Genomic DNA, 57,671 nt, shown 5'->3' with positions numbered 1-57,671 from the left:
GGACTTCTGATGAGCCCCTTGTACTGCGGTTACAGACTGTGTTTGCTGAATAGACGGAGAAAGAGTTTGCAAGCCATTGGCAATTTGCAGCTGGCCATTTTGAACACTGACCTCTGGATTAGTCCCTCTTTTTACCGTAGCATAGAAGGGTTTGTCTAAGTGATAGGTTTGCCCCTGAATGGTGTGATCCCCCGCCGGTAGAGCCTCTTTGTATTCATAATCTTGATAGAGTCTTTCAATCAGGGCATTTCCAATGACGTGGCGCAGGCTCTCTGCAATTTCTACATCGTAATGGCCAACTCCCATAATGACTTGGACAAATCGCTGGTTCCCACGATTAACCGTCAAGGTGTAATTATAATCCGCAGTCGGACTAGAGCCTGTTTTCAGACCATCCGCTCCCTTTAGAGAATACCTTCCACCTTCTAAAGAATAATTATAATTCTCATGCGTTTCTTCATAATCTGTACCCTCAAAGAGAGTAATCTTAGCATTTTTAGTGTAGTTGAGGATTTCAGGAAACTCATTGACCATGTGATATGCCAAAATAGCCATATCTCTCGCTGTTGTTTGGTTAATGGCGTGTTGATCATAGCGTGTCGGATTATAGTAGCCATCCAAGACTGCAGTTGGGGCACCATTAGGATTGTTCCACTTGGTATTGGTCATTCCAATTTCTTGGGCCCGCTGGTTCATCAAATCCAAGAATTTATCCGGATCTCCTCCAGACACCTTATTGGCAATCATGATGGTAGCGGCACTAGATGAAGGAACAAAAATCATATTCAGGAGGGTCGATACCTTGTATTTAGCACCCGCCACAATGGGACTATTGCTCAACTTCTGGTTTTGCGAAATTGCTACATCTGTTTCTGTCGCTGTAATTTGGGTATCATAATCCAGCTGCCCTTCTTGAATGGCTTTCAGAAGAACGTAGACGGACATCAATTTAGCCATACTACCGGAGTCACGAGGAGCATCAATATTATCTCCATAAACAATCGCTCCTGTGTGAGCATCAACAACAATATCGGCCTTAGGACGGAAAAACTCATCCACCGAAGTCCCTGATTTTTCTGTGATTGACATGATGTCTTCTTGTTGGTAAAGATCATCCGCCCTTACGAGCATTGGAAAACATAGGCAACCAAGGGAAAGTGTCGCAAATAAGGCACGTTTAAACTTCATTCTCTCTCATTTCTTTCATCATCATCGTTCTCCATTATAGCATAAGTCCCTCTATTCAGAAACACTATTTCCTAATCTTTTTACTCCTTCATGCTCCCAAAGAGACCCGGAGATTTTCCTTTTGGCAACTTTAAAAAGATACTTAGAAGAAGGACGAGGATCAGGACAGCCACCAAGAAGGAACTCATCATTGAAAATCCACCGTGATCCACAAAGAAAGCAGCTACCGGTTGCAATAAAATGGTCCCAAGATAGCGGACTCCCTGCAGGATAGCCATGGCTAAAACTAGATCTTTCTTATCCACCTGTTGGGAGATAAAACGTAAGGAGACCATGACCAAGACCATCCCCGTCGTATGCTTGGCCAAGAGGGTGACCAGCACTTTTAAGAAGACAGGACTTGGAAGAGCATAGATGACATACTGGAGCAAGAGAATCCCCACAGGAAGCAAAATCAGTAAGCGCAAGGGCCAATGGTCCATAAAACGATCTGAGAAAAAGATGAGAGGTGCTTCGACTACGACAGATATGGCCACAACCGTAGAGGCTATCTGAACAGGGAGCCCACTATCCATCAAGAGAGCTGGAATATAGGTATGGCCAATATTGCCCACGCCCGACACAAGTCCCATCAAAAGTAAGAAAAAGAGATAGGGACCATTGTGCAGCAAAGGAAGGATCGATACAGCTTCTTTCTGTACCCGATTGGTCTTGTCGATACGAATAGCTCCTAAAGTGAGGAAACTAAGAAGGATAGTTACCAAAACACAATAGTATACAGACTGGGGGCTAAGATGAGCATAGAGCCAACCAGCTAGTTGCGCTCCAGCCGCATACCCTAGTGTCCCCCAAACGCGGATTTTTCCAAAAGCATAGGAACTCTGGGTAGCGAAAACCTCCATCATGGGAGCCGTCCCATTTAGACACAGCAAAACTAAGCCATAAAAAATTGTCAACCAAAAGTAGTTAGGGGCCCAGATGAAGCCAGCCACTCCTGCCATGAGGACTCCCAAGCTCAAAGTGGTGATTTTAACAATACCAAATCGTTCATTGATATAACCAAATAAGGGCTGGGTAAGCATGGATAGGAAAAAGGCCATTGATACCAAATGAGAGACCTGACTGGCTGAATACTGCTGGCCGATAAGATAGACAGAGATTAGAGTCGTAAAGAGAGCAGTCGACATGAAGTAAAAACTATATAAAAATAAATAAGCAGGATAGGAATTTCGAAATGCTTTCATTAGTTTCCTTTCAAATTTAAATATAAGAGGCAATGACAAAACCCAACTGGATTTCAGTTGAGTTTTGATCCTTTATTTTTTGTATCGATCCTGAGCCTTGCGCTCACGTTGTTTGCGATGGGCTCTTTCTAAATACAGAATCATAGCGAGAATGAAAATTGGAATCAGAATGACCAGGCTTTCAAGAGGAAAATGGAAGGATTTCCCTGTAGTTGAAGCCGTAGTACTTTGAGTATCCGATTGATTCACGGCTCCTTCTTTTACTGGAAGTCCATCAGAAATCTTTTCTGATAGGGTCATCAAGCCTGAATCCGCCTCTACTTGTCCATCTTTGACAACTAGTTTTGGATTCTCTTCTCCCTTTTTCACCGTGGCATAGAAAGGTTGATCCAGTGTGTAGGTCTTTCCATCAATCGTCTGAACACCCTTGTCCAATAACTTCTTATAACGATAATCTGCAAAAGCTTTTTCGATCAAGGCATTGCCAAATGGATGTCGATAGTATTCGCCATCCTGGTCAGACCAATCACCAACTCCCATGACTACGGAGATAATTCGTTGTTCTCCTCGTTTAGCAGTTGCGATATAGTTGAAGGCACCGCGAGGACTCGAGCCTGTCTTCAGACCATCTACTCCTTCAAGAGCATATCTAGCTCCTGGCAAGGAATAGTTATAGGTATCAAAGGTCTCCTCATAAGGAGTTCCTTGTTTGACGGTCACCTTAGCCTGATTGGTATAGCTAAGGATATCAGGATATTCTTTCACGAAATGATAGACGAGAATCGCCAAATCTCTTGCGGTTGTCTGGTTGGCCGCATCGTTTGGATAGTTATAACTGGTATATAAACCTTGGAAGGTTGAAATGGCCGCACCACTAGGATTGTTCCAAATGGTATTGGTCATCCCCAACTCCTTGGACTTTTCATTCATCCGCTGAATAAAGGCATCCGCATCGTGGTTAGAAAGGAGATTGGCCAACATAATCGTGGCCACATTGGAGGATGGAACCGCGGTCATGGTAATCAATTCAGAGACCGTATAGTCTACGCCTGCAACGATGTTATTGTTGGAAATCTCATAGATTTTTGACATAGATTGATCCGCAGCTGTTGCAGTGACAACCGTATCTTTGGTAATCTTCCCCTCTTTCATGGATTCGAAAAGCAGATACAACGTCATGAGCTTACTCATACTTGCAGGATCCCGCACTTCATCAATATTGTCTCTCCATAAAACATCCCCGGTATTCGCGTCGATAACGAGGGAAGACCTTGGTCGGTTATAGGCCTGCACATGATCATTGGGATACATTTTTTGCGCCATATCCACTAACTCATCAGCCACGATCGACAAAGGCCGGAACAGAGATAAGATGATGATTCCTAAAGCGAGCAACTTCTTTTTCAAAATTTATTTTCCTCAAATATAGAATTTTATCTTATTGTACCATACTTCAATCTATAAAAAAACCTATCTTTCAGGATATTTTAGATAGGTCTCTCTGTTTCAACTGGTTACAGTAGGCTCAAGGCTGCTTGGTCTGCAATAATCACGACATCTGGATGATCTTGAAGGGCACTCGCTGGTAAACTCTCTGTTTTTGGACCATTGACCATTCCAGCAATCGCTTCTGCTTTCGATTCACCATATGCAAAGAGGATGATGGACTTGGCAGCGAGAATATTTGCAATTCCCATTGAAATGGCTTGAGTTGGCACATCTTCAATTTTTTCAAAGAAGCGAGAGTTGGCTTCAATCGTTGATTGATCTAAATGGACCAAATGCGTTTGGCTGTCAAACGAGGTTCCAGGCTCGTTAAAGCCAATATGCCCGTTGCGACCAATCCCTAGAATTTGCAGATCTACTGGGTTTTGGGCCAAGATTTCGTTGTAATGAGCTGTTTCTTCTTCTGCAGTATCTTCATTTCCTTTTGGAAGATAGCTGACTTTAAAGGGTTTCTCATTGAATAAATTTTCCTGCATAAAATAACGATAAGACTGAGGATCTTCTCCGGTCAAACCGACATACTCATCCAAGTTGACACTGACCATGTCTGAGAAATCCAAGTTACTTTCTCGAATCAATTTATAAAATTCAAGTGGACTGCTTCCAGTCGCAAGCCCCAGCGTTTTCGCACCTTGTTCTAACTTTTCTTTTAACAGGTCAAAAGCAACCTGCCCTCCTTCGATTTGATTGGCTACTTCAATAACTTTCATGATTAAACCTCCGCTTATTTCTTATACTCATTATATGGTATAGACCAATTTTTGTCAAGCGCTTTCTTGATGTTAGAAAAGGATTTTTTACCTTAATCCCTTTAAAATTCGGCTAGAGATTTCCTTTGTTTCACTCTTATTTCATGATATAATGGGGAAGGTTAAATGTAAGAAATAAAAGAATTTAGAAACAAGGAGAGACAATGAATACAAACGACTTTGATTTCCACCTCCCCGAGGAGTTAATTGCGCAAACTCCTCTAGAAAAGCGCGATGCCTCAAAACTACTGATCCTCAATCGTCAAACAGGTCAGATGGAAGACCAGCATTTTGATGCCATTATCAATGAATTAGAACCTGGGGATGCTTTGGTGATGAACAATACCCGTGTCCTTCCTGCCCGTCTCCATGGGGTCAAACCGGATACAGGGGGGCATGTGGAGCTTCTCCTCTTAAAAAATATAGAGGGTGATCAATGGGAGGTTCTTGCCAAACCTGCCAAACGTCTCAAAGAGGGTGGGGTCGTTAGCTTTGGTGATGGGCGTCTCCAAGCAACTCTGATCAAGAAGTTAGAGCACGGAGGATGTATCGTAGAGTTTTCTTATCAAGGGATTTTCCTTGAAGTCTTGGAAAGTCTAGGGGAAATGCCCCTACCACCTTACATCCATGAAAAATTAGAAGATCAGGAACGTTACCAGACGGTCTATGCCAAAGAAAATGGATCCGCCGCTGCTCCTACTGCTGGCCTCCATTTCACACCCGAGCTCTTACAAAAAATTGAAGACAAAGGCGTTCACTTGGTTTATCTAACCCTCCATGTCGGACTTGGGACCTTCCGTCCTGTATCTGTCGACGATCTCGACCAACATGAGATGCATTCCGAGTTTTATCAACTCTCTGAAGAGGCTGCCCAAACCCTTCGGCAAGTTAAAGCGAGCGGTCACCGCATCGTAGCTGTTGGAACCACTTCTATCCGAACCTTGGAAACAATTGGGAACAAGTTTAATGGGGAGTTACAAGCCGACTCTGGTTGGACTAATATCTTTATCAAACCAGGCTATCAGTGGCAGGTTGTCGACGCCTTTTCAACCAACTTCCACCTACCAAAATCAACCTTAGTCATGCTCGTTTCTGCCTTCGCAGGTCGAGAACTCACTCTGGATGCTTATCAGCACGCTATCGACCAAGGCTACCGTTTCTTCAGCTTTGGAGATGCTATGTTTATCAAATAAGGAGAGCCCCTTATGAATAAGATTGAAAGTCGCCACCGCCTGATCCGGTCCATTATTTCAGAAAAGAAAATTCGAACCCAACAGGAATTGCAGGACAGCCTGGAAGCTAACGGCATCATCGTGACCCAGTCAACCCTATCAAGAGATGTCAAATCCTTGAATCTAGTAAAAATTAACGAAGGGGATACCTCTTACTATGCCATCAATAGCATTGCCCCATCTCGCTGGGAAAACCGACTGCGTTTTTATATGGAGGATGCCCTCGTCATGCTTCGTCCCGTCCAAAACCAAGTGGTGGTGAAAACTCTCCCTGGACTGGCTCAATCTTTCGGTGCCATCTTAGACGCCCTTGAATTACCACAAATTGTCGCAACGGTCTGTGGGGACGACGTCTGCCTCATCATCTGTGAAGACAATCAAGGTGCCTTGGACTGCTTTGAAAAATTGAAAGAATTTACTCCTCCCTTCTTCTTTAGCAAATAAAAGAAAGCTTAGATGGTCAGACCATCTAAGCTTTTTTTCAAATCTATATTAGACTTTCTTGCCTGCTAACCGTCGAATGGTCTCGGCATAAATTTCCATTGCACGATATAAATCATCCAGTTTGGCTCGCTCATTAGCCTGGTGCTCTGTTTGGAGAGCATCAGGGAAGAGGGCCCCATAAGCCACACAATTTTCCATGGTTCGAGCAAAAGTAGCTCCTCCTGAGGACATAGCTGGGGTTTGATCACCAGTCTCTTCTTGGTAGACCTTCATCAAAGTACTTACCAATGGACTATCTAACGGCACGTATAGTGGAGCTACATAATCAAATTCTTCATACTGAAGTTGGTAACTAGCCGCCACCTCAGTTAATCGCTCTACTAAAGCATCCTTATCTGCTAGGACAGGGATCCGAATATCAATCCCGATTTCAGATCGCTCTTCATCAATAGAGAGGGTCGCAATATTGAAGGAAAGAGCACCACTTGGTTCATCTTTGATTTCACCAAAGAGAGCTGCTCCTGTCGCATCTTCCCCAACAGCATCTGCTATAAAGAGAAGAGCTGGATGAGGCTGGATCAAGGAAAGACTTTCCGCTAAGCCGACAATAGCATTGACACCCTCAGCCGCATCCTTGGAGTGTTTAGACAGTCCAAGAACGCTTACTGCTCCTGCTTCTTCTGTATAGTTCACACCACTTTGCTCGATCACTGGTAAAAGTTCCTCTAAGCGTTCCCCCTTATAAGTTGCCTTATCTGGTACCACGTTAAGGGCACGACCAGCTTGTAAGGGACGATCCTCCCAGCCTGGTCCATGGAGCTTCACTTGAAGCAAGCCTTTTTCAGCATAGGTTAATGGGAAAGAAGAATCCGGAGCAAAGCCAAGATCTGCTTTTTCTTCTATCTGATTGTAGCGATTCATACAGCGCCAGAGAGTTTCTTCGTCTGTACCAAATATAAAGCGAATTCGCTTGGTAAATGCAAGTCCTTGGTCGAGAAGACTCTTAACTGCGTAAAGGGCCGCAAGGGATGGCCCCTTGTCATCTTGTACCCCACGTCCAATCAACCATCCATCTTTCAAAGTTGCCTCAAAAGGTGGCGTTTGCCAATCTTCTAAATCACCGGCTGGAACAACATCCAAGTGACAAAGAACGGCCAGGAGTTCTTCCCCCTGACCGATCTCTGCATATCCATAGTATCCTTCAGGATCTAGATAAGTTTGAAAGCCCATTTCTTGAGCAATTTCTAACGTTTTCTCAAGGACATCTTGGATAGCTTGTCCAAACGGTGTTCCATTTTCGCCTTCGTTTAAAACCGAAGGATAAGAAATCAGAGTCTTTAATGAAGCTAGAAAGTCATCTTTGACTTGATTTGTAATCTCAATTTTCATGGAATCACCTCTTTACTTCTTATAGGGCTGGAACGAATGTTCCGAGAAGAAGGAGGGCAATGGTAATTACAATAACAGCAACTACAAGTTTTGCCATGAATTTCCACCAAGTAGCAATGTTGATACGTCCAAGAGCAAGAGCTCCCATAACGATACCAGAAGTTGGTGCAATCAAGTTCAAGACACCAGATGCTGATTGGTAGGCAGTGATAATCAAGCTAGGACGTACATTGACGAACTCTCCCAATGGAGCCATGATACCCATTGTCGCGCTGGCAAGACCAGATGAAGATGGAATCAAGAATGACATTGGCAAGTAGAAGATATAAGTCAAGACGATGAAGACTTGAGAAGATAGACCACTGAGTCCTTGTTTACCCCAGTTAAGGATAGTATCTGTAATCATACCATTGTTCATGATAACTTGGATACCACGTGCGATCGCTACGATCAAGGCTACGCTGAGCAAGTCAGCTGCACCAGCCATAAATGAAGAAATGATTTGTTCTTCTTTCAATCCGTAGACAATACCAATCAAGATACCCATAAAGGCGAAGAGCATTGCTCCTTCAGGGAAGTACCAAGTACCAAGAGCTGCAGTTGATGAACCAATGATTTGACCAACTACTGGAAGACCTGTTAACCAAGAATTAAAGTTATCAAAGAACTTGATACCTAAACCACTCCATGGGATGAAACTCAAGACCATCAAAACAAAGGTCAATACAAAGAGTACAAAGACTTGTTTTTGTTTCTTAGTAAGTGTTGAGTTAACATTGTCATCATCTTCACCAACATTGAAGAATTTCATATCTTCTTCACGAGTTGCATAAGTGAGGGATTTAGTTGGGTCTTTTTGGATCTTATCTGCATACTTGTATACAAACCAAGTGCTAAGACCAGTCAAGACAACCCAGAAGATCAAACGAAGGATGATACCTTCCCCAAGACTAACACCTGCAGTTGAAGATGCGATACCTGTCGCGAATGGGTTCAAGGTAGATGCCAAACATCCAATCTGTGAACCAAGCAAGATAATGGCTACCCCAGTCAAGCTATCAAATCCAACGGCCATCATAACTGGCACAAGGAGAGGATAGAAGGCCATGGTTTCTTCACCCATACCATAAGTTGTACCACCAAGGGCAAACAAAGGCATAAGCACCAAAATCAACATTTTTTCGCGACCCTTGTATTTCTTCACGATAGAAGCAATACCAGTGTCTAGCATACCAGTTTCATTGACTACACCAAGGAAACCACCAACCATCAAGATGAAGAAGGCTACGTCGATCGCTGCACTAGTTCCTTGAATCAAAGATCCTTCTTCAGGAGTAGTTCCTAGCATAGCACGAATCGGTGCCATCAAGACATCCCAGATACCTTGAGGGTTTTGAGGTTGTGATTTATACACACCATCGACAAAAGCCCCTGCTGGGATGATCCAAGTCATCACTGCCATAATGGCAATGATGATTAACAATACGGTATAAGATGAGGGCATCTTAAACCCTTTTTTCGCTTTTTCACTCATTTGTTTATCCTCCTAACGCAACAAAGTTTGAGTGACTCTTTCAAAAGGTTTATCTTTTAGAAAGCGCTTACCTATATGTTTATTTTATCATATTTAAGATTAAAAAACTAGTTTTTCCTAATCTTTTTTAGAAAAAACAAGGGGAGAATCTTTGTACAAAATCTTGTAAAAATAAGATCTACTCCCCTCCTCATGTACATGAATTAGTCTTTAACGATAATTGTTCCACTTTCAGACTCAATCAAAGCGCCAAGGTTTTCAAGTGAAGTGATGACTGCTTTTCCTTCTGGACGACCGTTTACAAAGGCGATCGCAGCTTCTACTTTAGGAAGCATGCTTCCTGGAGCAAATTGGTCTTGTTTGATGTACTCTTCCAATTGAGCGACATTGACATGTTCCAATTTTTCTTGATCTGGTTTGTTGTAGTTCACAAAGACATAGTCCACACCTGTCAAAACGATGAAGAGGTCTGCTTCTACCAATTCAGCCAAACGTTGGGATGCAAAGTCTTTATCGATAACAGCTTCAACACCAGTCAAGCTACCATCAGCTTCTTTCACAACTGGAATACCGCCACCACCGGCTGCAACCACTACTTGGCCTGCATTGAATAAGGTACGGATAGTATTGATTTCTTTGATATCCACTGGTTTTGGTGAAGCAACAACTTTACGCCAGCCACGACCAGCATCTTCTTTGAAAGTTGCACCTGATTTTTCAGCTTCTGCTTTTGCTTCTTCTTCGGAGTAGAATGGGCCGATTGGTTTGCTCAAGTTAACGAAAGCTTGGTCATTTTTATCAACAACGACTTGTGTCACAACTGAAGCCACATCTTTTTCGATGCCTTCTTCAAGAAGGGCGTTTTGAAGAGCATTTTGAAGCCAGTAACCAATGCTTCCTTCGGTCATAGCAACTAATGAATCCAATGGGAACGCTGGGTTCTTTTCAGAATCTGCAGCCAAGTGTTGGAGCAAGAGGTTTCCTACTTGAGGACCATTTCCGTGAGTGACGATCAAGTCATCCCCATTTTTAATCAATTTCACTAAGTGTTTTGCTGTTTCTACAAGTGCTTCTTGTTGAGCTTTTGCAGAAGGATCAGATGAGAGAATGGCATTTCCTCCCAAAGCAACGACGATTTTTCTTGACATAGGTTTTCCCTTTCTATAAAAAATAGGGGCAGGACTAAAGCTAGCAGTCCAGCCCCTATAGCTGTTGGTATACGGTTATAAAGTCTTAAACTTTTGGAATGTACAAGTTACCAAGAGTAGCTGCCATAACCGCTTTGATTGTGTGCATACGGTTTTCAGCTTGGTCAAAGTGGCGAGCATATTTGCTACGGAACACTTCATCAGTAACTTCCATTTCTTTTACGCCGAATTTTTCAGCAACATCTTTACCATAAACAGTGTTTGTGTCGTGGAAAGCTGGCAAGCAGTGCAAGAAGATCAAGTCTTCGTTATCAGCTTTCTTAACCAATTCCATGTTCACTTGGTAAGGTTTCAAAAGGGCAACGCGTTCTGCAAATTTGTCTTCTTCACCCATAGATACCCAAACGTCAGTGTAAAGTACATCTGCACCTTTCACAGCTTCGTCAGCATCTTCAGTGATCAAGATATGAGCGCCACTTTCTTTTGCGAATCCTTCTGCCAATTCAACAATTTCTTGTTCTGGGAAGAGTTCTTTTGGTGAGAAGATGTGTACGTTCACACCAAGGATTGCACCTGTTACAAGAAGGCTGTTTGCAACGTTGTTACGTCCGTCACCACAGTACACAAGTGTCAAACCTTCAAGGCGTCCAAAGTTTTCTTGAACAGTCAAGTAGTCTGCAAGCATTTGAGTTGGGTGCCATTCGTCAGTCAAACCATTCCATACTGGAACACCTGAGAATTCAGCCAATTCTTCAACCATACGTTGGCTGAAACCACGGAATTCAATACCGTCAAACATACGTCCAAGAACTTTAGCAGTATCTTCTGTAGATTCTTTTTTACCAAGTTGGATGTCGTTTGCACCAAGGTATTCTGGGTGAGCACCAAGGTCGATGGCTGCAGTAGTGAAGGCTGCACGAGTACGAGTTGAAGTTTTTTCAAACAAAAGCGCAATGTTTTTACCAGCTAGGTAGTGGTGTTGGATGTTGCGTTTTTTAAGGTCTTTCAAGTGAGCTGAAAGTCCGATAAGGTATTCTAACTCTGCACGTGTAAAGTCTTTTTCTGCTAAAAAGCTACGTCCTTGGAATACTGAAGTTGTCATTAATTATCTCCTTTTATTATGCATGATAAGATCCTGTCAATCAGTTTAGAGGGCTCAGTTTAAACACTGAGCCCGTCTAACCTGTAGGATGATTAGATTTCTTCACGTTCGAATGGCATTGACATACAACGAGGTCCACCACGACCGCGAACCAATTCACTTCCGCGGATCTTGATCAAACGAAGTCCGTATTCTTCTAATTTCTTGTTGGTAACAGTGTTACGGTCGTATACAACTACCACACCAGGTGCGATTGTAAGAGTATTTGATCCGTCGTTCCATTGTTCACGCGCAGCAGCAACGATGTTGCCATCTCCACATGGAATCAAAGTAACTTTTTCTACACCAAGGTTTTCAGCAAGCAATTCAGCCAAATCACCTTTTTCTTCAACGATCTTCAATTGTTCGTTTTCATAAGTTACAGAGAAGACGCGAAGGTTACCTTGGATTTCAGGGTGGATTGTGAATTTATCGTAGTCCACCATTGTGAATACTGTATCCAAGTGCATGAATTTACGGTTGTTAGCAAATTCGAAGGCCAATACTTTCTTGAAGCCAACGTTCTTCTTGAAGATGTTTACCAACAATTTTTCGATTGATGCAGCATCAGTACGTTGTGAGATACCTACTGCCAATACATCTTTAGAAAGTACCAACTCATCTCCACCTTCGATACGAGTATCTTCTTCGCGGTTGTAGACAAGTTCAACTTTTCCACCGTAAACTGGGTGGTATTTGAAGATGTATTTACCATACAAAGTTTCACGGTTACGTGTATCTGCGTACATATGGTTCAATGATACTGCATTACCAATTGTCGCAAATGGGTCACGTGTGAAGTACAAGTTTGGCATTGGGTCGATAGCAAATGGGTAGTCAGATTCAACAAGGTCTGTCAATCCTTTTGCTTCTTCAGGAATTTCTGGAAGTTCAGCTTTTTGAACCCCTGCCATTGTTTTTTCAACCAATTCTTGGTTGTCTTCAATGCTGTGAAGCAATTCACGAATCGCAATTTTTGTTTGGCGTCCACGAATGTTCGCTTCTTCAAGGTATTCTTCGATGAACTGATCGCGAATTTCTGGAGAAGTCAATGACTCAGCAGCTAACTGTTCAAGATAAAGTACTTCAATACCTTCGTTACGAAGTGCTTCAGCAAATGCGTCGTGTTCTTTTTGAGCATCTTCCAAGAAAGGAATATCATCAAAAAGAAGACGTTCAAGATAGTCAGGCATCAAGTTTTCCAACTCTTTACCTGGACGGTGCAAACAAACTTTTTTCAGTTTTCCAATTTCTGAGAAAACATGAATTGGGTGTGTAGACATCTATAGTCCTCCTTCTTCTTGCGGTTTAGCTTAGCTAATCCCGTTTACAGGTTTTATTTTATCACCAATTGGTACCGCTTTCACGGTCAATCTTCCATTACGAATGCCAAGAATCTGACACTTTTTTAAATATTACCCTTGTTTTATGAAAAATGAACCGCTTTCTTTGAATATTTTGCTAAATATATTCTTTTTGCGAGTAAATATTTTTTTATTTGATTTTTGAAACTTTTTAACGTTTTTGACAGAAAATAAAAGAAGCCCTATTAGGCTTCTTCAAAACTATCTAAAAAGAATGGAAGATCTAGAAAAGTTAATTTCTTATGCTTGTACTCGATTCTCTCCTCTTCTAGGAGCTTCTTTAACACTTGATTGACGGTTTCTCTCGTCGTCGCAGCTAATCTAGCCAACTCCTTCATACTCATTGGAAAAGGAATAGTTGGCCCAGACTTTTGATAATCCTTACAGAGTAGAGCTAGGGATTGGATCACACGATCACTGGCACTAGCTGCCACCACATTGCGAAGTCGCAACTCCTGGAATTCCAGAATTTTTGAAAGTTTTCTCGTTATAAAGAGAACTTGTTCCATACTGGACTGAACAATTTCTTCATAAAGCTGAACAGGGATACTGAAATATTTTACCGTTGTCATGGAAGTGGCTGTATAGTGATAAGTTGAATCTGTAAACATACCACCGTATGGGAAGACAGCTCCTTCTTTGATGTAATCCATATACGAGAAGGTGTCAGAAGAGTCAAACTCCTCAATCCGGACATAGCCTTCTACCACTAAAAAGATCCGATCGCGTTTATCACCAGCAAAAAATAGGATTTGTCCCTTTGGAATTTCTCTATAATGGATTTCTACAGCTAATTTATCAAATTTTTCAACTGGAATTTCAGAGAAAGCTGGATGGGATCGAATTAACTGATAATCTTCTTTTGTAATCATTTTTATTCTTTCTTTAGGTTCTTTAGTTATTATATCATATTTATTCACTGACCTCAAAGAATGTCACCAAGATTTTAACCATTAAACCATATTTTTGCATAGAAAAAACCTTCCCAAAACTATCTTGGGAAAGGTTCTAATTCCTTAATTGACATTTACACGGTGCCATTCATTGATCACATAGCAGAGTTGACCAAGTAAATGAAGACCATAACCACTGATCTCCGTACTTTCTGGGGTTGTCCCCCCTAGACCAGCAGTAAAAATCGAGATAAGATAAGGAGTTTGTTCGTAAACAATAGCTTCGACATTCAGGGCTTCCGCTACATAACCAGGTTTTTGCTGAATGACTAAATCTGGTAAATACCGTTTGTAGTATTCATTTGGAAAGGACTCTCCGATTAATTCTAGCAAGGTCCCATACTTTTCTTTGTGGTTCCAAAGATAGTCCAAGACTTGAATATAGTAATCAGATGTCGTTTTGTTTTCAGGACTAATGGTTTTTATTTCTGCACGGGATTTTCCATATTTTTTATACTTCTCATAGACATTGTCCATGCCACCAAAGCGGTCGGCCAAGGCATATGCCGGCGTATTTTCTGAATAGACAAGAGAATAACGTTGCATATCTGGAATCGTCATAGCTCCACCAAAGGCAGCTACATAATTATCATGCTCTCCAAGGTACTCGTAGTAAGTATTGGTAATATCAAATTCATCCGTTAAGTTTAACTTCCCTGCATCGACTTCATCCACGACTAACATATTTAGGGGCAGTTTATAAGTACTTCCCGCTGTCATTGGCTGTAACTCATTCATAGAAAATTGTTGACCTGTCGCAGGATTTTTATAGGTAAAGGTAATTTGGGAAGGATCAATACCATACTCAGCCATATAGTCTTGTACAACTTCTACCAAGCCTTTATTGGCATAATCATAGACAAGACCAAAATTTTCCATGGTTTCACGATCTTGATCCATGACGGCTTGTTTCTCCTCAGGAGTTTTGACACGAGGAGGTTGGGAAGGCTGCTTCTCTTGCTTGGACTCAACTGGTTGAGCCGTCGTTCCCTCTTGAGCAAGAGGCGAAGCTGGAGCCTGATGAAGATGAAGGTAACTTAATGCTCCAACTCCTCCTATACATAGTAAAATTCCCAATACAATCATGATCGATCGAACATTAAATATTTTTTTCATATGAAGTTAATTATAAAAGATTCTCTTTAAAATAACAAGGTATTTCTGGATCAGAAAACGATTTCTTCTGGAAGAAACTTTTTTAGCAATCCCGACTGAATCCTTCCTCCTGTTCCTATGAATCCGTCCCCTTTTGACTGTCTTATTTGCGCTTAAAGGATCCCATAATCAATTTAGCAACTTCACGCGCAATGGTACGGAACAAGGAACTGATGAAGGAATCTTTGGCCTTTTCTATACTAGATTTTCGTGGACGGCCCGGACTCCGTTTTTGGCTAGCCTTCTCTTCTGCAACTCTTGTCTTTTCTTCCGCTTCCCTCTCCTTTTCCTTCTCTTCTCTAGCAGATTTTTCAGTCAATTTTTCATAAGCTGATTCATTGTCTACTCGAACAGCATATTTTTGATGGAAAGGAGAGCTGGTGATCAAGGCCAACCGTTCACTCTCGTTTAACAAATCAAAACTGGATTGTGGAGACAAAATATAGGAGCGCTCAACCACACTTGGTTGCCCCTTTTCATTTAGGAAGGAAACTAGAGCTTCCCCTGTTCCTAACTCCGTCAAGACAGTTTCCGTATCAAATTCTGGGTTTGGTCGGAAACTTTGTGCAGCAACTTTGATAGCTTTCATTTCTTTTGGCGTATAGGCACGCAAGGCATGTTGGACACGATTCCCAAGCTGGGCCAATACAGATTCAGGAAGATCTTGAGGATTCTGTGTAATAAAGTAGATCCCCACTCCTTTAGACCGGATGAGTCGAACGACTTGCTCAACTTTTTCCAGGAAAAGCTTGCTCGCATCATTAAACAAGAGGTGGGCTTCATCAAAGAAGAAGACAAATTTTGGTTTTTCTAAATCTCCAACTTCTGGCAAGGTTTCGAACAGACGAGATAACATCCAGATAAGGAAGGTAGAATAGAGTTTAGGAGAGTTAAAGAGACGAGTTGCTGAGAGAATGTTGATGTAGCCTCGTCCACTGCTGTCCAATTGCATAAAATCTTGAAGATCCAAAGCTGGCTCTCCAAAGAATTGATCCGCCCCCTCTTGCTCTAATACTAACAAGCTTCGTTGAATAGCCCCTACTGATTGTTTACTGATATTTCCATACTGAGCGGAATAATCTGAGGCATGGTCATACACTTCCTTCAAAAGGCTCTGCAAATCCTTCAAATCAATCAAAGGCCAATTTTGTTCTTTGGCCAATTTAAAGACAATGGCCAAAATCCCTGTTTGCGTTTCGTTGAGGTCCAATAAGCGAGCTAGTAAAAGAGACCCCATTCCTTCAATCGTTGCACGGACTGGATGGCCTGCTTGACCAAAGACATCCCATAAACGAACTGGAAAAGCTTGAGGTTCAAAAGGATCTGTAATACCTAGTAGCTTATAGCGCTCTTCCATCTTTGGCGTCCATTGTCCAGCTTTTGCAAGACCTGAAAGATCTCCCTTGATGTCTGCTAGAAACACCGGAATCCCTTGCTGACTTAATTTTTCAGTTATGACTTTTAAGGTTACGGTTTTCCCTGTACCAGTAGCTCCTGCAATTAAACCGTGGCGGTTGAGCATTTTTAGATAAAGTGGCGTATCCACTGCTCCTTTTGTAATCGTAATACTTGTCATTTTCATTCTCCCTTTTGTTAAGGCACAGTTTTTTCAGAAAAAGTGACAAGGCTTCTTCCTTATGTAGGAAGCCTTTCTCCTCACTTTCACATACTCTTCTAGTGTATCATTTTCAGGTATAAACGCAAGAAATATCCCTTCCAAAACGGGAGAATCCTTTTAGTCTATGTTGACCAATTTAAAAATAAAAAGCCTGAATCGAGGCCCACCGTTAAGTGGACTCTTGATTCAAACTTTTTTTATTATGAAAGCTCATTTAGCTGCTGCGTAAAGCTCGTCTACTTTGTTCCAGTTGATCACTGAGAAGAAAGCTTTGATGTAGTCAGGACGAACGTTGCGGTATTTCACGTAGTAGGCATGTTCCCAAACGTCCAAGCCCAAGATTGGTTTCTTCCCTTCTGAGATTGGTGTGTCTTGGTTTGCTGTTGAAGTCACTTCAAGCTTCCCTTCTTTGTTAACAACCAACCAAGCCCATCCAGAACCAAAACGAGTAGTTGCTGCTGCAGTGAAGGCTGCTTGGAATTCTTCGAATGAACCAAAAGTTTCATCGATTGCTGCTGCAAGTTCTGCCGAAGGAGCTGTCTGTTCAGGAGTCATCAATTCCCAGAAAAGAGCGTGGTTCAAGTGTCCACCACCATTGTTGATAAGCGCTTGACGGATATCAGCTGGGATAGATTCTACGTCAGCAAGCAAAGCTTCAAGGTCTTCACCGATTTCAGGGTGTTTTTCAAGAGCTGCATTTGCATTGTTAACGTAAGTTTGGTGGTGTTTGTCATGGTGCAAGTGCATGGTTTCAGCATCAATGTATGGTTCCAATGCATCGTATGCGTACGGAAGATCTGGTAAAATAATTGCCATGGAAAATACCTCTATTTCTTTATGTATATAAAAATGATAACGCAATCATCTAATTAATTCAACTATTCTGCTTACACAGATGGGTTGGCCAGCTTTAGTAAAGCTAAATCAAATAGATAGTCCTTCTCATACGTTCCCGACTTCATTTGAAAGTCGGTATCAATCAAAAGACAAATCGCCTGCTCCAAATAAGATAGAGATATCCCTCTACTATCTCTTAGGGCAAATTTGACTTGGTAGGGGTTCACTTTCCGACCGGTCAACTCTGATAGGTCTGAAACGATTTGGGGTTCTGTTCGTCCCTCTTGCTTCAACAGCTTGACCTGTGTGTAGATGCGGAACTGACTTAACAAGATGGCCAGAAGCTTGATTTCATCCTCTCCTTGTAACCGAAGGTCCTTAACCAAACTGCGGGCGGAATCAATTTGTTTCTTTAGGATCATCTGTATCAGATCAAACAGATTATCCTGTAGTGTCTTCGGAATAGCCTCCTCAATATCTGAGATGGTGATGCTAGAAGCTCCTTTGTACGTTTTAAGAAACTCCAAGTTTTTCTGAATCTCACTAAAATCAAAGCCCGATTTAATCAAAAGTTGGTCGAAGGCTTGTGAATCAATCGCTAGCCCTAGAGACTTGATCTCTTCCGTGAAATGGGCACGCAAGTCCTGCTCTTTTAATTCAGTTGCCTCCAGCAACTGGGCATCCCGTTTTAAAAGCTTGACAATCCTTCGCTTGCTATCCAGTTTGCCTTCCGCAATGACAATCAAGCGAGTCGTTTCTAAAGGCGCCGCTAAGTAATCTTCAAAGGACTGCAATTCATCATCTGACAGGTATCTTTTTTTTGCGGTCGTCACATCGACAAAATGATCCAAAATCACTATTTTTTCATCCGCAAAAAATGGAAGGCTGACTAAGTCAAGCTCAACTTCTGCATATGCTGCTTCTTTCATGTCAAAATAGGAATAGTTCAAATCAGATGAATCGTAGCCTACTTTCTTAAAAAGTTGCTCTTTCATCCACTCAAACTGACCGATGTCGTCTCCTGATAGAACTAGGATTGGAGGAAGGTTCTCAGCACTGATTTTTTTAATTGTTTGTAAAGCCTGCATGTTCTGAAGGTACCTCATTCCACTCTCTAAACTGATGCTGGGTCTGTTCCGATTCCATTTTCTTTTCAAGTGGCGCTTTCTCTAGTGGAGTTGGTGGAGCCGAAACAATCTGGGGAATAGCTGAAAAACTATTGGGATCCATCAAATGGGAAGGAATACTTGGCGAAGAGACCACGGGACTCGTCAAATCAAATCCTGGAGAAGCATTCTGGTCCGGTTGTGCAAGTCTAGCACTTGGAAGGACCAAGAGACATGCCAAACAAAGCAAGCCTGCAAGAGCTAAGACTAGAAAAATTGAAATAGGAGATAAAAGGTAGAGCAAGATAGGGCCTAGAAATAGGAAAATCAACGACCAATGAAGACCCGCATCTCTCAATCGCCGAACGACTACCGCTTGCTGGGGAACAAAAATAAGATAGAGATAGAGGAGAAAAAAGATGCTGAACCAAGCTGAAACGTCCATCCCGGTCAAGGGAATCACTTCTTCCTCTGATTTCGAATTTGAAAAGAATAAGACCAATTGGTAAATCCAAAAAGGACTTGTAAACAATAAATGCCAGACTTGGCTAATCCAAAATTCTTTTCTATCTGATCTTCTAGAAAAATCAGCATATTGCATCCAAAACAACTGTAATGATTTCATACTTGTAACCTCATTTCCTTGACTTTATCATAGCAATTTTCAAGCTAGAAATCAAACAGCTCTTATCGAACGGTTTCAATCTTCCACTGATTCCAACCTCTAAAACGAATCGCTCCTTGCTGATCTGTACGAAAAACAGTCATCTGCAACTCTTTAAAACGTTCCAAGGTTTCCCGGTGAGGATGCTGGTAACGATTTTTTTCTCCCGCAGATATCAAGGCAATTTTTGCTTGGATTTGCTTTAAGAAGGCTGGGTGAGAAGAGCCCTTAGAACCATGGTGTCCTGCTTTTAATACATCCACGCGCAGTTGAGGATAGCGGGCTAACAAGGTCTTTTCCCCCTCTTCTTCTAAATCTCCTGTAAAAAGGAAGGTCCAACCATAAAACCTCCCATAGAGGACAAGGGAATCGTTATTACTCCCATCTCCTACCTCTACCGGATAGAGAACTTCTGCACTCCCATCAAAGATCGTCAGTTGATCACCAGCCTCCAGCGTTTTTACTGGTAGGTTTAAGCGTTTGAGCAAACGGACAAAAGTACCTTTTTTTAAGCTTCCCTTGGAAATGTTGATTTCCTGAATGCTAACCTTAGCCGCAAGTACTTCCAAATCTCCCATGTGATCTGTGTCAGTATGCGTGAGAATCATATGGTCAATCCGGTCAATCCCCCTACTCTTGAGATAGGGAATCAAGGTCCGTTCTGCATTGCTAGTAGACCTCCGCTTCTTCCATCCCTCCTTTTGGCCAAAGTCCACTTTTCCTCCTGTATCAATTAGGATGGTTTTCCCTCGCCAATCACGTAGCAAAATACTATCTCCTTGACCAATATCAATGATGGTAATCTCATTTTCTAAAGGATGCTTCACAAGGGCGAATATAGAGCATATTAAGAGTAGAAAAAGATATCTCCACTTCTTAACCTTTCGCATCTCATAAAGGCAAGCTAGCAAGCACAAAAGCAAGATGAAAAAATAAATGCTTGGCTGTCCAAAAACCAAGGATTTGCTAGTGAATCTCGCTAGATACTCCATACTTTTTTCCATCCAGACGAAGAAAGGATTCCAGAAGGTCAAGGGATAGAAAAAGGAGAGGAGAAAGACGACACTCAGACCTGGTAACAACAGAAGGTCAAATAAGAGAGAAAAAATAAAGGTTAGAGGAAGAGACCAGGGTTGGTATTCTCCAAAGAAAAATATCAAAAAAGGAAGAACTCCTAGTGTTAACACCAGACTTTCCTTGACGACTTTTTGGATTCCCGACTTCTCCTCTTCGGAAGAGGTGAGCGTCAATATAAAGGCATAGGCGCAGGATAAGAGACCTCCAGCAGTTAATACGGAGGAAGGTAGGAGAACAATCAATAAAAGAAGGGTGACACCCATATTTTCCATTCCTTTGAGCCCAGCCTGGGCCAGGAGTTTCTGTAAGAGGCTTCGAACGACCGAAACCGAAAACCCCGTCATCCCAGCATAAAGAAGGGAAAACGGATAGAGGAGGATTGCAACCTTCTCCTGTTCCAATCCCAGGCGGAGAAAGAATCGTCGAAAGGCATCTAAGAAAAAGGCAACCTGCATGCCTGACAAGGCAAACAGATGGATAATTCCCAAGTTCGAATACAGCTGGCTCATTTCCTCAAACTCGACATCTAAAAAACCAAAAAGCAAGCCCGTCATATAGTGACTCATGGGCTGGGGGAAATGCTGATGGACCCATACAAGGGCCTTCCGCCTCCAACTAGAAAGAATTCCTATCACATCGCTAGGCTCAGCTACTTTCTTTTCAAGGATGTGGCTAATTTTCAAAAGATGATGGATCCCTTGTGTCTTCAGATAAGCCTGGTAATCAAAGCCCATAAAATTACGCTGTTTGGTCGGTGTTTCTAATTCCCCTTTGATCCGTAATTCTAGCCCATGATCCAGGTGTTTAAAATAAGCTTGTTCTTCTTCTGACTGAAGCTGGTAGAAAACCTGAAAAGTACGGTCACCCGACTTCGCACGAAAAGATAAAGCATCTCCATTCACCTTGATGGTATCCGGTAAAAGCTGAATAACCCTTGGGACCCTATGATCGCTTGACTCTCGTCTTCCTTGTTCGATCCGGAAAGCAAAACAAAGGGCAAAGAGGGAAAGAAACCCTATGAGGCACAAAAATCGTTTGTCCCCGTAGCGTCTCCTAAACAAGATGAGGAAAGCCAGAAGGAAGATTAGAGCGAGCCAGTGTCCCGTGTACATCCAATAATAGAGAGCTAAGACTGGCAGGGTGAGATGAAATAAATGAATATGGAGACTTCTAATCCACTGTAACATGCTCTTTTAACTTTTCTAGCGTCTTTTGGCCGATCCCAGAAACATTTTTCAATTCATCAACAGATTGAAATTTTCCTTTTTCCTCTCGATAAGCAATGATATCCTGGGCTCGCTTTTGACCTATCCCAGAAATCGTCTGTAGTTCTGCTTCTGTTGCCGTATTGAGATTGACTTTCCCATCTTTTGACTGCTTTTCGCCACTTGTCGTTCCAGCAGATGCGGATGCAACAGGCGCTATCTCCTCTCCATTCTTAGCAACATAGACGATGGACTCATCCTCCAATTTTTGCGCCAAGTTGACGGATTGGCTGTTAGCTTCGTCTGTCATCCCTCCTGCTTTTTGCACTGCGTCATAGACCCGGCTCCCCACTGGAAGCTCATAAACCCCCGCTTGTCTGACAGCTCCCTTCACATCCACCATGATTTTTTCTTGAGAGGGCTCCATCTTTTCCTCACTCCTCTGCTGAGAGCTGGAAGAGAGGCTTGTGTCTTCCTTAGGAGACGTCTCCTGATCCACCATTTCTAACTGGGAAATGACAGTTTCCGGTGCTTGTGGGGGCTGCTTAGGCCAAAAGAGAAATAGTCCTCCAATTACCAAGCCCACAGCAGCCAAGCCTAAAAATAGTTTATATTCCTTGATCTTCTCAATCCACGTCTCCATAAATACCCCTTTTATTTTTATTATTCGTAAAAAATCGAAGAAATAAAAAAAAGAAAGTCAAAAATCACATGATTTTTGACTTTCTTGTTCTCAAGAAAACTCATTAGTCCTTCCGATGCTTGTCTGGATCCCAAACGAAACTTGCGATATAACTAAACAAGAGGGTCAGTAGAACGACCACCAAGACAAATGGCAGGAGTAAAAACTTCAACAAACGGATGAGGATAAAAGGTTTCCGGTCATTGCGGAGTGCCTGAGATTCCGCATCTAAGCGATCAAACTCAGCCTGGATACGTCTTGCAACTTCTTCCACGCCCTCATCGTTCATCTTTGCAATATCAGAAATATCAATGGGATGCCCAAAGTTCATGTCAACCCGTTCACAAGTAGCTAAGCCTTTCAGGGTCATTGGACCCGTATAAGTAACAGGCATAATGCGTACCTTAGCCATCTTAGCAATCACAGCAACACCACCCTTAACATCCTGAGAATGGCGGCTTCCACTTGGAAACATAATCAAGGAACGCTTGCTTTTTTTGAGCATATTCACTGGGTATTTAATCGCAGCGGCACCTGGATTTTCACGGTCAATTGGGAAAGCCCCGCACATGCGAATCCACCAGCCAAAAATCCGATTGGTAAAGAGTTCTTTCTTAGCCATAAAGATAAATTGCTTGGGCTTGGTCGCAAAGGCCATGTAGACAGGATCCCACCAAGTTCGATGTGGAGCTACGAGAATGTAATTTTCTTCTTGACTCGGAATCAGTTTCTTATGATGATAATGAGCATTTCCATTCAGAACCCATAAAATAAAGGTCACTAAGCCACGTAAATAGGTATAAAACATGCTTTCTCCTTTGATAATTCTCTTGTTTATCCATTATACCTTATCCTTCTGTTCCCCGCAAATCTTTTCAAAAAGTTGCCAAGTCAACAAACCGACTGCATCTAGTCTTTTTCTTAAAAAAATGATATGATGTTTTTATGGAAATGAATGAATTAAAGGGATTAACCTATGAAGAGGTCCGCAAAAAAATACAGCGTGGCCAAACCAACGAATTTAAAGCGAATACCAGTACCAGTACCTGGCAAATCATCAAGCGCAATGTCTTCACCTTGTTTAATGCTTTGAACTTTGTGATTGCCCTCGCTTTGGTTGCGGTACAAGCCTGGAGCAACCTGGTCTTTTTTGCAGTCATCTGCTTTAATGCCTTATCCGGAATCGCCACAGAGCTCCGCGCCAAACGGATGATTGATAAATTGAATTTGATGAGTAAGGAGCTCGTCACTGTCATCCGAGCTGGGGAAGAAGAAACCATTGATCCAGAGGAAATCGTCCTTGGCGACCTGATTAAGCTATCTGCTGGAGACCAAATTCCGAGTGATGCCCTCGTTCAAAAGGGAGTTGCTGAAGCCAACGAAGCCATGCTGACGGGAGAAAGTGACTTGGTTCTCAAGGAAGAGGGAGACGAACTTCTATCCGGTAGCTTCTTAGCGAGTGGCCAGGTCTACGCCCGTGTCAAACGTGTGGGGGCCAATAACTATGCCAATAAATTAATGGTAGAAGCGAAAACTCTCAAACCCATCAACTCCCGCATTCTCTATAATCTGGCTAAAATCTCTAGTTTTACTGGAAAGATTATTATCCCATTTGGAATTGCCCTCTTTTGTGAAGCCTTTTTAATCAAACTGCTTCCAATGAAAGATTCTGTGATTACCTCTTCCACTGCCCTCCTGGGCATGTTGCCAAAAGGAATTGCCCTTCTGACAGTAACCTCTCTCCTGACAGCTGTAATTAAGTTAGGGATGCGCAAGGTCTTGGTCCAAGAGATGTACTCTGTAGAAACCTTGGCTCGTGTCGATACTCTTTGTTTGGATAAGACAGGAACCATCACCCAAGGAAAAATGACCGTCAAAGGCATTCACTCCCTGTCTGAACACTTTTCTGAAGAAACTATCGAAGTTATTCTCGCTGCCTATATGCAAAATTCTGAGGATAACAACCCAACTGCCCAAGCTATCCGCAAAGCATATGGCGAGTTAGAACACGCTTATACAGCCGAATCAATCATTCCATTTTCAAGTGATCGAAAATGGGGGGCCATGACCCTGACCAACTTGGGAACCATTTATTTAGGGGCCCCAGAAATGCTCCTCAAAGAAAATCCTCCAGCGGTATTGGAAGCCCAAGCCCATGGATCTCGGGTCTTGATTCTGGCTCGCAGTGTGGAAGCCATCGATATGCATGATTTGACTTTGCCAAGTGATGTAGAAGCGATCGCTGTCATTGAAATCCTCGATCCAATCCGCGAAGGGGCTGCCGAAACCTTGGATTATCTTCGCTCGCAAGATGTGGATCTCAAAATTATCTCTGGTGATAATCCAGTCACTGTTTCTTACATTGCTAAGGAAGCTGGATTTGAAAGCTATGAAAGTTATATTGACTGTTCTAAGATTGAGGACGATGAGTTGGTGGACCTAGCAGAAAGCACAGCTATTTTTGGACGGGTTTCTCCTCATCAAAAGAAACTCTTGATTCAAACCCTCAAGGCTGCTGGTCGAACCACTGCCATGACAGGAGACGGAGTCAATGATATCCTTGCCTTACGAGAAGCTGACTGCTCCATCGTGATGGCTGAAGGAGATCCTGCAACCCGTCAAATTGCCAACCTCGTCTTGTTAAACTCTGACTTCAATGATGTTCCAGAAATTCTCTTTGAAGGACGTCGGGTGGTCAACAATATTGGTCGTATCGCTCCAATCTTCTTTATCAAGACCATTTACTCCTTCATTCTAGCCATTATCTGTATCGCAAGTGCTCTCTTCTTTGATGTCAACTACTTGTTGATTTTCCCATTTATTCCAATTCAGATTACTCTCATTGACCAGTTTGTCGAAGGCTTCCCTCCATTTGTCTTAACCTTTGAACGAAACATTAAGCCAGTGGAAAAACACTTCCTCAAACGCTCCTTGCATCTGGCCTTACCAAATGCCTTGATGGTTGTCTTTAGCGTCTTATTTGTTCGTTTATGGGGAGCTCATCATGGCTGGTCTAGCCTGGACATGTCTACCCTTTCCTACTACTTGTTAGGATCTATTGGTTTCTTGTCCGTCATTCGGGCTTGTTTGCCACTCAATATCTGGAGAGGTCTCTTAATCATCTTCTCTGTTTGTGGTTTCTACCTTTCTGCCTTTTACTTGAAAGGTCTGATTGAAATCGGAACATTGACAGCTGTGACCTTCCCAGTCTACCTTGCCTTGATGTCCCTCTTTACAGGGATCTTCATCTTGGCTACGATTTATCAAAAATATGAATTTGATTAAACAACTCTTGGATAAGGATGGGGCGAAAGTTCTGTCCTTTGTTTTTTCTTATCCCTTTCTACGCTTTTCCACGTCCTCTTTTCATGCTATAATAGAGCCATGAACGATATCGAATTAAAAGACGGCGAACGCGTCAACCAACTATTTTCTAGTGATGTAAAAATCATTCAAAACAGAGAGGTTTTTAGCTATTCTATTGATAGTGTCCTTTTGTCACGCTTTCCTAAACTGCCCAATCGTGGTCTAATTGTAGACCTTTGTGCTGGCAATGGTGCAGTTGGACTCTTTGCTAGCACGCGGACTAAAGCAACCATCGTCGGAGTGGAAATTCAAGAAAGACTCGCCGACATGGCAGAGCGTTCCATCCAATTAAATGGTCTGTCTGACCGTATGTCCATGATTACAGATGATCTTAAAAACTTGCCTCACCATTTCCCCGGTAGCAAGATTGACCTTATTCTCTGTAATCCTCCCTATTTTAAAGTCGATGAGCACTCCAATTTAAATGAGAGCCCTCATTATTTGCTAGCCCGTCACGAGATCACCACCAATCTGGACCAAATATGTCAAGTGGCCCAACGGACCCTCAAATCCAATGGCCGACTCGTCATGGTGCATCGTCCGGATCGCTTCTTAGATATCATTGAAACCATGAAACGCTACAATCTGGCTCCTAAACGGATTCAATTTGTCTACCCCAAGGTCCATAAAGATGCCAATATGCTCCTCATCGAGGCCATTAAAGATGGATCGCGGGATGGTCTAAAAATTCTTCCTCCACTGTTCATCCATGAGGAGGATGGGAGCTATACGCCGGAGATTCATGAGATTTATTATGGAAACTAAAGCTTATATGTATGTAGTCCAGTGTGCGGATGGGACCCTCTATACTGGTTACACCACCGATATCGAGCGCCGTATTAAAACCCACAATGCTGGCAAAGGAGCCAAATATACACGCCCAAGACTTCCTGTAACCTTGATTTACCAGGAGTCTTTTCCAGACAAAAGAGCAGCTATGTCTGCAGAAGCACTTTTTAAACGGAAGAGCCGAGAGGAAAAATTGACCTATATCAAGCATCAACAATCCAAGCTAGATCCAGAACAGAAATGACCTAAATGATGTAACAATCATTCTGCTTGCATGCTAAAAGGAGCTCCTAAGAACTCCTTTTTTAAACATCTAAGATTCGTCATCAAGGGTCTTTAAAAAAGCCCAATTTCCAACGCTTTGGTTTCCATAGTCTAGCACCATGGAATCTAATAGGACAAATTCATTCTTCTCATAGAAAAATACATTTTGTTCCGTACTCGTAATCAAGCCCAAACGTTTACATCCTTTTTCCTTAATATAAGGTTCAATCCCATTTTGGAGGAAATGACTGCCAACCCCTTGCCCCTGAACAGTTGGGCTTACAGCTAACATCATTAAATACCAGTCGAAGTTTCCGGATTTTTTCAAATGCTGTTCTGAACGTTCTACGAGATCTAGGTATTTCAGTAATTTCAACGGTGTGATATATCGAAATAACTTGAAAATTCCATTTAGTAGATAAGAAATCATCGAGAAATCTTTTTGTTGCAAGAGTCCAACTGCTATGATTTCCCCGTCTCGTTCAGCAACTAAGCAAGTTTCTCCTTTGATGTAGAGCTTGACTAACAAGGTATGCAATAGTTCAATAAAGGCTGGAAAGTATTCAGGCTTTTTTAAATCTTCTTTAATGACGGTTAAAAATGGATAATTCATAAAAGCATCCGAACAGACTTTCCCAATCATCTTATACTCGTCTAGTCTCGCTTCTCTATATACAATCCTTTCCATACGCCAACTCCTTCATTCTAATAAAACTATTATACTGTAAAACACTCTGATTTTCGATTGTAAAGTGAAATTATCACATAACCCCTTACAAATCAGAAGCCATTTGAATAGTGACAAAAAGCTTAATCAGATTTATGAACATTGAGAACCAATTTTTGATGAAAGTCCGAGATGCTTCCTTTATACAAACAAAAATAGTCCTTCTAGAGGTTTCTAGAAAGACTATTTGATACGTTAGGAACAAAGGAATTAAATACGCTCTTTCCAAGAAGTTGCAACTTGGTCCAAGACTTGATTGAGCTCTTCAATATTGCGACGACCTTCGGTACGCAACCATTCACGAGCTGCCTCTTCCCCATTCTTGATGTAGGCTTCTACAGATCCAGCCCAAGTTGCACGACCACAGAGAACTCCATTAAAGTTTGCGCCTGCTTCATGCGCAAAGACAAGGGTTTCTTGGAAGAGTTTTGCAGAAACACCTGCACTCAAGTAGATGTATGGAAGCTTGGTTGCTTCTTCTTGTTCTTTAAAGAAGGCTGCCGCTTCTTCACGGCTGTGAACGATTTCCCCATCGCCAAAGCCTTCTACGTATTTGACGTTGACAGGAACTTCTACCTTCAAAACATCGATGTTAAAGCGGGGGTCTGAGAAGACTTTCATCGCTTCGATGACTTTGCGAGGTTTCACTTTAGCATATTCTACAGAACCTGCATCAGCGATTGTTTCATCGTAAGCCAAGATTTCAAGGAAGAATGGAATTTCTTCTGCCGCACATTCTGAACCGATGCGTTCGATGTAGGCTTGTTTTTCTTGGTTGAGTTCTTCTGCACTATCGACATCATAGTAGAGCAAGAATTTCACCGCATCTGCACCCTGCTCTTTGATGCGTTTAGCTGACCAAAGGTTGAGGCAGTCTGGCAGACGCTTGGTGCTTGAAGTGTCGTAGCCTGTTTTTTCATAAGCCAACAAGAGCCCTGCTTCTGCATCCAAGACCTTAGTTGCTGGAAGTCCATACTCTGGGTCTAAGAGCATAGAAGATGCGAATGGTGTCAATTCTTCAGCCACCAAGACCTTCAACTCTTCCATTTGAGCCACTGTTGGTTCTGTATCTTGATATTGAGCCATGAGGCGTTTCAAAGCACCACGTTGGTCAAAGGCCAAGGCTGAGATTACACCCTCTTTGGTGCTCAATTTTTCTAAATAGTTGCGTTTTTGTTCTGTTAATACCATCTTATACCTCTTTTACATTTATCTGTTGATACAAATCATCATAGTGGGCCATATTGACATGCCCTGTCATCTTTTCTTGGGCATTTAGCATCCCTAAGACCATAGCATGAGTCAAGAGGGCCGCGTCATCTTTTCCACTACTGAGGGCAGCAGAGATCCCAGCCACGGTCGAATCTCCAGATCCTACTGGATTGACCACTTCAATTTTTGGAATGTCCACTTTATAGAAGACATCTCCGTGTTTGGCAAAAGCACCATCTCCACCTAAGGAGACGATAATCCATTCGATTCCTTCAAACAGTGGGTCTTTCAAAACTTCTTTTAAGTCCTCAAAATCCGCTGAAACATCCCGTCCTAAGAGTTGAGATAATTCTTCGCGATTGGGTTTAATCACCGTTGGTTTGAATGGTGAGTGAAGAACCGCTTCTAAAGATTTTCCTGATGAATCAAGTACGACCTTACGTCCTGCTTCTCCTGCAATCTCAATTAAGCTCGCATAATAGTCCACCGGTAGACCTGTAGGAAGGCTTCCCGAAATAGCAATTACATCTGCTGTCGGCATGAGGAGTTTAAAATGGTGAAGGAATCCCAAAGCTTCTGTCCGGATAATTTCTGGGCCCGCTTCTAAGATTTCTGTTTGATTACCTTCATGCAAGATAGCGATACAGTTCCGTGTATCTCCAAGAATATCATAGAAGAAGGATTGGACATCTCGTGGAAGATGGGTCTTGATGAATTGACCATTGGTCCCCCCAACAAAACCTGTTGCTCCAACTGTTTCACCACTCTCAGCTAAGACACGGGTAACATTTAATCCTTTCCCACCAGCAGTCTTAGAAACTTCCGACACGCGATTCACAGTATCCAACTTTAATTCTTCCAAGGGATAAGAAATATCAATGGAAGGATTCAAGGTGACAGTTAAGATCATATCTTCACCTCTTAGTCGTGGTATTCACCACGATCCCATTTTTCAAGGAATTCTGTAAAGAAGTCTGCATCCTCTTGGTGATCATTATGAGTTTCCAAATGTTGAATCTTGGCAATCAATTTCTTATTTTCTTCACTTGGTTTGTATTCTGCATGAATGAAGGCTTCAATGATATCACACATGAGCAACTCACCAGTTACTTTCCCACCAAAACCAATCACGTTGGCATTGAGTTCTTCTTTGGCATAAAGTGCAGTTGTCATATCACGGACCAAAGCTGAACGAATTCCAGGGACCTTGTTAACCGCGTTGTTAATCCCAACACCAGTTCCACAAATACATACTCCAAGGTCTGCTTGACCACTAGCTACTGCTTCTCCGACTTTTTTCCCAAAAATTGGGTAGTGGGTGCGCGCATGGTCATAGGTTCCGAAGTCAAGGACTTCATAGCCTTTTGATTTCAAAAATTCAGAAACAGCCATTTTTTCATTTGTGACAATATGGTCACATCCAATTGCAATTTTCATTCGTTTACTCCTCCCCTTAGCACATCTTGTTAAGCATATCGACACGGATTTGGTGGCGACCGCCGTCATACTTACCGTTTACAAAACCTTTGGCAATATTTTTGGCCAATTGATCACCCACGATTTGAGCCCCCATGGTGATCATGCGAGAATTGTTGTGGCCACGAGTCATGTAAGCGGAACGCTCATCTGAAACCTCTGCAGCGACCATTCCTTTAATTTTAGTTGCGACCATAAATGGACCAGCTCCGTAAGCGTCAATGACAATACCCAGATTATCTTCTGCTTGTTTCACTTCTTTTGCAACAGCTAAGGTCACATCGACAAAATCTTGCCCTTCTTCTGTCACGTCCACGACTTGGAAACCTTCTGATTCCAAATATTCTTTGACTACTTCTTTTAAGCGAATACCTGCTGCATCCGCACCAATAATAACTGACATATTATACTCCTTCAATTCATTCATTTTTCAATCAAATATAGAAAGTTCTATATTCAACAACATTATTTTCTATAAAATTTCGATTTCAAATCCAAGTTCTGCTACTTGACCTGCTGGTAAGAGTCGAACTTGTTTTTTATATTCTAGATAATCACTCTCTTCAAGGGAAGTGGATAAACCAGACCAAGGTTCTAAAGCGATAAATGGTCCTTTATTTGGTGTTGTCCAGATAATCAAGTTTGAAAAATCTGGAAAATGGACACTTATCCCCTTTTCGTGCTTTCTAGAACGGAGTGTCACCCTTCTTGATTGTAAACAATCCAAGGTAATGGCATCCTTTTGGAAGAGGTCGTAATTGAGATTCAAGATTTTTTCTTGCTGTAAGAAAGGCGTCCGATCAAAGACGTTTAACAAGCCTGTCTCCGGATAGGATTTTGGAATACTACAGGTCTCTTCTTGTTCGAATTCTAGGTAGTAATCTTCAAATCCTTCATCTGCTATTAACGGACAATTAAATCCTGGATGGCCACCAACAAAAAACGGCATGACTCCCTCATCACCAAGATGGTAAACCCGATAGGTAACTTGAATCTTCTTACCTAGCAATTGATAGGAAATTTCTAATCTGAAATGATAGGGATATTGCTGATACATTTCTTCCGTATCTTCTATCCCAAAAGTCACCCGATCTTCTGTTTGCTCTACTAGCTCAAAGTTTTTCTTGCGAACTAGCCCGTGGCGAGGGATCTTCCCAACACCTTGAGGACGATACAAGGTTGTATCATTTCGAACCGAACCACAGATAGGAAAGAGAACTGGGGCTTGACCACTCCAATACTGAGCATCACCCTGCCAAAGATATTGAATACCATCCTGATCCTTGATAGAGGCCAGCTCACCACCTAACTCCTTGAAACAAACTTCCAGATCATTATTTTTTAAAGCTATCCTCATATTTCACTCCTTAGCATATTATTTTAGAGAAAAAACTAGGCTACCCCTCCATATCTGGAAATTGATACCCTAGTTTTATCAAGTTACATATTTAGGAGCGGATTATTTTGCATTTGCTGCGTATGCTTCGTTACGTTTGATCATTTGTTTTCTGTACCATGCAAAGATTCCAACGTAGAATGCTAAGAAGGCAACCACACCAACAATAGCTTTGATGTCTCCTGTAGTTGCGTTACCAATAGTCCAACCAAGAAGTTTTTCAACTGGTCCTTCAAGAGTTGAGTGAGTGATCAATTGAGCTTTGTCAACTCCTTCTGGGAAGGCATTTACACTTTTCGCCAATACTGTCGCAAATGGTGCGATAAGAGTTCCTGAAAGAAGGAAGAGTGGCAACAAGAGTGTTCCAAACACGATCATACGGATTAATTTACCACGTGTTACAACCAACAAGGCTGGAGTCACACCCATAGCGATGATCCCTGCAAGTGGCAAGATACCATTTCCGACATTAGAAAGAAGCACTGCTTCGATCAACATGATTGGTGCAAGTACGTTAGCACAAGCCCAGATTTCAGCACGACCAGCGATAAATGGCCAGTCCAAACCGATATTGAATTTACGTCCTTGAAGACGTTTAGTAGCAACGTTTGTAATACCTTGTGACAATGGTTCTACCGCTGCGATGAACCAAGAACCGATCAATGAGAACAATTCCAAGCAGACACCGGCAGTCAAACCAAGGCTCAACCAACCTTTAATAACCAATTCCCAAGTTTTAGCATCAGCTACATCAGCAACTGGTTGTGGAGTACCCATGATACCGATGACAATACCAAGAAGGAAACCGATAAAGAATTTAGATCCCCAGAAACCAATTTTCTTGTTCAATTTAGCTGCGTCGAAGTCGTATTTGTCAAGACCTGGGAAGAATTTGTCAAAGATTTTATCCAAAACCATGATGATTGGGTTCATCATGTAGTTCATGTGAGTTGATGTCATTGGTGAAGAGCTAGGTGCATTCAACAAGTCATCAAATGTTGGTTTCATCAAGTCTGAGTTGATGATCTTCATAATCCCTACAAGGACTACTGCAAGAGTTGCAACGAAGAGGGAAACTCCTGCGCTAACACCATTCTTATCAGCATACCATTTAATCAAAAGACCTGTGATAGACAAGTGCCAAATATCGAAGATATCGACGTCAAGTGTATCTGTTTTCTTCATTGCAAGCATAACAACGTTGACAACCAACATAACTAGCAAGAAGTAAAGTGTCCAGGCAGACCCCCAAGTGATAGTCGCAAGAGGCGCCCAACCAACGTCTGTGATATTCAATTGAATACCAGTGTTCTCAACGAATTTTGCAAGAGACGCTGAGAAAGCTCCATTCAACATACCGATGATTGCACCGATACCTGTAAGGGCGATGGCAAGTTTAATACCACCTTCAAGCGCTTTGGAGAATTTCACTCCAAACAAGAGAGCCAATAAAGTCAAGACGATCAACATGATGATCGGTGCACCCATATCTAGAATGGGTTTGAAAAACTTATTGGCAAAATCGATAATGCCGTTCATAATAAATCCTCCCGATTTATATTTTTATATTTTACAAAATTATGAATATCAGCAACTCCTGACATAGGAACCGCTTACAAAATACAGATGAACAAATTAGCTTAAGCCGTGTTCTTTGATGGTTGCTTCGATATTATCATATACCGGAGCGCTCATAGCTGGAATACGGAACAAGATTGGACCAGCTTCAACTACTGGAATACCAGGGTCAAAACCAAGGTCTGTTGCAGCGATTGGCGTGAAGATATCATAGCCTTTAATCAAGTCTTCATTGACATCTTTTACCATTACCGCATCACATTGTACATCATATCCACGGTTTGAAAGCTCTTCTTCTAGAGCGCTTTTGATTTGGTGGCTTGAGTTAACCCCTGCACCACAGGCAGCTAAAATTTTAATCATTTGAATGACCTCCATTATAAATATATTTATTTGTTACTATTAAGCAATCGCTTCTGTAATGTAGCGATATAAGTCTTCTTCATTTTCCAACTTCGACATGTTTTCAAGATTTCCGTTTGTCGTAAAGAAATCCATCAAGTGCGCCAATATGTTTGTTTGGCTGGAACTAGAATTGTTAATGATGAAGAATAAAAGCGAAACTTCTACTTCCTTATCAGGCGCGATCATATTGTGGAAGGTTACTGGATTTTTTAATCGAACAACTACAATATTCTCTGTCAGGTTATGAATGATATCCGTGTGAGGAATGGCCACATTTGGCAAATCCTTTCCTAGAAATTCCATATCTAAGCCTGTAGGGAACGATTTCTCTCTTTCTTTTAATGCAACTCGATAAGAATCTGTCACAATTTGACGTTCTTCCAATAAAGTTGCAACCTGTTCAAACAATTCTTCTTGATTCGCAACATCTAGGCAAAAGACTAATTCCCGATTAAACAGTTGATTTAATCCCATCTTTTCACCCCTTCCACTTTTACCTTTTTTTATTTACACGATAAGTATATCACTATATGAATACGCTGTCAATTACAATATGTAATTTTTTGTTCTTTTTTGTTTATTTTTTATAGATTTATTTTGTAGGCCCTACCCTATGAAAGAATATGAAAAAAGACCAGGATCTGCTTGAATCCTGGCCGTTTAGCTGTTTCTTTTCTAATTTTTACAAAATTTTTGTATAGGAATTGTATTTTTCTCGCACCTTTTTAGAGATAGAATGATCGGTAATCACTGCATTTAAATCATCTAAACGGTAAAAGGCATAGAAAGAATAGCTATCAAACTTACTATTATCTGCTACTATATACTTTTCAATGGCATTGTTAAGAATAATTTTATTGCCATTTCCTTCTTCTTCGTTTGCGGTCATAGCTGTATGGCCATCAATCCCATTTACTCCGATAAAGGCTTTTGAAACTTTTATTTCCTTTAAGAGCTTATTTGCAAACTGTCCTACAAAGGTCTGTGTCTTGACCCTATAGCGTCCGCCAACTAAAATGATATCACAATTCGGTTGGTCTTTTAATTTTTCAAAAATCGGCAAGGAATTGGTGACAATACTGACATGTTTCCCATCAAGATAATCGCCAATAAAATCTGTAGTGGTCCCTGCTCCAATAAAAATTGTATCGCCTTCATCAATCAAAGCTGCACATTTTTGAGCAATCTCCCTTTTCTCTTCCACATTCAACATGTTCTTTTCTGTATGGGAAACTTCTGCCAGACTATCTTTGATTTTTCTATGGGCCCCTCCATGAACACGGACCAATAGGCCTTGTTCTTCTAAGTCCATCAAATCCCGTCGGATTGTCATATCGGTTACACCTAAGAGATCGCTCAGATCCTTAACAGAGACTACTTCATTTTTATCCAACTCTTGTAAGATTGCTACGTGTCTACTCTCTTTCATATGACGTCCTACTTTCCTATTTCTGCTTTCATTATACTATAATAGTGAACATTTTCAATAAGAAACAAATATTTTATCGATTTTTTTCTATATTAATCACTTATTTTGTTGGTCATTTTTGTAGAAAAAATTTATTTTTTGTTCACCTTTTTAAAAAAAGTAGATTTTTTTTAGCAAATCTGTTGACAGGACTTATAAAAAGTTGTATTCTTAATATGTTAACAGAATTGATAGCGCTATCACAGAGTGTTAGCAAACGTTTTGTTTACGAATTTCGGTCTCCTTATAAATATACAAGGGTAAACATGTGTTTACCCTTGTATTTTTTATTTATCTCCTTTGTTCCGAATCACAAAGCCTGTTTTCTTCTCGCTTGAAGTATTGCGTGGTTTTTTATTATCCTTACGGTAACGCTTCTCTTTATCAAAACGATCCTTTGAACGTCCACCTTTACGATAGTCATCACGACGACCATTGCCACGGCGATCACGGTCTCGACGGTCATCCCCACGACGGCCTCCTCGACCACCCTTGCCTTTGCCACCGAAGCCACCACCAGATGGTTTAAATGGTAACGGTTTTTCACGTGCAATCTCAACCTCAGGAAGACTATCTGGGTCTTGAACAGTTAAGCTGAGGATATACATGGCCAATTCTTCTGGGCTGAATTCTGATGCTAATTGACGAGCATCCTTGCCAAACTTTTCAAAGTTGCTACGGATCTCCTCATTCGCAAAATCACGTTCAATTTTCTTCAGTGCAACCTGCTTCTTAGCTTGGAAGGCTTCTTCTGCACTTGCCGGCTTGAGACCTTTCATACGTTTCTTAGTTAAGTTCTCAATGATTTGGAGATAACCCATTTCATTAGGTGAAACGAAGGTAATAGACTGACCTGACTTACCTGCACGTCCTGTACGACCAATACGGTGAACATAACTCTCAGGGTCTTGTGGGATATCGTAGTTGTAGACATGAGTCACACCTGAAATATCCAAACCACGGGCAGCTACGTCTGTTGCAACGAGGACATCAAGGTTGCCATTTTTAAAATCACGAAGGACACGAAGACGTTTGTTTTGGTCCAAATCTCCATGAATCCCTTCTGCACGGAAACCACGGATTTTCAGCCCACGAGTCAACTCATCTACACGACGTTTGGTACGACCAAAAACGATTGACAACTCAGGTTGATCAACATCCATAAGACGAGTCATGGTGTCGAATTTTTCTTGTTCCTTAACGCGGATATAGTACTGGTCTACCAGTTCTGTTGTTAATTCTTTAGCAGCAATCTTCACATGCTCAGGTTCTTTCATGAACTGAACACCAATACGTTTGATAGCATCTGGCATAGTCGCTGAAAAGAGCAAGGTTTGACGATTTTCCGGTACACGAGAGATGATATCTTCAATATCTTCAAGGAATCCCATGTTCAGCATTTCATCTGCTTCATCTAAAATCAAGGTTTCAATATCATGTAATTTCAGAGCCTTGCGTTTAATCAAGTCAAGTAAACGTCCCGGTGTTCCTACAACGATGTGGGCACCTGATTTAAGAGCCTTGATTTGTTTTTCAATACTTGAACCACCGTATACTGAACGGACTTTCACACCTTTACTACGGCCAAAGCGGAAGAGTTCTTCCTGACTTTGAACAGCTAGTTCACGAGTTGGGGCAATTACTAAAGCTTGGATAGTTGCTTCTTCTGTACGAATTTTTTCAAGAGTTGGCAAGCCAAAGGCTGCAGTTTTCCCTGTACCAGTCTGTGCTTGACCGATAACATCTTTTCCCTCAAGAGCCAAAGGAATGGTTTGCTCTTGGATAGGACTTGCTTCTACAAATCCTGCTTTTTCAATTTCTGCTAACAAATCAGCAGAAAGATTAAATTCATTAAATTTCACGTTATTCTTCTTTCTAAAGATGGTGCGAAGCCATCCTATAGCGCTTAGTTTATACTTTTCTTGTCATGACGTACTTTCATAGCTTTTATGAAAGACCGTGTTGCTTCTTTTCCACTAAAGAAAAGTACTGCTTTCTTTGCAACCAATCTAGTATACCATAGACTAGGTTTAAAAGATAGTAAAACGAAACAGGTTAAAAGGTTTTTATTTCGTAACCCCTTTCAAAAAAGCTCTTTCCACCTTTGGATAATTAGTATAATTTATTTTTTAAATTTGCGATAATATAAAAGACTGTGAAGTCTCTTCTTTACTTTGAATCACCTCATAAAAACAGCGTTACAATAGGCTTTCTAAAAATTTTCACTCACAATAAATCCCCTTTTATTTTGGGATTGTTTCCTTGATTTTTAATATAAAAATATGTATAATGATTCTAGTATCTAGGTTATTTCAGTATCATTAAAATGCTTCATTCATTTAACTGATTCAACGATTCAATCCAATTATAAATTGTTTATAATCCACTCAGTACTTTTAAATCTACTCCTACTATTTCCAAGAAGATTTTGTACAGTCGATCACTTGTATCAAAACTGCCTCTTCTTCTTAGGGGAGGCAGAGTTAAAAATGAAGGATTTTCTGAAATAGCCAAGATACGAAAGAGGTAAGGAATTTCTTCCCTACCTCTCTTTTTTTATCGTTTATGGGCAATCCAGCGCAAGATTCGTGATAACATCAACCACAAGACGAAGCTAGCGACCGAAATATAAATCCAGGCATTGGGATCATTTGTAAACGGCAATGGAACATTCATTCCAAAGAAACCAGTGACAACTGCTAAGACCGCTAACAGAGCTTCTAAGATGGTCAAGGTGGTCAAATTATCATTCAAATTGTTATTTAGGATGTTATTGTAAGAGCTAGACAATTGCTGCAAGACCTGAGAGTTCAACTCCGTCATATACACCAACTGTCTGGCCTCAATCATGGCATCATCAAATTGTTCTTTTTCCACATCATCAAATTGGCGGTAGATTAGGTGAGCCCTGATATGTTCCAGAAGCATGCGATTTTGCTTGGCAGCGGATGCTAGATAGACCATACCTGTTTCCACGTCAGAAAGAGCATAAAGGTTCTTACTAGTTGTCGTTTTTCGTAAGAGACGAGTAATCTCATCCTTGTGCTTATCTAGACGCTCAATAATCGGATAATAAGCATTACTAATCATCTCAAGGCCTGCAAACAAGAGTTTAAAGGTGGATAAACTTTCATGAGCATCAACATAGCGTTCCATTTGTGCAATAATATAGGCGTTGTCTCGGTTACTAATAGTTACAAGACGTGGCCCCTGGACAATGAAAGTCATTGGAATCGTTTCATAATATTCCTTTTCCTTTTCCATGTCCAAGACATTATAAATAAAAGTCACAGTTCCATTTTCACGGTTGTAATCCATGTGGGCACGTTCATTTTTATCCAATGCATATTCAATGGTTTCTTGATCAATACCATACTTTTGGTACAACTGGGATGTTTCTGCAATCAAGTCAGAATCAATATTAATCCAACTCCGACCATCTCCTAACTTTTTTTCAACGAACATTTCGTTTCCTCTTTACCTTATCTACCAGTACTCCTACCCGATTATCCGAAATCGCTAGATGAGTCCTGTCCTCATTCACTGATCAACGCAATACAGCGGCTGCTAAGGCCTGCTGGATCTCGATAACACTATTATCACTCTTAAATTGAAGTGTTTCTGATGGTTCTACAGCTGATGAAACCCAAATTTTTAATTCTGCATCCAAATCAAAATGACCAGATGTTTCTACTGAAAACCGTGAAATGGAACGATAGGGGAGGGATTTATAAGACGTTTTCTTCCCTGTCATTCCTTGCTTGTCCACCAAAATCAGACGGTACTCCGTAAAGACAATCAAGTCACGAATCAAACTAAAAGCCAGAGTTACTTGCTCACCTGGAACCAGGATATCCCCTAAATCTTTTTCAACCTTATCGACGTCTTTTTGAGAAGCATTGCCCATCAAACCTGCAAAAATACCCATAATTTTTTCCTCCACAACTTGTGCATTTTCTATCTTAATAACTATACCATATTTTTTACGAGTTAAAAAGTTGCGGGAACGTTTTTTTGATAGTATAATGAGAGAGTCACAAGAGGAGCAATTGCTGAGATTGGCTAACTTGGATACCAGAGGTGTTCGTTGCTGGCCTAAACTCTTACCACCTGATCAGGTTAGGACCTGCGTAGGGATGTGTTTCAAAACAGAATGAAATAGAGAACTTCTATGACAACGTTTTGATGTGGCAACAAATGAGCCAATCAAAACGATTGGTATAGGAGGTTTTTTTATGTCGAAAACTACGATTCGACCAATGATTGAGGTTGCTCTTTTAGCGACTATTGCTTATATTTTGGATTTGGTTACTCAACCCATGTCCTTAGGTCCTTGGATTTCTCTATCTTTTAAGATGGTTCCCATCTTTCTCCTCAGTTTCCGCTGGGGCGTTAAGGCTGGTGCCATGGGGGGATTCCTCTGGGGACTGTTGCAAGTCGTAACTGGGGAAGCAGCTGGTGGTTGGTTGACTCCAATCCAAGGTTTCTTAGAATACTTTGTAGCCTTCAGCTTGATTGGACTGAGTGGAATTGTCAAACCTACGCTTGACAAAGCTATCAGAAATAAAAAACGAGTTCAGACACTCACATATATTACTGCCGGAGTCGTCTTGGGTGGTTTTGCACGCTACCTCATTCACTATATTGCAGGTGTCATCTTCTGGGGAAGCTATGCTCCAGCTGGCCAAAGTGCCTACATTTATTCTCTTGTTGTGAATAGTTCGTCCTTCTTAGGGGAAACCATTGCTAGCCTCATTGTCTTCTTTATCTTACAAGAATTTTTGGGAAGACTCCTTATTACAGAACAATAAAAACCAGCTCGCTTGAGCTGGCTTTTTTAATTTATATATTCTATTCCCAAAGTGAACCAAGAGACTAGTTAGCTAGGCCGCTTTCTAACTTTTAGATTACGACACTTAGTTTTAAAAATCGATTCCATTTGTAAAACTAAGTTAGTGAGGCAGTTAGGCAAGTCTTATAGGACTTGCCGTAGTCTACTTAAATTGCTTTGCAATCAAGTAGACTTACTGAATCACATCTTTTCTTCCAACTCCACATCCGGATACTTGTCCGCAAACCAGCGGAGGGCAAAGTCATTTTCGAAAAGGAAGACAGGTTGATCAAAGCGGTCTTTAGCAAAGATATTTCGACTTGAAGACATACGTTCATCTAAATCTTCTGGTTTGATCCAACGGACGGTCTTTTTACCCATTGGGCTCATAACGACTTCTGCATTGTACTCATTTTCCATCCGGTGCTTGAAGACTTCAAACTGCAATTGACCAACGGCACCTAACATGTATTCACCTGTTTGGTAGTTGGTATAGAGCTGAATAGCTCCTTCTTGTACCAATTGCTCGATTCCCTTGTGGAAGGATTTTTGTTTCATGACGTTCTTAGCAGATACCTTCATGAAGATTTCAGGGGTAAAGGTTGGCAGTGGTTCAAATTCAAATTTGTTTTTGCCAACTGTCAAAGTATCTCCCACCTGATAAGTACCAGTATCGTATACCCCGATGATATCTCCAGCTACGGCATTGGTCACATTTTCACGGCTTTCGGCCATAAACTGAGTGACATTTGATAGCTTAGCGCCCTTACCAGTACGAGGGAGGTTAACATTCATCCCACGCTCAAATTCACCCGATACGATCCGGACAAAGGCGATGCGGTCACGGTGACGAGGGTCCATGTTGGCCTGGATTTTAAAGACAAAGCCTGAGAAATCCTTGTCATATGGATCAACAAGCTCTCCGTCAGTCTTCTTGTGGCCATGTGGTTCTGGAGCAAACTTCAAGAAGGTTTCCAAGAAAGTCTGCACCCCAAAGTTCGTCAAAGCTGATCCGAAGAAGACTGGTGTTAATTCACCCGCAAGGATGGCTTCTTCTGAGAATTCATTCCCAGCTTCTTGCAAGAGTTCGATGTCATCCTTGACTTGCTCGTAGAATGGATTGTTAGCAAAAAGCTTGTCTCCGTCTTCTAGACTGGCAAAGCGTTCATCTCCTTTGTAGAGTTCCAACCGTTGGTTATAGAGGTCGTAGAGCCCCTCAAAGGCTTTCCCCATCCCAATCGGCCAGTTCATTGGGTAGCTAGCAATACCTAGAACTTCTTCCAATTCTTGCAAAAGGTCCAGTGGCTCGCGACCGTCACGGTCCAGCTTGTTCATAAAGGTAAAGACTGGAATGCCACGGTGTTTGACAACCTCAAACAATTTCTTGGTTTGGGCCTCAATACCTTTGGCAGAGTCTACGACCATAACCGCCGCGTCCACCGCCATCAAGGTCCGATAAGTATCTTCTGAAAAGTCCTCGTGCCCTGGGGTATCAAGGATGTTGACCCGTTTCCCATCGTAGTCAAACTGCATGACAGATGAAGTTACCGAAATCCCACGTTGTTTCTCGATATCCATCCAGTCGGATTTAGCAAAGTTTCCTGTTTTCTTTCCTTTAACAGTACCAGCTTCCCGAATCTCTCCCCCAAAGTAGAGCAACTGCTCTGTAATCGTCGTTTTACCAGCATCCGGGTGGGAGATGATGGCAAAGGTACGGCGTTTTTTAATTTCGTCAGTTATTGTCATTCTTTCTTCCTCAGTTATTTTTTTAAAACGTATTTTTTAGTAAGTAGGATCCTTCTACATTGGTTCTCTCCTTTTACCTTAACTAACCCATTATAGCGGAAATAGAGGCTTTTTTCAATCGTCAGTATAGTTACAAATTAAAAAGCCTGAGTGAGAACTACAATGGTTCTACATCCCAGACTTCATTAAATAACAAGTACTATTAGAAGGCGCCAAATCCTCCACCACCACCTCCATCGGAGAAACCACCGCCGTCAAAGCCACCACTGCCATCTGAGGAGTTAATAGAGAAGTTTGAAACACTGTAGGAATCAGCTGCATAGCTCATTAAGGTAGACCCGTCTAGGAAGGAATTTGGAGAGGATGTGAGCCAAACAAGAGCATCCCAGTCTTCATATGGCAAGGGAATCTGATAATTTTGGAGTACCTGACTCACTTTTTTAGCTTGACCATACATAGTTGCATAGACTAAGATACGATTCCATAGGACGACACTTTCAAGTTCTGCTTGGTTGAAATTTGGAATACTTTCAATCATATTTCTAAAGGCCATCCATTGGAATTGTGAATCCAAGTTCTCCAAGGATTGTAGATGATCTTCGCGACGTTTCACAACAATATAAAATGGAATCAATAACAAAACCAGACATAAAATGATCCAAAAATAGTATGAAGAGAGGTGTGAACCAAATCCAAAAGATAAGAAACACATGCTCACAAATAAGATCAGTAAGAGCCAAAAGTGTAAGGCACAGCCTGTTTTTGAAAAAGCTGCTTCCGTCTCAGATAAGTCTCTAAAATAAGAGGGCAAACCTAATTTTGCAATTTCCTTTTCTACACCTTTTGACAATTGCTGGGCATCCTTTTGTAAAAGCGATTGAACATCACTTCCGACCTTTCGAATACGGTCTCTTTGTGTGTCTGATGTTGCAGCTCGAAAATCCTTTTTAAGGGCTGCCTGATTAATTTTATACTTTGAGAATACCTCGCTAATCCTGATTTCAGTTTCTTGATTAAAAAGCATGTCAATAAACTGTAATTCAAAATCAGCCAAGCCTTCATGGTAAAGACAGGTCAAGGTTCCCCCATTGTTATCTCTAGTCAAACGAAGATTTCCACGATCAATGAGATCCAAAATGCTTGCTTGTATGAGATGGTTAACTGTTAATGGTCCTTTCTCTCTATATATCACCATCTGTTCAAAATCAAGTTGATACAAAGCCTTAGCTAGGACAAAGGGTGGCAAATTCTGTGGTGGTTCGTATAATCGTACACCTTTTGAAATCCGACGAGTTCTGGTACTGATCATATAGCGGATCCAGGGAATGAAAGCTAGGACAAATAAAAGAATGGATACAATTGGAATGACGCTGAGAAATAGTGTCTTGTAGATGACTGTTTTTTGTTGAATGGATTTTTCTTTTTTTAGAAATGTATCTTTTCCCTTTTCCTTTTTAATCTCATTAGATTGGCCTCGACGCAGAGCTTCTGTCATGGGCCAATAGGCGTGGAGTTCCAATTTTCCATTCTTTGGGAAATTCCTTAACTGAATGTGATAGCCAGTCGCAGTCCGTTCAATCTGGGCTGGTGGATTAAAATAACCGGTATGAGCATACAACTCTCCCTCATTGGCATCCAAGCCATCCACATAAAAATCTAATTTCGCGACGTCCTCATCCCCATCTGAAATAGGGAACCAATTGAGCTCGGCTATATCGGAATACAGTTCTAGAATATGATCAATCTTCCATACGACCTTGATGGTAACTTTGCCCCCAACGATTCTTGAATTGTAGATTTTTAATAGACGTCCATCCCCGAGATCCGATTCTTCTACACGGATATCTCGTTTTTCACCATCCACATAGGCTTCAACTTGAGGATTTTCATGGATTTTGAATCCTTTGGGAAGGGGATCTACACTCCCTAAAGTTACATACTGCCCATTGTAGCCTGTTGAAAAAACATAGCTAATCTCTTGTGTGAATGTCGCCTGGTTATCTTCCAGCAAGTGGAGGTGTCCCACATAGGACTCAATCGAATAACGAACTTCATCATCTGCCTGAGCCGGACTAACCATACAAAATAAGCCACACAAGATAGCAAGGGCTAATAAAAACCTCTTCATTTCAAACTCCTATTAACTAAAAGAAGGCTGAGACTGATTGTCCCACCCTCCTTTTTCTTTTTATCGAACAACTCTTTCTCTAGCAAGTCTACGACTGAAAAATACATTAAAGAGAAGCAAGGCTGCTGCTAAGATACTGGAGACCACGACGTAATTCACCAAGAGGCTGTCCCCTTTGATAATCGGTGGCCGGGCCATGAGTCCATAATTCCCTCCAGTGACTTGGTTGACGCCGACTAGAAACAGATCTAGGACAAAGGTATAAAGAACAATCTCTCGATTTTTTAGAAGGCTCGAATCATAGCATCTCAAGAGATAAATCAAGGAATTGACCAAGAGACAGTAATGCCCTAAGAGGAAAGAAAAGCTCGTAATATGAGGGAAGGTGTAGGGATCAAAGACTGGATAGCCCAAGGCAAAGATCGCTCCACTCACTCCCATCAAGGCAAAAAACTGCTTGCTCTTCCATCGGTCTGGCAACAGCAAGACAGCAAACATGGCCAAACGACAATGGTACAAGGGTAAACTATTGGACCAGGGAAGCTGAAAAGCAAAATACCAGATATAGAGACAGATCAATTGAAAAATTTGTAAGTTTCGAAAGATCTTCCGAAATTGTTCATTTTGATAGTAACGTAATGAAGCCCAAACTGCCATTACAATTAAAAGAACCATGACCCCATACCAAAGGAGCGGGATAACAGGTGGTGCAGTGGATTCAGTTGTAAAAAAATGATGCATAGGATCTCCTTATTAAATGGATTCAGATGTTCTTTTTCTTTTCTTACTGGACTTAACGATAGCATTCATCAGGATAAGGGTTCCTGTCATCAGGATAGTCACGATGAAGTAATTGAGCACGAGCCCATGATTGCCAATTACAGGAGGACGACGCATAAAGCCGTAATTTCCACCCGTTACGAGATTAGCGAGCTGAATAATAGCATTGACTCCAAAAGTCATCTGACAGATTTTCCAAGCATCTCTTTCTTCCACCTGGTAGGATTGAACCAGATAGATCAAGCAATTGGCCAAGAGGGCCCAGTGGCCAAAGACATTGTTGATTGAGGATACATGAGGAAAAGGATAGGGATAAAAGACAGGATGAACCAAGGCCATGATGGAGCCAAAGACGCCAACAAGAGCAAAATATTGCTTGAAGCTTCCCTTGGGAGCCAGAAGAATAATCCACATGGCCATTCGGCTATGATAGAAGGGCAGACTTTCTGAAAAAGGCAAATGTGCTGCAATATACCAAACGTTGATCATCAGCAACTGAATCAATTGCCCCCAATACCAAAAGTTTTGATAACCTTTGGAAGAAGCAAATCGAATAGACAGATAGCCTACCACCATCAATGAGGTCGGCAACAAAAAATACCAAGCCCCCAATTGAGGAGGAGCCGTTGGTTGACTGGTGAAAAATAAATCCCAAAGTGGCATGATTTCCTACCCTCAGTTAATCAATTTTCTATTCTGAACGTGAAACGACAGTCTCTTCAACTATCTTGTATTTGTACTTATACCGTTGGTTGACCAATAAAATTCCAGCTACCATCACAAAGCTAACCAAAAGGTAGTTCAAGAGAGCACCATGGTCCCCAATGATTGGTGGACGCCGTAAGAAGCCGTAATCCCCTTTCGTCAAAAGGTTGACCAAGAAAATCAAGGCATTCATGCCAAAGGTGATCTTTAAAATTCTCAAGCCGTCTTGTTTTTCAGATTGATAATGATCCTGTAGGTAAATCAAACTATTGGCAAGCAAGGCCCAGTGGCTAAAAATTAGATTCAACACAGTGATATGAGGGAATGGGAAAGGATCAAAGGCCGGATACACCAAGGCCGCAATCGATCCTAAAACTCCCAAGAGAGCAAAATATTGCTTAATATAGGTCCCCTTAGGGGCAAAGAGAATCACCAACATGGCCAAGCGGCAATGATAAAAAGGCAAATTATCCGTCAAAGGCATGTGGGCAAGAATATACCAAGCATTGATGGCCAAGACTTGGATCAACTGTGCCCAATACCAAAAGCGTTGGTAGCTTTTGGACTGCGCATATCTGATGGAAAAGTAACCAACCACCAACAAAGAAGCTGGCAGAATGAAATACCAGAGCCCAAACTCAGGCGGGGCTGATTTTTGGTTCGTAAACAATAAATCCCAAAGTGTCATTTTATATCCCTTTAATTTATAAATCGTTTTTAATCACAATACAAATCTCGTTTCCCATCATAAACCTCCCAAAGGAAGTTCAATTGTTCTTCTGTATTGCGCTTGGTAGAAAGAGCAGGCATTTTCTCTCTCTCAAAAAAGGCAAGGTCGGAAATTTCCTGATTCTGTTGAAAACTTCCATCCAGCAATTCACATTCAAATACCAATTTCACATATTGGCGACTTTGCAATTGGTAGCGATTGGTATCAAATACTGCCAACAAGCGATTGACACGTGCTAAATAGCCCGTTTCTTCTTGGACTTCCTTTAAAATATTTTCTTTGGGAGAATAGCCAACCTCACCAAAGCCACCCGGCAAAGCCCAGGTCTCTTCTCCCTGACCTTTCACTAAACAAAGTTTGTCATCTTTGACAATCCAGGCCCTTACATCAATCAAGGGAGTGTCGTAATGGTCTGTCGGGCGAAACAAATCCGATAATTCTTGTGGATTCAAATCAGTCGCTTCTCTCACAAGATCCTGTAAAATGGCACGAATATCCTGATAGCGCTCTTGATCAAATGGATCTTTTGAGAACGCTAAGCCTGTATTAGTGATTGAAATCAAGCGCTGAATGTTCTTTAGCACATTACTACTCGCCATTCTCCAACTCCTCTACCAATTTGGCTAGATTCATAGAATTGCTTCCCTTGATGAGGATTTGGTCCTGCTCTTTTAAGCTTTCCTTGACTTGTTTGACCATGTCCTCAAACTGGTCTTCTTCAGCGGTCTTTTTGAAATAGTAGACATGTCCGAGTGGAAACATCTGACTCGCTAACTGAGCCAAGCCCGCAATGTCCTGACCATAGAAAATAACCGTATCCAAGACATCAGGTGAAAGACTGAGAATCATTTGGTTGTGCAGATCAATGGATTGCTCCCCTAGTTCTTTCATATCTGCAAGAACCGCCAACTTCCGGCCATTTGGATTGGCAGGAATGGTCGAGAAGGTTTCTAAAATTAAGCGCATGGCAGTTGGGTTGGCATTGTAGACGTCGGATAAGATATCCGCTCCATTACCTGCCTTCTTCCATTCTGTGCGGTTCTTAGTAAGCTCTAGGCCTTTAAAGCTTGCACGGATAGCCTCTTCGCTCACCCCTTCTTTTAGGGCAACATAGGCCGCAATCATGGCATTGGTCGCATTGTATTTGCCTGTTACTGGAAGATCAATGGCAGCCGACAAGAAATTCGCTTCAAAAGTCAGGCTGTCCTTGCGCTCGTCCAATTTGGTAATGCGGATATCTGCTCCTTCACCAAAGCGCACAAGCTCTTGTTGGTTGGGTAAAAAATCCTCGACAATCGGATCAGCCGGTACTAGAAGCAAGCCACCAGCTGGCATCCCGTCCGCAATTTGCAATTTCCCTTTAGCGATTTCTGTGCGATCTTTGAAAAACTCCAGGTGAGCTTCCCCAATGAGGGTCACGATTGCTGCTTTTGGATGGGCAATTTCTGAGAGGAGATGGATATCTCCCAGATGGTCCTGTCCCATTTCAAGGACAAGCTTCTCTGTTCCTTCTGGCATATGGAGAACCGTATAAGGAAGGCCAATCTCGTTATTGTAGTTTCCTTGTGTTTTATAGGTTTTATAAGTAGTAGATAATAACTGAGCTAACATATCTTTGGTCGTTGTCTTACCGTTTGAACCGGTGACCGCCAAGACATCTACTTGACTCTTCTCCAAAACATATTGTGCTAATTTTTGAAAGGCCCCTAGAACATCATCCACCAACAAATACGGGTGGCCTTCTACTTCTTTTTCAGACAAGGTCGCTACAGCCCCATTTTCAAAGGCGGTTTCAATAAAATCATGCCCATCACGCGCCCCCTTGAGAGGGACAAAGAGATCCCCCGGACCAATAAGACGACTATCAAATTCTGGCTTCTGTAAAGCAAAATCTTCAAATTGACTGATATCATTGCGAACAGCCAGGACACGAGCCACTTCGTGCAAGGTTACATTCATGGTATTCTCCTCTAAAAAGTGGGAGCAGGAAGAAAAGCGACTCCTCTATGAGTTGACTTCATCTCCCACTCCCGCTAGGAACAGTTTCTTAAAGTAAGTGCGTTTCACGCTTTTCAAAGGTTTCTTTGGCTAATTCTACCAAGCGCTCGATTAAATCAGGATAGGCCAAATCCATGTTATCCCAAAGTAAAGGATACATAGACCATTGGGTAAAGCCAGGCATGGTATTGAGCTCATTCAAGTAGATGCCTCCGTCCTCTGTGTAGAAGAAATCACAACGGGAGAGACCTTTCCCACCAATGGCACGGAAGGCTAGTTCTGCATTGTGACGCATGGTCGCAGCAACTTCTGCAGGAATTTCAGCTGGAATCGCCATCGTAATCTTATTATCGATGTATTTGGCTTCGTAGTCATAGAAGGCTACATCTTTGACCACTTCACCAGGTAGGGTGCTCTTGACATCGTAGTTGCCTAACAATCCCACTTCGATTTCGCGGGCTACGACACCTTGCTCCACTAAAACACGGCTATCGTATTTAAAGGCCAATTCCAAAGACTGACGAAGTTCTGCTTGGTTCTCTGCTTTTGAAATCCCAACACTAGAACCCATATTAGAAGGCTTGGTAAAGACCGGATAGGTCAATTCCTTTTCGATTAAGGCAATCTTGGCCTCTAGGTCATCTCCTTCAAGGACAGCCACATAAGGAACTTGTGGAATCCCTGCAGATTCTAGGACCCGTTTGGTGGTAATCTTGTCCATCGCCACACTAGAAGAAAGGATATCACATCCCACATAAGGGAGTTTCAATACTTCTAGGAAACCTTGAACCGATCCATCTTCTCCCATTGGTCCATGAAGGACTGGAAAGACAACCGCTCCTTCTTGGTAGATGCTGCTCGGAGTTACTTTAGCGTCCCAATCAATGGTTTCATTGGTCATCAAGCGTTCTGTTTCAGCAGGTTTCTCTTCAAAAGTTTGCGTCTTGATGAAGTCTCCAGCCTGAGTAATGAAATAGGTCTCAACAGAATACTTGTCATAATTAATCGCCCGCATGACGCTTTCAGCTGAAAGCACAGACACTTCGCGCTCTGCGCTACGGCCACCATAAAGAAGTACAATTTTTTCTTTTGCCATTGTTTGGTCCTAATCCTTTTTTTAATTTTGTGCTTCCTAATTGACTTGTCAGAAGCACTCCTCACATACGAGTTCGTCCCTCTAGTATACCACACTTTAAAAAGAAAGAAAACGAGAGAGAACACCTAAAAAAACAAAAAAACCGGAGGCTTTCCTCCAGTTTCTGTAACCGCTTATAACTCGGTTCGATTTTCAATAGCTCGAAGAAGAGTGACTTCGTCCGCATACTCGATATCTGCTCCGACAGCTAATCCACGTGCCAGACGGGTCACTTTGATACCAGCTGGTTTGAGGACGCGTGAGATATACATAGAAGTTGCTTCACCATCTGCTGTTGCATTGGTCGCCACAATGACTTCTTGGACCTCATGATCCATTAATCGTGTGATCAAGGATTTGAGGTTAATATCATCCGGTCCAACCCCATTCATGGGCGAAATCAAGCCATGAAGGACATGGTAGCGACCGTGGTACTCCTGAATATTTTCCATAGCCGACACATCTCGACTATCTTCCACTACTAAGATGATCGATGGATCGCGTGTCTCATCTCGACAAATGGCACACTCTTCTTCATCTGTCAGGTTCCCGCAGATGGAACAATAGCTTAATTCCCGCTTTGCTGACAAGAGATTTTTAGCAAACTCATTGACATCGTCATCACTCATTCCAATAGTATAAAAGGCCAGACGAGTTGCTGTCTTGATCCCAATACCAGGGAGCTTCGAATAACTTTCAATTAATTTTGCGATAGGTGTTGGATAGAGCATAGCTTCCTTTCTAATTCATAGGATGTTTTTGCTGGTAGAGATTGATAATTTCTCTGGTAATATTGTGACTGACGGTCGCTTGGAGATTGGTATTATGTGGGAAGACGACTGCCACTGCAATCTGAGGATTTTCAGAGGGAGCATAGGCGATAACATTGGTGTTTACAGCAGGGGTCCCACCATTTACAAACGTTTCCGCAGTCCCGGTCTTCGCACTGATTGGAACGGTAGCTCCTTCTCCGATGGTTTTACCTGTTGTTAAGCCACTGGTTCCATATACCACCTGATAAAAACCTTGTTTGATGATGGCTAGATTTTCAGGTGTTAGAGCCACTTGATTGAGTTCTTTTGTTGCAATTTCTTCTTTCAGAGGTCCCAAACCTCCCTTGGCATCATTTTCATAGATCCCTTGGACCAGATGGGGAGCCACTCGTTTCCCATCATTGGCAATAGTTGCAACATATTGAGCCAACTGCATAGGGGTATAGTTATCAAACTGGCCAAAGGCATCTGTTAGGTAATTGCCAATCGTGAACTCTTTGGGAACATAGCCTGTCGATTCATTCGGAAGGTCAATCCCTGTTTCTGATCCTAGACCAAATGAGGCAAAAGTCAAACGCAATTTGTTCATAGCAGGATCCAATTGGTCTGTCTTTAAGGTCATATTGGGCTGATAGGGTTGCCCCATCAAATCAAGTGCAATCTGCACCATATAGGTGTTGGAAGAATATTCCAACGCTTGCACCGCATTGATTTCTTGGCTTCCAAACTGGGTGAACCACGAAGTGATTGGAGCTGAACCAGAAAAGGAGATTGGTTGATCCAATAGGACTTGGTTCCCAGAAATCACCCCATTTTCCCATCCTGCTGTCAAAGTAGCTGCTTTAACAACCGACCCTGGAACAAAGACATTGGTCACTGTTCCTAAAGCATCGGGAGTAAGATCTTGCGAACCAGCTTCATGCTTCATCCCCGCCATCGCAAGGATTTTACCCGTTTTTGGATCTAAGGCAACAGCATAAACCCCTTCTGAGTAGGTCGCATTCCCAGCAGCTAATTCTGCCTGGAAGGACTTCTTCAAGATGTCTTCCACTCCTCTTTGGAAATCCAAATCAATGGAAAGCTTGATATTGTTTCCCTTGCTTCCTTTTGAGAGGGTTTTGATTTTTTCAACATTGCCATTCTTGTCCAAATGGATTTCTTTTTCAACCCGTTCTCCTTGGAGGACAGACTCATATTGTTTTTCTAAATAAGAAGTTCCGACGCGATCATTTAAGGCATAGCCTTTTTCCAAATAGTCGTCCACATCTTCAGCTGGAAGACCGGCTTGCTCTGTCGACACACTACCAACGATGGAAGCCAAAGGACTATCAACCACTTTTCGATCCCAACTCGTGATCACTTCAAATCCTGGAAATTCTTTCAAATGATCTTTGACCGTCGTTACTTGCTCATCAGACATCGGATCCGTCACAATCGTAGCACTGGCAAAGTTTTCAACGGCATTCATTTGGCTGAAGAGATAGATGGCTTTTTTTTCTTCTTCCGTATAGCCCAATTTGGCTGGGTCAATACTGTCCACCGCATACTGGTAGATTTTCGCTTCTGGAAGTGGGTTGCCATCCGTATCGATGCGTTCCTCCTTGGGCAGTTTGTCCACTACTTCTTTATAGACTTCGGTGTTTGCGAGATAAAAGTCGATTTCTTGACGCTTACTGACTTGAGGGTTTGACACGCTTACGTAATTTAGGAGAAGCTGTGCTGTTTGACGCATCTCTTCTGCAGTAAACTTATTGCTACGCGTAAAGGATAAGACCTTCTTATCGACATTCTCTACCAGTGGCTGACCAGAAGCATCATAAATCTGTCCCCGGAGACTTCCCCTTGTTAAATGTTTTTTTGTAGCTTTTGCTAATTTTTGCGTATAAAAGCCTTGATGAGTAATCTGCATATACCCTAGTCGAGCAATTAAAATCAAAAAGAGGGTACAGACTATACTGAATAACAAATAAAGTCGTCTAGTAATCCACCGATTATCAAATTTTCTCACCTTAGCGTTCGCTTTTTTTGAACGTTTAGATTTTCGAGCCATACCTCTCCTTTCATCTTGATTCTCAATCCCAGCCCCTCTCAACACAACCTAAAAATAGGATAACTTTAAAGGCAATCTGAGGAATATTTCCATTTTAAACTCAACTTCCATTATAGCACATTTCATCCAGACTCGAGTCGCTAGACCAGATAAAAAAATAGCTATTCTGAACTCCTTGTCAACTATTCTTTCAGCAGTGTGAACAATACAAACATCTTTTTACTAAAAAGCGGTTCCTTCCTCAAATCACAAGAAACAGGAGACTGGATATTTTTTGGTATAATAGAAGCATCGACAAAGTTAGTAAAGGAAACGATATGAAACTAATCTCATGGAATATTGACTCATTAAATGCCGCCTTGACGAGTGACTCTGCACGTGCGAAGCTCTCGCAAGACGTCCTCCTTACCTTGGTTGCAGAGAATGCGGATATCATTGCTATTCAGGAAACAAAATTATCTGCCAAAGGACCAACGAAAAAACACTTAGAGGTCTTAGAAGAGCTGTTCCCTGGATATGAAAACACTTGGCGGTCCTCTGTAGAACCCGCTCGTAAAGGATATGCAGGAACTATGTTCCTCTACAAAAAAGAATTGACACCAACGGTAACCTTCCCAGAAATCGGTGCTCCCTCTACCATGGATGTCGAAGGTCGAATTATTACCCTTGAATTTGATGACTTCTTTGTGACCCAGGTCTATACTCCAAATGCTGGAGATGGGCTCAAACGCTTAGAAGAACGCCAAATCTGGGATGCCAAATATGCAGACTACTTAGCTGAACTAGACAAGCAAAAGCCAGTTCTGGCTACAGGCGACTACAACGTAGCCCACAAGGAAATCGACTTGGCCAATCCAGCTAGCAACCGTCGTTCCCCAGGCTTTACTGATGAAGAGCGGGCAGGTTTCACGAACTTGCTAGCCAAAGGATTCACTGATACCTTCCGCCACTTGCATGGGGACCTTCCGGATCAATATACTTGGTGGGCACAACGTAGCAAGACATCTAAAATCAACAATACAGGCTGGAGAATTGACTACTGGCTCACTTCTAACCGAGTTGCGGATAAGGTGACCAAGTCAGCTATGATTGACTCCGGCGCCCGTCAAGACCATACACCAATTGTCATGGAGATTGATCTATAAGGAGAAAACGAATGGACTATCAAGCTGTCATCCCTGAATTTGTCGTATCGGATATCGAGCAATCGCGTCACTTCTACTGCGACTTATTGGGATTCTCTGTCGAATACGAGCGTCCAGAGGAGAAATTTCTCTTTCTCTCGCTTGAAGACTGCCAACTTATGCTAGAAGAAGGTAGCGCAGAAGAATTATCCCAACTGACTTATCCTTTCGGGCGTGGTGTCAATATTTCCTTTGGTATCAAGGATGTCCCACAACTCCACCAAAAATTGCTGGAAACCAACTATCCCATCCATCGTCCGCTGACAAAAAGAGAATTTCGAGTGGGAGATAACTTTATTTATCCCCATGAATTTGCGATTTTGGATCCAGATGGTTATTTTTTACGATTTAGTGAATAAGAAAAAGGAGGCTCTTGGCCTCTTTTAGAATGCAGTTAAACTGTTTATCATGTCAAATAGTTAGCTAACTCTTCAAAAAAATGACTTCTATTTTTTTGAGTCAGTTAAGTAGATCTGAAACTTTCCGCTGTGAGAAAAGTGCCTGAAATGCATTTTTCAGGCACTCGGGTGTTTTGGAACCTTAGATCCAAAACTAAGTCATGGAACTTTTCCGAAGTTCGCTGACGCCCGTACTCACTTAAGGAAAGTTTTTAGAGAACATTTTCTTCAATCTGAAGGAGGCCCTTGGCCTCTTTTTTGCTAGCTAATTATCCATTGACAGGCTTGCAAATCCATGGTCAAAAACAGTTGCCAAAGCCTATGAAATCAACATGTCAAAGAACTTTGATAGCCATTTTTTGTATAATTAGGTAGAATGAAATCAGAAAGCGAGGAGATCTTATGCAAGTCGGAAAACAAATTCAGCACTATCGTAAAGAGAAAAACTTATCTCAAGACGAATTAGCTGAAATCATCTTTGTCAGCCGTCAATCCATTTCCAACTGGGAACGCGGCGCAACCTATCCTGATATTCAAAACCTGCTCTTACTAAGCAAGGTCTTTGAAGTGTCATTGGACAAACTAGTCAAAGGAGATTTGGAAACCATGAAACAAATTATTCACGACCAAGAATTTATGCGCTATCAAAAAGATGAAGTGGTCTTTAGCTTACTGCTAATTGGCAGTCCTATCATCAGCACTCCCCTCATTCTTTATTTGGATGGATACGGCATCGCTATTAGTTGCTTGATTCTTGCTGCCGCTATATTCTACGCCTTACGCATTGAAAAATTCAAGAAAAAGCATAATCTTCGTACTTATCGCCAGATTGTCGCCTATGAACAAGGACGCAGTCTGAGCGAGATTGAAGAAGCTGAAGAAAGGGGTAAAGCTCCCTACCAAAGAATCATCCTTCCTATTCTATTTGGCCTTGGAATTGGCGCTATTACTCTACTGATTTCTTGGCTCTTACTTACTTTCTTCCCTATCAAATAAAAGCGAAGTCATTAGACCTCGCTTTTTAACTGTCTTTAAAGTTATACAATTGCGGATAGTGATCACATTCAGGATTTTTAGGATGGCAGATAGCCCGTCCAAAATAGATCATGGCCTGATGAGCTGGGAGCCAGCGTTCAGGAGGAAGAACGTCCATGACTCGTTTTTCCACTTCTAATGGTGTTGCTGATTTCTTGACGATGTCATGGTGCTTGCAAATCCGCTCTACATGGGTATCAACAGCAAAGGCAGGAATTCCGAAACCGACACTCATGACCACATTGGCTGTTTTACGTCCCACTCCGGCTAAACTCTCCAGTTCCTCCCGTGTCTGAGGGACTTGGCCATCAAAGTTGTCCAACAATTGTTGGGCACATTTTTTGAGAAACTTAGCCTTATTGCGATAGAGACCTAATTTGGAAATATGCTTGGCAATGTCGGCTTCACTAGCGACCGCCATGGCTTGAGGAGTTGGGAAGGCTTCAAACAAGGCAGGAGTTGCCTTATTAACCGCAGCATCCGTTGTTTGAGCAGAGAGCATCACCGCTACTAATAATTCAAAATGATTGCGAAAATCCAAACTTGGCTGAGCATCTGGAAAAAGGGCAATAATTTCTTCAATCACATGACGTGCCCGTTTTTTTGATAAGACCATAACTTCTCCTTTGCATTACTAGAATCTATTATAGCATGAAGAAGCAGTTACTTTACAGAATCAGCTTAGCAAAATAGGACTAGTCCTTAGCTAGTCCTATTATCTTAAGTTTTTCTATACTAATCTCTTCAAGAAAGTCATCAAGGTTTGAGCAGAACGCTCGCCAGCCTCTACGATAAATTCATCAAAAGAGATATTAGCTGCGTGATCTGCCGTATCACTCATAGCCCGAATAACCATGAAAGGACGGCCAGCTGCATGAGCCGCTTGGGCAATAGCTGCCCCTTCCATCTCAACGGCCAATACTTCTGGGAAATGTTCCCTAATCGATGCGACTTTTTCTTCACTCGCGATAAAACTATCCCCAGTCGCAATCAGGCCAACATGGGTTGGTGTTTGTTCCTCAGCTAGCACTTTTTTCATCTCTGAAACAAAATAGCGGCTGGATTCAAAGTAAAGAGGTTGCCCTGCCATCTGGCCATAGTCATAACCAAAAGCTGTCACATCGACATCATGGTAGGCCAGTTTGTCTGCAAGGACAATATCCCCAACAGCCATCCCTGGTGCTACGGCACCTGCAGAACCTGTATTGATAATGGCTTCCACCTTAAAATCGTTGGCCAACACAGCCACACTCATGGCTGACATGACTTTTCCGATACCACTTTCAACCAAGACCACTTCATGGCGACCAATCGACCCTGTATAGTAGACCTTTCCTAGGCGAAGGTGTTTCTCTCCGTTCTGCAAAGCTTCCACTAAGATTTTTAATTCTTGTGGCATGGCCGCAATGATTCCAATTTTCATAATCGTCACTCCTTTGGTGGATGCTGCTTATAAGCGCCAGATTGCAAGAATTAACAAGATGAGGAGCAGGATGACCCAAAATAAGATCTTATTCAATTTTGATTGAATCACCTCATCTTTTTGGTTCTCAATCCGACGACTCTTGGTCACTGTAGGTTGGACTCTGATTGGAATAGTCTCCTGAGGATACGATGCTCCATGTCCACTATCTCCTTCCCCTGAGGTCACTGGCCGTTCATAACCAAATCCCCTGTTTCCTGTCGGGAGAATTTTTGTTTCTTCCTCATCAAAGAGCGGGGGACCAGAGATTGCTTCTCCTCGGTTTGCCCGCTCAATCATTTCATCTGTTAATAAAGGTTTTCCCATTGGATCCTCCTCTATTTATTGGATAATTCCCAGTACTGAATCGCCATAATGGTCTTGGCATCGCAGATTTCACCAGCTTGGATCAAGTCTTTAGCCTCCGTCAAGGTCACTTCTAGCAGCTCTAAGGTCTCATCTTCATCTTGAGGGCGAGGATTTTCCACTTTTTTCAAATTGGTCGCAGCATAGAGTTTGATCCGCTCGTTGCAAAACCCAATGGCAGAATAAAAATCATATAACAACTCTAGATCCGCTGTGTAACCAATTTCTTCTTCCAATTCACGCAAAGCAGCTGCTTGAGGATCCGCATTTTCACCCTTTTCCAACTTCCCTGCTGGGATCTCTACAGAAGTCCTCTCGATCGCCTTGCGGTACTGCTTGACCAAAATGGTCTTGCCCTCATCTGTGATTGGTAAAACCGCTACTGCTCCATTATGAAAAATTAAATCACGCTGCGCTTGACCTTTTCCGTCAGGTAGTTCCACTTGATCTGTAACTACTTGGAAAATCGGTCCTTGATAAATCTCCTTGCGCTCAATGGTTTTTTCTTCAAATTGCATGAAAATCTCCTATTTATTTTTAGGATGGTGGGGAAGACGAGTTGCGTACTCATCCTTATTGACTTGACGACCACGACCAATTGCAATCGCATCTGCCGGCACATCCTTGGTAATGGTAGAGCCAGCCCCGACTAGAGAATTATCTCCGAGCTCAACCGGTGCAATGATCGTCGAATTTGAACCAACAAAGACATTGTTGCCAATAAGGGTCTTGTATTTATTTTTCCCATCATAGTTGACGGTAATGGTTCCCGCACCAAAGTTGACGTTGCTACCGACTTGGCAGTTGCCAATGTAGGTCAGATGACCCGCTTTGGTATTTTCGCCAATAGATGAACCTTTGACTTCGACAAAGTTCCCGATATGGACATCTTTTGCCAAGCTAGATCCTGGACGAATATGGGCGTATGGCCCTACTGTCACACCATCGGCTACGGTACTTTCTTCAATCATAGAGTTGGTAATAACAGCACCTGCACCGATTTCACTATCCACGATATAAGTTCCATTGGTTAAGACTGTCTCAGCCCCAATTTTTGTGTGCCCTTTTAGGGTAACATTGGCTTCGATTTGTACCTCAGGTGCGATTTCGACATCGATATCAATATAGGCCGCATCAGGATTGACGAAGCTCACTCCATTGACCATATGAGCTTGGTTAATGCGACGACGCATGATGCCTTCTGCTGTTGCAAGGGCCACGCGGTCGTTAACCCCAAGGCTTTCATCAAAGTCTTTGAGCGTATAGGCTCCAACTTTCTCTCCTGCTTCTCGGAAAATCCCAATCACATCTGTGATATAGTATTCACCTTGGGCATTGTTGGTATTGATATTCTTCAAAGCTTCAAAGAGGCGGGCATTGTCAAAGACATAAGTCCCTGTATTGATTTCTTTGATTTGTTTTTCAAAATCTGT

At 42.0% G+C, this 57,671-nt stretch carries 55 protein-coding genes and 1 riboswitch (2 of these 56 cut by a window edge); of the genes, 9 read left to right on the top strand and 46 right to left on the bottom strand.

What is annotated here, in order from left to right; genetic code table 11:
- The 4 genes from EL081_RS03570 to EL081_RS03555 form a co-directional block, all read right to left on the bottom strand.
- On the bottom strand, positions 1-1,188 hold the 5' portion of the coding sequence (locus tag EL081_RS03570) for a D-alanyl-D-alanine carboxypeptidase family protein (RefSeq protein ID WP_126404001.1). It extends 102 nt beyond the left edge of the window; 1,188 of the gene's 1,290 nt are visible here — the first part of the coding sequence; it begins with the start codon at positions 1,186-1,188; its stop codon lies beyond the left edge, outside the window.
- Positions 1,189-1,268: 80 nt separating this feature from the next.
- On the bottom strand, positions 1,269-2,432 hold the full coding sequence (locus EL081_RS03565) for an MFS transporter (RefSeq protein ID WP_126404000.1): 1,164 nt from the start codon (positions 2,430-2,432) through the stop codon (positions 1,269-1,271).
- A gap of 72 nt (positions 2,433-2,504) precedes the next feature.
- Positions 2,505-3,839: a DUF1958 domain-containing protein gene (locus EL081_RS03560; protein WP_126403999.1), complete on the bottom strand. Its 1,335-nt coding sequence runs from the start codon at positions 3,837-3,839 to the stop codon at positions 2,505-2,507.
- A 107-nt stretch (positions 3,840-3,946) separates the two neighbouring features.
- Positions 3,947-4,648 carry a glucosamine-6-phosphate deaminase gene (locus tag EL081_RS03555; protein WP_126403998.1) on the bottom strand — a complete coding sequence of 234 codons (702 nt, stop codon included), beginning with the start codon at positions 4,646-4,648 and terminating at the stop codon, positions 3,947-3,949.
- A gap of 203 nt (positions 4,649-4,851) precedes the next feature.
- Between EL081_RS03555 and queA the strand changes: the two genes are divergently transcribed.
- Positions 4,852-5,880 (top strand): tRNA preQ1(34) S-adenosylmethionine ribosyltransferase-isomerase QueA, encoded by a 1,029-nt coding sequence (gene queA, locus EL081_RS03550; RefSeq protein ID WP_048689224.1) that lies wholly within the window; start codon positions 4,852-4,854, stop codon positions 5,878-5,880.
- Positions 5,881-5,892: 12 nt separating this feature from the next.
- Positions 5,893-6,363, top strand: coding sequence for an arginine repressor (locus tag EL081_RS03545; RefSeq protein WP_006596653.1), 471 nt, complete (start codon positions 5,893-5,895; stop codon positions 6,361-6,363).
- Positions 6,364-6,411: 48 nt separating this feature from the next.
- Here EL081_RS03545 and EL081_RS03540 read toward each other — a convergent pair whose 3' ends face one another.
- The 14 genes from EL081_RS03540 to EL081_RS03475 form a co-directional block, all read right to left on the bottom strand.
- Positions 6,412-7,752 (bottom strand): dipeptidase, encoded by a 1,341-nt coding sequence (locus EL081_RS03540; RefSeq protein ID WP_126403997.1) that lies wholly within the window; start codon positions 7,750-7,752, stop codon positions 6,412-6,414.
- Positions 7,753-7,771: 19 nt separating this feature from the next.
- Complete coding sequence (locus EL081_RS03535; protein ID WP_126403996.1) at positions 7,772-9,286, bottom strand: YfcC family protein; 1,515 nt, start codon at positions 9,284-9,286, stop codon at positions 7,772-7,774.
- A gap of 203 nt (positions 9,287-9,489) precedes the next feature.
- Positions 9,490-10,434: a carbamate kinase gene (gene arcC, locus EL081_RS03530; RefSeq protein ID WP_126403995.1), complete on the bottom strand. Its 945-nt coding sequence runs from the start codon at positions 10,432-10,434 to the stop codon at positions 9,490-9,492.
- A gap of 85 nt (positions 10,435-10,519) precedes the next feature.
- Positions 10,520-11,536, bottom strand: a complete 1,017-nt coding sequence (gene argF / locus EL081_RS03525; RefSeq protein WP_126403994.1) for an ornithine carbamoyltransferase — start codon at positions 11,534-11,536, stop codon at positions 10,520-10,522.
- A gap of 92 nt (positions 11,537-11,628) precedes the next feature.
- Positions 11,629-12,858 (bottom strand): arginine deiminase, encoded by a 1,230-nt coding sequence (gene arcA / locus EL081_RS03520; protein ID WP_006596658.1) that lies wholly within the window; start codon positions 12,856-12,858, stop codon positions 11,629-11,631.
- A 266-nt stretch (positions 12,859-13,124) separates the two neighbouring features.
- Positions 13,125-13,811, bottom strand: a complete 687-nt coding sequence (locus EL081_RS03515; protein WP_126403993.1) for a Crp/Fnr family transcriptional regulator — start codon at positions 13,809-13,811, stop codon at positions 13,125-13,127.
- A 144-nt stretch (positions 13,812-13,955) separates the two neighbouring features.
- Positions 13,956-15,008 carry a serine hydrolase gene (locus tag EL081_RS03510; RefSeq protein WP_126403992.1) on the bottom strand — a complete coding sequence of 351 codons (1,053 nt, stop codon included), beginning with the start codon at positions 15,006-15,008 and terminating at the stop codon, positions 13,956-13,958.
- A 142-nt stretch (positions 15,009-15,150) separates the two neighbouring features.
- Positions 15,151-16,623 carry a helicase HerA-like domain-containing protein gene (locus tag EL081_RS03505; protein ID WP_126403991.1) on the bottom strand — a complete coding sequence of 491 codons (1,473 nt, stop codon included), beginning with the start codon at positions 16,621-16,623 and terminating at the stop codon, positions 15,151-15,153.
- A gap of 252 nt (positions 16,624-16,875) precedes the next feature.
- Positions 16,876-17,481: a superoxide dismutase SodA gene (gene sodA / locus EL081_RS03500; protein WP_126403990.1), complete on the bottom strand. Its 606-nt coding sequence runs from the start codon at positions 17,479-17,481 to the stop codon at positions 16,876-16,878.
- Positions 17,482-17,552: 71 nt separating this feature from the next.
- A complete protein-coding gene (gene holA, locus EL081_RS03495) occupies positions 17,553-18,590 on the bottom strand; it encodes a DNA polymerase III subunit delta (RefSeq protein ID WP_126405032.1) in 1,038 nt (345 codons plus the stop codon).
- Positions 18,568-19,233, bottom strand: a complete 666-nt coding sequence (locus EL081_RS03490) for a DUF805 domain-containing protein (protein ID WP_126403989.1) — start codon at positions 19,231-19,233, stop codon at positions 18,568-18,570. The genes holA and EL081_RS03490 overlap by 23 nt, the downstream gene beginning before the upstream one ends.
- Positions 19,234-19,295: 62 nt before the next feature.
- Positions 19,296-21,536: a DNA internalization-related competence protein ComEC/Rec2 gene (locus EL081_RS03485; RefSeq protein WP_126403988.1), complete on the bottom strand. Its 2,241-nt coding sequence runs from the start codon at positions 21,534-21,536 to the stop codon at positions 19,296-19,298.
- On the bottom strand, positions 21,520-22,197 hold the full coding sequence (locus tag EL081_RS03480; protein WP_126403987.1) for a helix-hairpin-helix domain-containing protein: 678 nt from the start codon (positions 22,195-22,197) through the stop codon (positions 21,520-21,522). The genes EL081_RS03485 and EL081_RS03480 overlap by 17 nt, the downstream gene beginning before the upstream one ends.
- Positions 22,198-22,300: 103 nt before the next feature.
- Complete coding sequence (locus EL081_RS03475) at positions 22,301-23,044, bottom strand: lysophospholipid acyltransferase family protein (protein WP_126403986.1); 744 nt, start codon at positions 23,042-23,044, stop codon at positions 22,301-22,303.
- A gap of 137 nt (positions 23,045-23,181) precedes the next feature.
- Here EL081_RS03475 and EL081_RS03470 point away from each other — a divergent pair, with 137 nt between their 5' ends.
- The 3 genes from EL081_RS03470 (at position 23,182) to EL081_RS03460 (ending at position 26,635) form a co-directional block, all read left to right on the top strand.
- A complete protein-coding gene (locus tag EL081_RS03470; protein WP_126403985.1) occupies positions 23,182-25,521 on the top strand; it encodes a cation-translocating P-type ATPase in 2,340 nt (779 codons plus the stop codon).
- A gap of 99 nt (positions 25,522-25,620) precedes the next feature.
- Positions 25,621-26,367, top strand: a complete 747-nt coding sequence (locus tag EL081_RS03465; protein ID WP_126403984.1) for a tRNA1(Val) (adenine(37)-N6)-methyltransferase — start codon at positions 25,621-25,623, stop codon at positions 26,365-26,367.
- Positions 26,357-26,635: a GIY-YIG nuclease family protein gene (locus EL081_RS03460; protein ID WP_126403983.1), complete on the top strand. Its 279-nt coding sequence runs from the start codon at positions 26,357-26,359 to the stop codon at positions 26,633-26,635. Before EL081_RS03465 ends, EL081_RS03460 begins: the two co-directional genes overlap by 11 nt.
- Before the next feature lie 69 nt (positions 26,636-26,704).
- Here EL081_RS03460 and EL081_RS03455 read toward each other — a convergent pair whose 3' ends face one another.
- From EL081_RS03455 to EL081_RS03395, 13 genes are all read right to left on the bottom strand, one after another.
- Complete coding sequence (locus tag EL081_RS03455; RefSeq protein WP_126403982.1) at positions 26,705-27,343, bottom strand: GNAT family N-acetyltransferase; 639 nt, start codon at positions 27,341-27,343, stop codon at positions 26,705-26,707.
- A gap of 249 nt (positions 27,344-27,592) precedes the next feature.
- The gene (gene lacD, locus EL081_RS03450) at positions 27,593-28,573 is read right to left on the bottom strand and encodes a tagatose-bisphosphate aldolase (RefSeq protein ID WP_126403981.1); all 981 of its coding nucleotides are present in this window, start codon (positions 28,571-28,573) and stop codon (positions 27,593-27,595) included.
- Between the two features lies 1 nt (position 28,574).
- Entirely contained in the window at positions 28,575-29,504 is a 930-nt protein-coding gene (locus tag EL081_RS03445) for a tagatose-6-phosphate kinase (RefSeq protein WP_126403980.1), read from the bottom strand.
- 11 nt (positions 29,505-29,515) lie between these two features.
- Entirely contained in the window at positions 29,516-30,031 is a 516-nt protein-coding gene (gene lacB / locus EL081_RS03440) for a galactose-6-phosphate isomerase subunit LacB (RefSeq protein WP_023026585.1), read from the bottom strand.
- A 16-nt stretch (positions 30,032-30,047) separates the two neighbouring features.
- Positions 30,048-30,473, bottom strand: coding sequence for a galactose-6-phosphate isomerase subunit LacA (lacA, locus tag EL081_RS03435; protein WP_006596676.1), 426 nt, complete (start codon positions 30,471-30,473; stop codon positions 30,048-30,050).
- A 69-nt stretch (positions 30,474-30,542) separates the two neighbouring features.
- A complete protein-coding gene (locus EL081_RS03430; RefSeq protein ID WP_126403979.1) occupies positions 30,543-31,427 on the bottom strand; it encodes an aldose 1-epimerase family protein in 885 nt (294 codons plus the stop codon).
- 102 nt (positions 31,428-31,529) lie between these two features.
- Positions 31,530-33,005, bottom strand: a complete 1,476-nt coding sequence (locus tag EL081_RS03425) for a PTS transporter subunit IIC (protein ID WP_126403978.1) — start codon at positions 33,003-33,005, stop codon at positions 31,530-31,532.
- A gap of 96 nt (positions 33,006-33,101) precedes the next feature.
- Positions 33,102-33,407: a PTS sugar transporter subunit IIB gene (locus EL081_RS03420; protein WP_006596935.1), complete on the bottom strand. Its 306-nt coding sequence runs from the start codon at positions 33,405-33,407 to the stop codon at positions 33,102-33,104.
- Positions 33,408-33,446: 39 nt separating this feature from the next.
- Positions 33,447-33,923: a PTS sugar transporter subunit IIA gene (locus EL081_RS03415; RefSeq protein ID WP_126403977.1), complete on the bottom strand. Its 477-nt coding sequence runs from the start codon at positions 33,921-33,923 to the stop codon at positions 33,447-33,449.
- A gap of 208 nt (positions 33,924-34,131) precedes the next feature.
- Positions 34,132-34,878, bottom strand: a complete 747-nt coding sequence (locus tag EL081_RS03410) for a DeoR/GlpR family DNA-binding transcription regulator (protein WP_126403976.1) — start codon at positions 34,876-34,878, stop codon at positions 34,132-34,134.
- 326 nt (positions 34,879-35,204) lie between these two features.
- Positions 35,205-36,779 carry a DEAD/DEAH box helicase gene (locus tag EL081_RS03405; RefSeq protein ID WP_126403975.1) on the bottom strand — a complete coding sequence of 525 codons (1,575 nt, stop codon included), beginning with the start codon at positions 36,777-36,779 and terminating at the stop codon, positions 35,205-35,207.
- 694 nt (positions 36,780-37,473) lie between these two features.
- Positions 37,474-38,382: a magnesium transporter CorA family protein gene (locus EL081_RS03400; protein ID WP_048715581.1), complete on the bottom strand. Its 909-nt coding sequence runs from the start codon at positions 38,380-38,382 to the stop codon at positions 37,474-37,476.
- 82 nt (positions 38,383-38,464) lie between these two features.
- A complete protein-coding gene (locus EL081_RS03395; RefSeq protein WP_006596927.1) occupies positions 38,465-38,845 on the bottom strand; it encodes a PH domain-containing protein in 381 nt (126 codons plus the stop codon).
- Positions 38,846-38,946: 101 nt separating this feature from the next.
- Positions 38,947-39,071, top strand: a riboswitch (TPP riboswitch).
- Positions 39,072-39,152: 81 nt separating this feature from the next.
- Between EL081_RS03395 and thiT the strand changes: the two genes are divergently transcribed.
- On the top strand, positions 39,153-39,728 hold the full coding sequence (gene thiT / locus EL081_RS03390) for an energy-coupled thiamine transporter ThiT (protein ID WP_126403974.1): 576 nt from the start codon (positions 39,153-39,155) through the stop codon (positions 39,726-39,728).
- Between the two features lie 221 nt (positions 39,729-39,949).
- On the opposite strand, the gene EL081_RS03385 is transcribed toward thiT, so the two are convergent.
- The 10 genes from EL081_RS03385 to pbp2b all read right to left on the bottom strand — a co-directional run bounded on the left by EL081_RS03385 (position 39,950) and on the right by pbp2b (position 51,793).
- On the bottom strand, positions 39,950-41,494 hold the full coding sequence (locus EL081_RS03385) for a peptide chain release factor 3 (protein ID WP_126403973.1): 1,545 nt from the start codon (positions 41,492-41,494) through the stop codon (positions 39,950-39,952).
- Positions 41,495-41,696: 202 nt separating this feature from the next.
- A complete protein-coding gene (locus tag EL081_RS03380; RefSeq protein ID WP_126403972.1) occupies positions 41,697-43,622 on the bottom strand; it encodes a DUF2207 domain-containing protein in 1,926 nt (641 codons plus the stop codon).
- Positions 43,623-43,682: 60 nt separating this feature from the next.
- Entirely contained in the window at positions 43,683-44,363 is a 681-nt protein-coding gene (locus EL081_RS03375) for a TIGR02206 family membrane protein (protein ID WP_006596688.1), read from the bottom strand.
- Between the two features lie 12 nt (positions 44,364-44,375).
- Entirely contained in the window at positions 44,376-45,065 is a 690-nt protein-coding gene (locus tag EL081_RS03370) for a TIGR02206 family membrane protein (RefSeq protein WP_126403971.1), read from the bottom strand.
- A 28-nt stretch (positions 45,066-45,093) separates the two neighbouring features.
- Positions 45,094-45,795 carry a TIGR02206 family membrane protein gene (locus EL081_RS03365; RefSeq protein WP_126403970.1) on the bottom strand — a complete coding sequence of 234 codons (702 nt, stop codon included), beginning with the start codon at positions 45,793-45,795 and terminating at the stop codon, positions 45,094-45,096.
- A 29-nt stretch (positions 45,796-45,824) separates the two neighbouring features.
- Positions 45,825-46,436: an NUDIX hydrolase gene (locus EL081_RS03360; RefSeq protein ID WP_126403969.1), complete on the bottom strand. Its 612-nt coding sequence runs from the start codon at positions 46,434-46,436 to the stop codon at positions 45,825-45,827.
- Positions 46,426-47,796 (bottom strand): UDP-N-acetylmuramoyl-tripeptide--D-alanyl-D-alanine ligase, encoded by a 1,371-nt coding sequence (locus EL081_RS03355; RefSeq protein ID WP_126403968.1) that lies wholly within the window; start codon positions 47,794-47,796, stop codon positions 46,426-46,428. Before EL081_RS03355 ends, EL081_RS03360 begins: the two co-directional genes overlap by 11 nt.
- Before the next feature lie 88 nt (positions 47,797-47,884).
- Positions 47,885-48,931: a D-alanine--D-alanine ligase gene (locus EL081_RS03350; RefSeq protein ID WP_126403967.1), complete on the bottom strand. Its 1,047-nt coding sequence runs from the start codon at positions 48,929-48,931 to the stop codon at positions 47,885-47,887.
- A 173-nt stretch (positions 48,932-49,104) separates the two neighbouring features.
- Entirely contained in the window at positions 49,105-49,701 is a 597-nt protein-coding gene (recR, locus tag EL081_RS03345) for a recombination mediator RecR (RefSeq protein WP_117745019.1), read from the bottom strand.
- A gap of 10 nt (positions 49,702-49,711) precedes the next feature.
- Positions 49,712-51,793, bottom strand: coding sequence for a penicillin-binding protein PBP2B (pbp2b, locus tag EL081_RS03340; RefSeq protein ID WP_126403966.1), 2,082 nt, complete (start codon positions 51,791-51,793; stop codon positions 49,712-49,714).
- A gap of 317 nt (positions 51,794-52,110) precedes the next feature.
- On the opposite strand from pbp2b, the gene EL081_RS03335 reads away from it, so the two are divergent.
- The 3 genes from EL081_RS03335 to EL081_RS03320 all read left to right on the top strand — a co-directional run bounded on the left by EL081_RS03335 (position 52,111) and on the right by EL081_RS03320 (position 54,371).
- Positions 52,111-52,938 (top strand): exodeoxyribonuclease III, encoded by an 828-nt coding sequence (locus EL081_RS03335; protein ID WP_126403965.1) that lies wholly within the window; start codon positions 52,111-52,113, stop codon positions 52,936-52,938.
- An 11-nt stretch (positions 52,939-52,949) separates the two neighbouring features.
- Complete coding sequence (locus EL081_RS03330; protein ID WP_126403964.1) at positions 52,950-53,336, top strand: bleomycin resistance protein; 387 nt, start codon at positions 52,950-52,952, stop codon at positions 53,334-53,336.
- 441 nt (positions 53,337-53,777) lie between these two features.
- Positions 53,778-54,371, top strand: coding sequence for a helix-turn-helix domain-containing protein (locus EL081_RS03320; protein ID WP_126403962.1), 594 nt, complete (start codon positions 53,778-53,780; stop codon positions 54,369-54,371).
- 25 nt (positions 54,372-54,396) lie between these two features.
- Here EL081_RS03320 and nth read toward each other — a convergent pair whose 3' ends face one another.
- The 5 genes from nth to glmU form a co-directional block, all read right to left on the bottom strand.
- Complete coding sequence (gene nth, locus EL081_RS03315) at positions 54,397-55,026, bottom strand: endonuclease III (RefSeq protein WP_120702221.1); 630 nt, start codon at positions 55,024-55,026, stop codon at positions 54,397-54,399.
- A 114-nt stretch (positions 55,027-55,140) separates the two neighbouring features.
- Positions 55,141-55,833 carry a 5'-methylthioadenosine/adenosylhomocysteine nucleosidase gene (locus EL081_RS03310; RefSeq protein ID WP_126403961.1) on the bottom strand — a complete coding sequence of 231 codons (693 nt, stop codon included), beginning with the start codon at positions 55,831-55,833 and terminating at the stop codon, positions 55,141-55,143.
- A 27-nt stretch (positions 55,834-55,860) separates the two neighbouring features.
- A complete protein-coding gene (macP, locus tag EL081_RS03305; protein WP_023026541.1) occupies positions 55,861-56,199 on the bottom strand; it encodes a cell wall synthase accessory phosphoprotein MacP in 339 nt (112 codons plus the stop codon).
- A gap of 11 nt (positions 56,200-56,210) precedes the next feature.
- A complete protein-coding gene (locus EL081_RS03300) occupies positions 56,211-56,756 on the bottom strand; it encodes an NUDIX hydrolase (protein ID WP_125335312.1) in 546 nt (181 codons plus the stop codon).
- A gap of 9 nt (positions 56,757-56,765) precedes the next feature.
- On the bottom strand, positions 56,766-57,671 hold the 3' portion of the coding sequence (gene glmU, locus EL081_RS03295) for a bifunctional UDP-N-acetylglucosamine diphosphorylase/glucosamine-1-phosphate N-acetyltransferase GlmU (protein WP_126403960.1). The gene runs 474 nt beyond the window's last position; 906 of the gene's 1,380 nt are visible here — the last part of the coding sequence; its start codon lies beyond the right edge, outside the window — the gene reads right to left on this strand; it ends in the stop codon at positions 56,766-56,768.

The organism is Streptococcus viridans, from assembly GCF_900636365.1.
Classification (GTDB): domain Bacteria; phylum Bacillota; class Bacilli; order Lactobacillales; family Streptococcaceae; genus Streptococcus; species Streptococcus viridans_A.
This window is presented reverse-complemented; position numbering and strand designations above follow the sequence as displayed.

Excerpts from the sequence above, each read along its gene's own strand:
- EL081_RS03375 (WP_006596688.1), bottom strand. The coding sequence starts at position 44,363 with ATGCATCATTTTTTTACAACTGAATCCACTGCACCACCTGTTATCCCG.
- lacB (WP_023026585.1), bottom strand. The coding sequence starts at position 30,031 with ATGAAAATTGCAATTGGATGTGACCATATTGTCACAAATGAAAAAATG.
- EL081_RS03370 (WP_126403971.1), bottom strand. The coding sequence starts at position 45,065 with ATGCCACTTTGGGATTTATTTTTCACCAGTCAACCAACGGCTCCTCCT.
- EL081_RS03395 (WP_006596927.1), bottom strand. The coding sequence starts at position 38,845 with ATGGGTATTTTTGCAGGTTTGATGGGCAATGCTTCTCAAAAAGACGTC.
- EL081_RS03355 (WP_126403968.1), bottom strand. The coding sequence starts at position 47,796 with ATGAATGTAACCTTGCACGAAGTGGCTCGTGTCCTGGCTGTTCGCAAT.
- EL081_RS03465 (WP_126403984.1), top strand. The coding sequence starts at position 25,621 with ATGAACGATATCGAATTAAAAGACGGCGAACGCGTCAACCAACTATTT.
- EL081_RS03535 (WP_126403996.1), bottom strand. The coding sequence starts at position 9,286 with ATGAGTGAAAAAGCGAAAAAAGGGTTTAAGATGCCCTCATCTTATACC.
- EL081_RS03540 (WP_126403997.1), bottom strand. The coding sequence starts at position 7,752 with ATGAAAATTGAGATTACAAATCAAGTCAAAGATGACTTTCTAGCTTCA.
- EL081_RS03480 (WP_126403987.1), bottom strand. The coding sequence starts at position 22,197 with ATGGAGACGTGGATTGAGAAGATCAAGGAATATAAACTATTTTTAGGC.
- nth (WP_120702221.1), bottom strand. The coding sequence starts at position 55,026 with ATGGTCTTATCAAAAAAACGGGCACGTCATGTGATTGAAGAAATTATT.
- EL081_RS03365 (WP_126403970.1), bottom strand. The coding sequence starts at position 45,795 with ATGACACTTTGGGATTTATTGTTTACGAACCAAAAATCAGCCCCGCCT.
- EL081_RS03410 (WP_126403976.1), bottom strand. The coding sequence starts at position 34,878 with ATGAAAGAGAGTAGACACGTAGCAATCTTACAAGAGTTGGATAAAAAT.
- lacA (WP_006596676.1), bottom strand. The coding sequence starts at position 30,473 with ATGTCAGTTATTATTGGTGCGGATGCAGCAGGTATTCGCTTAAAAGAA.
- lacD (WP_126403981.1), bottom strand. The coding sequence starts at position 28,573 with ATGGTATTAACAGAACAAAAACGCAACTATTTAGAAAAATTGAGCACC.
- EL081_RS03300 (WP_125335312.1), bottom strand. The coding sequence starts at position 56,756 with ATGCAATTTGAAGAAAAAACCATTGAGCGCAAGGAGATTTATCAAGGA.
- EL081_RS03555 (WP_126403998.1), bottom strand. The coding sequence starts at position 4,648 with ATGAAAGTTATTGAAGTAGCCAATCAAATCGAAGGAGGGCAGGTTGCT.
- EL081_RS03545 (WP_006596653.1), top strand. The coding sequence starts at position 5,893 with ATGAATAAGATTGAAAGTCGCCACCGCCTGATCCGGTCCATTATTTCA.
- recR (WP_117745019.1), bottom strand. The coding sequence starts at position 49,701 with ATGCTCTATCCAACACCTATCGCAAAATTAATTGAAAGTTATTCGAAG.
- queA (WP_048689224.1), top strand. The coding sequence starts at position 4,852 with ATGAATACAAACGACTTTGATTTCCACCTCCCCGAGGAGTTAATTGCG.
- pbp2b (WP_126403966.1), bottom strand. The coding sequence starts at position 51,793 with ATGGCTCGAAAATCTAAACGTTCAAAAAAAGCGAACGCTAAGGTGAGA.
- EL081_RS03505 (WP_126403991.1), bottom strand. The coding sequence starts at position 16,623 with ATGACAAGTATTACGATTACAAAAGGAGCAGTGGATACGCCACTTTAT.
- EL081_RS03400 (WP_048715581.1), bottom strand. The coding sequence starts at position 38,382 with ATGTTCGTTGAAAAAAAGTTAGGAGATGGTCGGAGTTGGATTAATATT.
- thiT (WP_126403974.1), top strand. The coding sequence starts at position 39,153 with ATGTCGAAAACTACGATTCGACCAATGATTGAGGTTGCTCTTTTAGCG.
- EL081_RS03460 (WP_126403983.1), top strand. The coding sequence starts at position 26,357 with ATGGAAACTAAAGCTTATATGTATGTAGTCCAGTGTGCGGATGGGACC.
- EL081_RS03360 (WP_126403969.1), bottom strand. The coding sequence starts at position 46,436 with ATGGCGAGTAGTAATGTGCTAAAGAACATTCAGCGCTTGATTTCAATC.
- EL081_RS03415 (WP_126403977.1), bottom strand. The coding sequence starts at position 33,923 with ATGGGATTAAATCAACTGTTTAATCGGGAATTAGTCTTTTGCCTAGAT.
- macP (WP_023026541.1), bottom strand. The coding sequence starts at position 56,199 with ATGGGAAAACCTTTATTAACAGATGAAATGATTGAGCGGGCAAACCGA.
- EL081_RS03385 (WP_126403973.1), bottom strand. The coding sequence starts at position 41,494 with ATGACAATAACTGACGAAATTAAAAAACGCCGTACCTTTGCCATCATC.
- EL081_RS03330 (WP_126403964.1), top strand. The coding sequence starts at position 52,950 with ATGGACTATCAAGCTGTCATCCCTGAATTTGTCGTATCGGATATCGAG.
- EL081_RS03320 (WP_126403962.1), top strand. The coding sequence starts at position 53,778 with ATGCAAGTCGGAAAACAAATTCAGCACTATCGTAAAGAGAAAAACTTA.
- EL081_RS03425 (WP_126403978.1), bottom strand. The coding sequence starts at position 33,005 with ATGAACGGCATTATCGATTTTGCCAATAAGTTTTTCAAACCCATTCTA.
- EL081_RS03420 (WP_006596935.1), bottom strand. The coding sequence starts at position 33,407 with ATGATTAAAATTTTAGCTGCCTGTGGTGCAGGGGTTAACTCAAGCCAC.
- EL081_RS03310 (WP_126403961.1), bottom strand. The coding sequence starts at position 55,833 with ATGAAAATTGGAATCATTGCGGCCATGCCACAAGAATTAAAAATCTTA.
- arcC (WP_126403995.1), bottom strand. The coding sequence starts at position 10,434 with ATGTCAAGAAAAATCGTCGTTGCTTTGGGAGGAAATGCCATTCTCTCA.
- EL081_RS03490 (WP_126403989.1), bottom strand. The coding sequence starts at position 19,233 with ATGAAATCATTACAGTTGTTTTGGATGCAATATGCTGATTTTTCTAGA.
- EL081_RS03455 (WP_126403982.1), bottom strand. The coding sequence starts at position 27,343 with ATGGAAAGGATTGTATATAGAGAAGCGAGACTAGACGAGTATAAGATG.
- argF (WP_126403994.1), bottom strand. The coding sequence starts at position 11,536 with ATGACAACTTCAGTATTCCAAGGACGTAGCTTTTTAGCAGAAAAAGAC.
- EL081_RS03430 (WP_126403979.1), bottom strand. The coding sequence starts at position 31,427 with ATGAGGATAGCTTTAAAAAATAATGATCTGGAAGTTTGTTTCAAGGAG.
- EL081_RS03475 (WP_126403986.1), bottom strand. The coding sequence starts at position 23,044 with ATGTTTTATACCTATTTACGTGGCTTAGTGACCTTTATTTTATGGGTT.
- EL081_RS03510 (WP_126403992.1), bottom strand. The coding sequence starts at position 15,008 with ATGAAAAAAATATTTAATGTTCGATCGATCATGATTGTATTGGGAATT.
- EL081_RS03445 (WP_126403980.1), bottom strand. The coding sequence starts at position 29,504 with ATGATCTTAACTGTCACCTTGAATCCTTCCATTGATATTTCTTATCCC.
- holA (WP_126405032.1), bottom strand. The coding sequence starts at position 18,590 with ATGCAGGCTTTACAAACAATTAAAAAAATCAGTGCTGAGAACCTTCCT.
- EL081_RS03565 (WP_126404000.1), bottom strand. The coding sequence starts at position 2,432 with ATGAAAGCATTTCGAAATTCCTATCCTGCTTATTTATTTTTATATAGT.
- EL081_RS03485 (WP_126403988.1), bottom strand. The coding sequence starts at position 21,536 with ATGTTACAGTGGATTAGAAGTCTCCATATTCATTTATTTCATCTCACC.
- EL081_RS03470 (WP_126403985.1), top strand. The coding sequence starts at position 23,182 with ATGGAAATGAATGAATTAAAGGGATTAACCTATGAAGAGGTCCGCAAA.
- EL081_RS03350 (WP_126403967.1), bottom strand. The coding sequence starts at position 48,931 with ATGGCAAAAGAAAAAATTGTACTTCTTTATGGTGGCCGTAGCGCAGAG.
- sodA (WP_126403990.1), bottom strand. The coding sequence starts at position 17,481 with ATGGCAATTATTTTACCAGATCTTCCGTACGCATACGATGCATTGGAA.
- EL081_RS03515 (WP_126403993.1), bottom strand. The coding sequence starts at position 13,811 with ATGATTACAAAAGAAGATTATCAGTTAATTCGATCCCATCCAGCTTTC.
- arcA (WP_006596658.1), bottom strand. The coding sequence starts at position 12,858 with ATGTCTACACACCCAATTCATGTTTTCTCAGAAATTGGAAAACTGAAA.
- EL081_RS03380 (WP_126403972.1), bottom strand. The coding sequence starts at position 43,622 with ATGAAGAGGTTTTTATTAGCCCTTGCTATCTTGTGTGGCTTATTTTGT.
- EL081_RS03335 (WP_126403965.1), top strand. The coding sequence starts at position 52,111 with ATGAAACTAATCTCATGGAATATTGACTCATTAAATGCCGCCTTGACG.